Genomic DNA, 41,971 nt, shown 5'->3' on the forward strand with positions numbered 1-41,971 from the left:
AGTTGTCCGCAGCAGAACGTCTGAGCCGCGACGACGCACATGAGCGCTGAGTTCGCGGACACGAATGTCGTTCTTTACCTGCTCGACGATGGCCCAAAGGCCGATCGCGCCGAGGTCATCCTGGGGCAGGGGCCCCGGATCAGCGTTCAGGTTCTAAACGAGTCACTGGTGAACTGCCGCCGCAAAGCTGGCCTCGGTTGGGAGGAAGCAGCGGCCTTTCTCGAAGGCGTGCGCGCCTTGTGTCCCGTCGAAGATCTCTCCGTGCAGACCCATGACGTCGGCCGCGCTTTGGCGGAACGCTACGGCTTCTCGATCTACGACGCGATGATCGTGGCCAGCGCTTTGGTTGCGGGGTGTACCACGCTGTGGAGCGAGGACATGCAAGATGGCCTGCTGGTGGAAGGCCAGCTTCGCATCGTCAACCCCTTTGCATGAGCGGACGGCTTCTGTGCCTGAAACTGACCACAACCTTGTAATCCTTCCCTGTAGTGGAGGATTTGCAAGGTTGTTAGGCTACTCAAGCAGCCCCAGCCTCTCCGCCCGCTCCAACAGCATCTTGACTGACGACGGCTGCCATCTCGTTCGGCCACGTGGTGTGCGTTCGCGCATAGATTCCAGCCGTTCACAGATCGCCTGGAGCGTAATGCCGGGATCCGCGCCCTTGATGGCGGCGACGATGGCGGGCAGGCGGTCGTCGGTTTCGCGGCGGCCGGCGCGGGCCAAAACTGTCTCGGGCAGGAAGCCGTCGCGGACATAGGCCTTCACGGCGCGCAAGAGACGGCTTTGGGTCCAGCGACGCGCCTCGGGCAAGGGGCCGTTGATGATGCGCACCACGTCTTCCCAGGCCAAGTCGGGGCGCAACCGGCGCACATGGGGCACCCAATCTTGTGCCGTTTCGTTCAGACGCTCCATGTAGCCGTCCTGTCGCGCTAGCCGCACCTTGCGAAGAGCGGCAGGGTCTTTGGCCCGCAGTCCAGGGTTTCCGCCCACGCGGCCCTTTGTGCGCGCACTGGCGAGGCCGGCCTTGGTGCGCTCCCGGATCAGGGCGCGCTCGAACTCGGCCGCAGCGCCCAAGACCTGCAGCGTGAACTTGCCCTGCGGGGATCCAGTGTCGATCGGGTCCTGGATCGAGCGAAAGAACGCACCCCTGGCCTCCAGCCGCTCGATCACTTCCAGCAGATGCGACAGAGACCGCGCAAGCCGGTCGATCCTCACGACGACCAGCGTATCGTCACTCTGGATGCGTTCGAGCACACGCCCAAGCACCGGCCGCGCGCGATTGCCGCCTGAGGCGTGCTCTTCATAGATTTCGGCGCAACCCGCAGATTTCAGGGCCTGCGACTGGGGCAGGGGGGTTTGATCCTCTGTGGATACGCGCGCATAGCCTATCAATGGCATCAAAACAGTCTTTTTGCAGTTTCATATAGCGCCAATAAACGACCGTTTGTAAACGAATGCAACCGCTCTCTCTGTGGTGCTGCTCATCAAAAACCCCTTGGATTCCATACGCTGAGCGCGATCAGAGAAATCTCGCAGACCACCGAGCGCGCGTGCTATATAAGGTATGCAGGCGCACTCTGACAAAACACTTGGGTAAAATGCAAAAGTGCCGTATTTTGCACATATGAAGCCTCAAGTTTCCACGCAGTATGATATTTTTGACGACCCTCTAGTGGATGCGGAGGGGCTCGAAGAGGCGTCTGAGGACGACCTGTGGTTCCTGCCCGGTCCGATGGAAGTGGAGCCGGAATATCTGCCGCCCGGACCGAGGGCAGAGCTGCGTGAAACCGCAGTCCTCGACGATTGGCGGAAGGCAGAGGCAGGCAATGCCGCCCATCTCGCCCGTGTGGCTGGCCGGATTGGCGCACTGGATGACCGTCTGCACCGTGGTCCGGAGGGCTGGCGGCACAGGCTCGCGCTGATGGAGGCGGCAGACCTCAGCTGGTTTGCAGGCGACCGAATTGGCCCGGATCGGCTGGCGCTCTGGATATCCATGCGCTTGTCCGGCGTGCAGGACGACACCGCAGCGCTCGCGCGTGTCGGATGGGCAGTGCGGCGTCTGACAGGCGGTCCCGGCCCAGGGGTGGACCTGTCCGCTTTCCTCGATCGCCGTGACCCCGAAAACATGGCGGATGAAGCCGAGCCCTTTGCGGATCGCGCGGGCGGTTGGCTTGACCTGATGGCGCAAGCCGCCGACCTGCACCCGATCACACGCGCCTGCATGGGGTTTCACCTCTGGAGCCTTGCGGGCCTCGGGCAACAGGGCGACCGGATGGAAGCGGCGGTTACCGCCGCACGCATTGCCGCCAGCGAAGGCCCGAGTTCGAATGGGGGGGCCATCTTTGCGCCTCTGGCTACACGCGGGGCAGGGGGGCTGCGCGCCAGTGGCCCATCGGCTGAGCGCTTAGAGCGTTGGCTCGAGGGAATGGAAACAGCATGCCTGACAGCAATGCGACACCTCGACGATATCCAGGCATGGTCAGCTCGGGCGGAAACCATGATGGCCCCGCTCTCTGGCAAGACACCACCAGCATTGCGCGCCGTGCTGGCCGAATGGCCCCTCGTCTCCGCCCCAATGGCCGAGACCCTGACCGGTGCCAGCCGCGCCGCCGTCCAGCGCAACCTCGTCTGGATGGAAGCGCGGGGTTTGATCTGCGAAGTGACCGGGCAGGGCCGGTTCCGGATGTGGCGCACCACGACCTAAGAGATGAGCGTCATCGCTCGGTATCCTGACGGGTGCGTGCCAGTCGGCCAAAGTTCCGGTAGGAGGAGGCAAAGCCCGCCGGAACCTTGGCAATCAAGGTGCTCGAATTTGGAGATACTCCTCGCCAGTGCGCAAGGCCGCTGTGGCCGGCGCTTCCGTGCGGTTGTGCCTTCACCATCTATGATGACTGGTGAAGGCGGCGAGCAAGACGCCCGGTATTTTGGACACTGCGCGGCCCTGTTTGTCGTTGCTGCTTTGCCTGCCCCCGTCACCGTGCAAGTCAAAGTTCACCACACTGCCGTTCGCTGCTCAGGCGAAGCGGGCGATATGGCCTTCCTCCATAGCCAGCTTCGACAGGATCTGACTCTGCAGCAACCGTGGTCTCGGGAACAGGCCGGGTCAGGCTGGGCGGCGCGCCGATCTTTTCGTAGTAGCGGATGGTAAATTGCGGATCACAAGGATCGTGTGTTTTCACGAAAATATGTCCTTGAACCTCTAGCCACTAGAAGTCCTATCTAATCAAAGTGAACAGATACCGTTCTTGCCATAGATTCTGGTGGGAACCGAAAGGGTAAGACATGCTGACAAGACGACACTTCATTCAAACAACAACGGCGCTATTCTCCGCGTCTGTTTCCAGCCCCCTGTTGGCCGATACCTGGCCCGCCGAGGCACAGAAGGCTGAATGGGACGCGCAAGTCACGCCGCCCGGATTCGATCCGGCCACGTCAAACCCTTGGGGCCTACACCCGCGCTTTTTGCCCCAGCGCGTGGTCGCGAAACCCGGACTCGTGCCAGGAGACATCCATGTCGATGCGGTCGCGCGGTATCTCTATCATATCGAGGAGAGCGGGACCGCAATGCGCTACGGTGTGGCCATTGCCCGGGGCAACCTATATGAGCCTGGGGTCTACACGATCAAACGCAAGGTGAGGTGGCCGCATTGGACACCGACCCAGAACATGATCGAGCGGGATCCGGAAAACGCACGATGGGCCGACGGGATGGAACCCGGCCCCGAAAACGCTTTGGGATCACGAGCCATCTATCTGTACGTCGGAGACCGCGACACTTATCTTCGAATACACGGCACGCCCTATCCGAGAAGTATCGGCGGTCGAGCCAGTTCGGGTTGCGTGCGGATGGTCATGGCTCACATTAACGAACTTTATCCCAACGTTGAGATCGAATCGACGGCACATTTGTACTCGGCGGAGGACAGTGTCACCGCGCGAAGTTGAGTGTGGTGCGTAGGTCTGAGGCGCGTTGATCCAACGTGTGGCGCGTCCTCAAGCTTCGCGTGCCACGCAGATCGGATTACCGTTCGCCGTGCGCAACGGCAGCAGCGTCGTTTCGACCGGCCCGCTATGTTCGTACCAATAGCAGCCGTCTTCCGGCACGAGGCGCGCGGTTGCAACATCCTGATCCGGAGCAGCCATCGCAACCACAGCTTCGGGAACGTTGCCCGTCTGGTCTGCCGTGTCGTTCGGCCCTGTCGGCTGGATGGCGCATCCTGTCGTGAGCAAAAGCGCCACCGCAACCATCATTTTTTGCTTCAGCATCAAAACCTGCATCGAGTTTCCTTTCCTTTCTGTTTTTCTTAGTATCGGCTCTTTATGCCTCACGCCGTGATTGAGGCTGTCGTCGGACCGTCTAGCAAGAAAACAAACGGAAATACCACCGAACTTTTCTCTTGAAGCTCTAGCTACTGTAGGGGCTATGTCATGACAAAGCACCCGAATCCAGAGGTCCGTTCATGCCGTCCGACACCCACCGCCACGATCACGATCACGCCGAAGATGCCCAGGCAAGCGGCGGCAGTTGCTGTGGTAGCGCCGGAACGTGCGGCGACATCGCACCGACGACGCCCGCCCCAACCGGCGGGCGCAGTTTTCAGGTGTCCGGCCTCGATTGCGCCGAGGAGGTCGCGATCTTGAATAAGGTAATCGGCCCGCAGATCGGCGGGGCCGAGCATCTCGCGTTCGATGTGATCAACGGGAGGATGACCATTCTCGACAGCGCAAAGAGTGTATCGGACGACGAAGTTGCGGAACTTGTCGCGAGCACCGGCATGACCGCGAAGCCGTGGAATGCCGAGAACGCGTCGGTCGACCAAGCGGCCCATCTTGCACGACAGCGGCTGTTTACGGCTCTCAGCGGCGGCTTCTGGGCGGCGGGTTTTCTCTGGCACATCGTCGAGACAGGTATGGGCGGGGCGCTCGGCCTCTTCGCGGGGCACGGCGAAGCGCCGATGCCGCTGGCCGAGGCAGGGCTTTTTGCAGTTGCTATCCTATTCGGCGTTTGGCTTGTGGCACCGAAGGCATGGTCGTCCGCACGTCGGCTGTCGCCCGACATGAACCTGCTGATGGTTGTCGCAGTCGCCGGAGCCATCGGGCTCGGTGAATTCTTCGAGGCAGCGACAGTGGCTTTTTTCTTTTCGCTGTCCCTCTTTCTCGAAAGCTGGAGCGTTGGGCGCGCGCGGAACGCGGTGTCGGCGCTCCTGGATCTTGCGCCACCCACCGCGCGCGTGATCCGCGATGACGGAAGCGAGACCGACATGCCGGCGGCGCAAGTCGCCGTAGGCTCAAGCTTTATTGTACGCGGTGGCGACCGTATCCCGCTCGACGGCCTGGTGACGGGTGGCGCGGGCGCGGTCGACCAGGCGCCGATCACCGGCGAAAGTGCTTTGATACCCAAAGAGACCGGAGACGAGGTCTATGCGGGCACGATCAACGGCGAAGGTACACTAACGGTGCGCGCCACGAAGGCCGCCTCGGATACCGTCTTGGCCAAGATCATCCGCATGGTCGGCGACGCTCATGCCCGCCGCGCGCCCGTGGAACAGTGGGTGGCAAAGTTCGCCCGCATCTACACGCCTATCGTCATGGCTCTCGCCGTCGCAATTGCGCTACTGCCGCCGCTTATCTTCGGCGGAGCCTGGGATTACTGGTTCTACAATGCCCTCGTGCTGCTGGTGATCGCTTGCCCATGTGCTCTGGTCATCTCGACCCCTGTCTCCATCGTCGCAGCGCTCACCGCTTCGGCGCGGGCGGGCGTCCTCATCAAGGGCGGTGCCTATGTAGAGGCGCCGGGCAGGACGACGGCGCTGGCCATGGACAAGACCGGCACAATCACCATGGGCCAGCCGGAAGTGGCGGCGGTGCACCCGCTGGGCGGGGCTTCAGCGCAAGATCTGATGACCCTCGCCGCAGGACTGGAGGCACGTTCGTCGCACCCTTTGGCGCGTGCCATTCTCGCGCGGGCGGAGGCCGACGGCGTCAAGGTGTCCGCCGCAGAGGATACCCGCACCATTCCCGGCAGGGGACTTGAAGGACGCACTGACGGACGGTCGATCTGGCTGGGGTCGGACCGGTTTGCCGAGGAGAAGGGTTTCGGCGACGCCATTCCGAAGGATCTGCGGGAGCGGATCGAAGGCGCCGGCAGCACCCTTGTCGCTGTCGGCGATGAATCCGGTGTGACGGGCATTCTTGAACTGCGCGATCGCATCCGCCCTGATGCCAAGGGCATCGTGGCGCAACTTCACGCGCAGGGCGTGAAGACCATCGTCATGCTGACCGGTGACAACGAGCGAACAGCGCGCGCCGTTGCCGCCGAGGTCGGTATCGACGAGGTGCGCGCTGAGCTTCTGCCCGAAGACAAGGTGACAGCCATCGAAGACCTGGTCAAAACTCACGACATGGTTGCCATGATCGGCGACGGGGTGAACGATGCACCCGCAATGGCGCGCGCGCATTATGCCATCGCGATGGGTGCGGTTGGTTCTGACGCGGCAATCGAGACGGCGGACATTGCCCTTATGACCGACGACCTCGGCAAGGTGCCTTGGCTGATCGGTCATTCGCGCCGGACAATGTCGATTATCCATCAGAACATCGGTATTTCCTTGGCGACCAAGGGAGTTTTCGTTGTCGCTACCGCGTTCGGAATGGCATCGATGTGGGGCGCTATTGCAGCCGACGTGGGTGTGTCATTGCTGGTGGTGGCGAACGCCCTGCGCCTGCTCAACAGCCAAGAGGCCAAGGCACCGCCGTCCGGTGGCGAGCAGGTTGGGCCACAGATCGCAAAGGCCGCGCTTGCCCACGGACATTGATCACGCGGCATTTGCAAGGTAACATTATTTCCATATCAGACCTCACGAAAGAGGCATCGAGCAGTGAAAACCATTCGATTTCCCCGCCGCGCCGTCCTGTTGGGTGGCTTAGCGGCCTTTTTGTCGGGCTGTGCCGGCAAGTTCCGCAGCTATGACGGACCCGAAGTGACGCGACTTCGGCTCTACAAGGGACAGCGTTTGCTTGTTCTCGACGGATCCGATCGCGTGCTGCAAACCTATCCGATCGGGCTGGGCTTCGCTCCTCAGGGTCACAAGCAATTCGAGGGAGACGGTCGGACCCCGGAGGGCACCTACATAGTCGATAAGCGCAACCCTGAAAGTACGTATCATCTTTCAGTTGGCATCTCTTATCCGAATGAGGCCGACATCGCCTTTGCCGAAGCGCAGGGCCTTTCCCCCGGCGGCGACATCTTCATCCATGGTGGTCCACGCCCCGGCATCGACCCGACGGACATCCGCGACTGGACAGCTGGCTGCATCGCGGTCACAGATCGGCAGATCGAGGACATCTATGCAATGGTGAAGGACGGAACGCCTATCCACATCTATGCATGACGGTCTTTCTCATGCGGCGGTAGTTAGCCGTCGCATTGGCCGCCAGAGCCCAGCTCCACGAAGCCAAGATGAGCGCCAGCAACATCCAGTCCCCAAAAAGCGCATATGGCGTAGGCGGCCGCGCAGAGGGAAGATCAGCGTCGACTATGCCCCTTTCCCCGGTATCGAGCCGCGCAACGATCTCTCCGTTCGCGTCGATGACGGCAGAGATGCCCGTATTCGCGGCTCGGATGACAGGAAGGCCTTCCTCTACGGCGCGCATACGTGCGGAAGCCAGATGCTGCTCGGGTCCGATGCTGGTTCCAAACCAGGCATCGTTTGTCGCGTTAAAAATCCAGTCGGGTCGGAACAGGTCGTCGACCACATGGCCTGGGAAGATGATCTCATAGCAGATCGCCACGGCGACCAGCGGCACACCCGGAAGCGCAAGCGTTCGCAGGCCCGGTCCAGGCGTAAAATCGCCCAGCCCCGCTGTCAGCCGCTCGATCGGCAACCAGCCGCGGAATGGAGTGTATTCGCCAAAGGGCACGAGATGGTGTTTCGCGTATCCGGTCAGGATCTCACTGTTATCGTCAAAAGCCTGGACGGTGTTGAAATATCGGGTGCCATCCTCACTCGGTACACGGTCCGGCACTCCGGTGAGCAGCACGCTGCCGTCCGGAAGCGCAGCCGCGATACGGGATCGCGCCTGGGCATCCTCATCGAGGAAACCGGGAAAGGCAGTTTCCGGCCAGAGAAGAACGTCGAAATCGCCGGGCTGGGTTGAAAGCTCGATATAGCGCGCGAAGGTCGCCTCGCGGTTCTCGGGCGCCCATTTCTCCTCTTGGGGTACGTTGCCCTGAACGATGCGCAGGTCGACATCCGGTGGCTGTGGTGCATCCGACTGGAGGCGAAGCGTGCCGATGGCCCACATCGTTACGATGCCGGCCAGCGGCATGAGCGAGATGATCAATCGTTGTCGCCCGACCGCCATGAGAGCCGCGCCGGGGAGTGCCGCTACGAACACGGTGAGAAAGCTTAGCCCATAACTTCCCACCCAGGCGGCGGGCTGGCGAAGGGCGGCGTAATCAACAAGAGCGTAGCCGGCGAGGTTCCACGGAAAACCTGTCAGAACGTGACCGCGCAACCACTCGGCCGCGGTCCATGAGGTCGCGAACAGGAGGCAGGCCAGGAGACTGCCCATGGCTCCGCGCCGCGCGATTTCGACGAAGAGCACGGCGGCAATGGCCGGGAAAATCGCGAGACCTGCGGACAATCCCGCGACGGCCGGGATCGCCAGCGCCCCGAAACGCTCGGCCTCGACGTAGAAACTTTCCGCGATCCACGAAATCCCGAAACCGAACTGGCCGAGACCAAACGCCCAGCCGACGAGAAAAGCACGCCCGAAGGAGAGGTCGCGAAGACCGACAAACAACGCAGAATAGGCAACGGGAACAAGCAGGAGAATCGAGAAAGGCGGGAAGGTTAGAACGGTCAGCGCCCCGGCGGCGAAACCAAGCGTCATCCGCGAGAGCAGACGTTTGCGCAGAGCGAAGCAGTTCAGAATTACCGGCTTCACGACTTGATCGGACGCCGCGCACTGATCCAGGGTGCGGCGAGCAAGAGCCCCACGCCACTGACGACAAACACATCGGCCATGTTGAAGGCAGGCCAATGCGTTGAGTTGATGTAGAAATCCAGGAAGTCCGTTACAGCCCGATACCGCACACGATCAAAGACATTGCCCAAGGCCCCACCGATGATCGCTCCGTAAGCGAGCGTTTCAACCGCATTTTCGGCGCGAAACAGCATAACCCCCAGCCAGCCGCAGATGGCAAGAGCGAGAGCTATGAGGCTCCACCATGGTGCGCCGCCAAGTAGTCCGAAAGTGACGCCATCATTGCGATAAAAGACAAGGTTAAAACCTGGAAACACGGCGATTCCAGTGCTTAAGGAGGCCGCATTCGCCACAACAATGGCTTTTGTGATCTGATCGATTACGAAAGCGGTAAGCGCCGCAAAAATACCGATCACCGGAGATAGTTTATGCACTGGCATTGCGTCACCCCAACCAAACATCGAGAAAAAGCATCAAAACGAGCCCGACGGCCAAGCCGAGCGTTGCCTTGTTCTGATGGCCGCTGCGATGGGTTTCGGGGATGATTTCGTGGCTGATGACATAGAGCATGGCGCCTGCGGCAAAGGCCAAGCCCCATGGCAGCAGCGGTTCCGACAGTGTGATGATGCCCGCCCCGAGCAAACCGCCAATCGGCTCGACCATGCCCGTTAGCGCGGCGATGCCCCATGCGCGCAGCTTCGGATATCCTTCGCCCAACAGGGATACCGCGACGGCCAGCCCTTCAGGCGCATTCTGAAGCCCGATGCCGATAGCGAGTGGCAGACCGCCCTCCATACCTCCGGAACCGAAGCCAACTCCGACCGCGAGGCCTTCGGGGAAGTTGTGGATCGTGATCGCGATGATGAACAGCCAGACCCGCCGTAAGGACGCCGCTTCGGGCCCTTCGCGTCCCGTTCTGAAATGCTCGTGCGGCAGCCTTTCATTCATCAATGCAACGGCCCCCATGCCCAAAAGGATCGAGACGCAAACGATGGCCGCAGGCATCGCGCCGTTTTCGAACATCGGCTCCGCCGCATCCAATGCCGGGATGATCAGAGAAAAGAACGAGGCTGAGAGCATGACGCCGGCAGCGAAGCCGAGCGACAGATCGCGCGTCGCCCGCGACGGGATGCGCCCGAACAGCACGGGAATTGCTCCGACTGCCGTGAGCGATCCGGCGGCAAGGCTTCCGAGAAAGCCGAGCATTATCGGAGACAGGTTTTCCATAAGCGGGCCAGATTATCCTTCGGCGTAGCTTGAAAAGACTTCGGTCGACCCGTCCTCGCGGATGAGGAAGACATCATAAGCTTCACGGTTTTCTTCCGGCCCCATGCCGGGCGAGCCATAGGGCATTCCCGGAACGGCGAGGCCGACGGCGTCCGGGCGTTCCTCAAGAAGGCGGCGGATATCAGCGGCCGGGACATGGCCTTCAATCACGTAGCCCTCTATGAGCGCGGTATGGCAGGAGACCATGCGCTGCGGCACGCCGTTGTCGAGCTTGAAACGAACCAGCGACCCGCCAAACATGTTCTCGCCCGTCGGCGCGAATCCGTTTTCCTCGAGATGGTTCATCCAGGACAGGCAGCAGCCGCATCCGTTGGTCTTGCGGACGTCTATCGCTGTTGCCTCTGCGAGGGCCTGGGCCGCCGGGAACAGGGCGAGCGCGATGGTCAGAGCTTGGGTCATGCGTTTCATGGGTCAGAGCCTTTCGGTTGTCGTCTGGGCAATTTCGCTGTCAAGGTTTTCAGTCAGAAGCGCGCGCGCCTCGGTCAGACGCAACAGCGCGGCGGTATCATCCACCTCTTTCTCTGCGGCTTCTGCGAGCCGGTCGTCAGAGAGAGGGTCAGTCGGACGCCCATCTACGAGGACTTCGTAGTGCAGGTTGGGACCTGTCGCTGTGCCGGTTGCGCCAACGCGGCCGATCACATCTCCCGCCGCCACGCGTTGGCCCTGTGATAGGCCCTCCGGCACGGCGCTGAGATGCGCGTAGCGCGTCATGGTCTCGGAGCCGTGGGAGATTTCGACCACGCGTCCATAGCCGCCTCGCCAGCCGATGAAGCTGACCCGGCCCGGTGCCGTCGTCCGTACCGGCGTCCCGCTTGCCGCGGCAAAATCGACGCCGGTGTGCATCCGGACGTTTCCGTAGACCGGATGTGTGCGGCGCCCGAACACCGAGCTGAGGCGCGCGCCCTCGACCGGCTGTGCAAAGACGCGAAGCACCTCGCCATCGACGTAGATCGTCGCCTGACCGCTGCCGTCGTCCGGCCAAACGATCTCGTAAAGCGAATCGCCGATTTCCAGTGCGGCGAAGGCGAGGTCCGGCTGTCCGATCTTGTCATCGCCGACGCGCGTCTCGCGCCAGAGAAGCCTTAGTGTCTCGCCTCCAGCCATCTCACGGCGGAAATCCACGGTTCCACCCAGCATTTGCGCAAGGTCCACGGCAAATCGGGCGGGGATGCCGGCATTGTCGAGTGCCGCGAAGATCGAGGTGTCGATCACGGCCTCCCCAGCAAGGGTTACGATCTCCGGATCCGGCGCCACGACCTGCGTGGACACCTGCTCGCCAAAAAGCACCTCGATCCGCACCCCGTCCTCGACGGCGAGCGAGACGGTGCGGGGGCTGCCATCCATAGTCGAAACAACAGTGACCGAATTCCCCGGCCGCAACCGTCGCAGATCGTATTCCGCGCCAAGCGCAAGGGCGACTTCCGCCCGGTCGGCTCCCGCAAGACCGGCTTCGGAAAGCAAGGAGTCGAGCGTTTCACCAGAAGATATGTCGCGAGACCAAGTCAACAGGGGCGGTTCGATCGCCTGCATCGGCCTGTCAACAACAGCGGCCTGCAGCAGGGGCAAGGGGCCGAGGCGGGGTGTATCTTCCGCCCACGCCGTAGCTGGCAGCGACAACGGAATATCCAGGCTCCGGGGAGCTTCAGGACGCTGGGGCATCCAGCTACCTGCCTGGGCAAGTTCTGGCGGCACGGGTTCTTTCGACAGAACATCGAAGAATGCGATAGCCGCCCCCGAAACGGTCCCCGCAAGCGCGACACCTGCCGCAAAAGTTCTGAGCCTCATGTCGCTCCCTCCGTTTCTTCTTCCAACGCGCGGCGGATCTTCGGTACCGCGAATTCCCTCGGTTCATGATAGTCAATCATGGTGACGAACCGTCCAGCGGCACCGAACAGGAAGACGCTGGCCGTGTGGTTCATCGTGTAGTCGCCGCCTTCCGTGGGCACCCGCTCGTAGGCAGCGCGGAAGCCGTCCGCGATGCGCGCAATCTGCCCCTCCGGTCCCGTCCAGCCGCGGATCGCTGGGTGGAAATAACTGACATATTCTGCCATCGCCTCGACGGTATCGCGCTCGGGATCGACCGTGATGAAAACCACGTTCAGCTGTTTGGCTTCGTCTCCTAAATCGTCGAGCCAACCTGAAATGTCCGAGAGCGTGGTCGGGCAGACATCGGGGCAGTAAGTGAAACCGAAGAACGCCATCGTCGGTCGCCCGATCAGGGTTTCCGGCCCGACCTCGTTGCCTTCATGGTCAGTCAGGCGGAAATCCATCTCGGTCAGAGCCATAGGCCGCTGCTCAATAGGTTCGGGCGCACCGGGTCCGTCGACCCGCCACCAACCGACGAAGAGCGTCAAGGCAATTGCACCGGCACCGGCCGCGCCGTATCCTGCGATCGTCCTTCGTCGCATTAGTCTTCCGGTCCGCGTGCGGCGATGCCAAGGATCGGCACCTCGACTGTCACCTCGCCCCCGTCGACAAAAAGTAGGGTCAGCGGAAAGGTTTCCCCTTCCGTCATGGGTTGTTGTAGCCGCATCAACATCGCGTGGAGGCCGCCCGGCTCAAGCGCGACGCTCTCGCCCGGGGCGATCGCGATCTCACCTGCCGCGCTCATGGAACTCACACCTTCGGCATTGGTCTTCGTCTCGTGGATCTCGGGCATCATCGCGAGGGGTGTTGAAAGACCAATCAGCGTCACCGGCTCGTCGCCAGTGTTGCGGATCGTCATGTAGACGGCCCCGGGGCGGTTCATCCCTATGGAGGCGCGGGACCAGGCGCTTTCGACGACGACATCCACGGGTCCGGCTAGTGCGGGTACTGAGAGCCCTCCAAAGGTCAAGAGCGCGGCCAGTGTGCCCGTCATAATAATCTTTTTCATCGTTTTGGTCCTGCCTTTTCCATTCAGCTTTGCACGGCGGCAACTTCCGCGGCCACTAATCGACGCAGTTCTGCCTCCCCGAATGGATCGAGCGACTTGCCGTTTACAAAGAAAGTAGGAGTCTGGCGAACTCCCACGGTTTCGACGTCCGCACGATCCTGATTCAGGATCGCAACGACATCCGGTGCCAGCATTTGCGTGCGCGCGGCCTCTGCATCGAGTCCGGCAGTGGCGGCGATCTGGAGGATCAGACCGGGCTCAGGCGCGCCGTGCGACGCCCATCTCGGCTGATCCCGCAGAACGGCTTCGAGCACCGGCTCGTAAACGCCTTGCATGCGTGCTGCCTCGAGCACGCGGATCGCTTCCTCGGATGCCTCGCCATGAAACGCGGTGTAGCGGACAACGACGCGGACGGCATCTCCATGCTGTGCCATGATGTCCTTCACGATCGGATGGAAGGCGCGGCAAGCCTCGCAGGCCGGGTCAAAGAATTCGACAATCGTGACGGGCGCGTCGGCAGGTCCGAGGATGGGCGAGTAAGAGCGGATCATCGCGTCCGCGAGTTCCGGCGCAACGGTTTTTGCTTCGGCCGCGGGGCCGGGGCGAGTCGCGTACCAAGTGGCTCCGCCGAAACCGGCAACGCCGAGGGCGAGAACGGACAGGATTAAGCCGCGTCGATTCATGTTTGTGTTTCCTTCAATGAAAGTGCCGACAGGAACCCGATCAGTGCGAAGGCGACCAGCGCCATCAGCGGGATCGGAATGCCGAAGACCAATTGGTTATCATCGGTGCAAGAGGGGCCGGTGGCCGTGCAGGGCTGGATGCGTTCGGGGATCAGGCCCGCGTAGAGGCCCATGTGCCACAGGGCGACCACGCCACCACCAAGCGCCAGAGCGATGCCATAGCGCCCGACGCTGCCGTCTCGCCACCAAAGGCCGAGGCCGAGAATGATCGCGAGCGGGAACATGAAGGCGCGCTGGAACCAGCACAGCACGCAGGGTGTCTGCCCCATCACTTCGCCGATGAAAAGTACAGCAAGCGAGGCGACGAGGGCAACGATCCATGCCAGCCCGAGGGCGGTTTCTGCGGGTACGCGGTTCATGTCGGTCAGATCCTCTCTTCCAGATCGGCGAGAATCTCTTCAGCGGACGTGCCATAGGGCCATGAGTCTGCAAAGCCTGCCTCGGGATCGAATAGAAACAGATGTGACGTGTGGCCCATTGTGTAGCCATCCGGAGCTGTAGCCTCTTCGATGCGTTCAAAGAAGATCGGAAACGTTTCGGATGTAGCGGCGATCTGTTCGGGCGTACCTGTCAGCCCGATGATGTTCGCATCGAACAGCGGAACGAATTCGGCGAGTGCCATGGGCGTGTCCCGTTCGGGGTCGATGGTTATGAAAATCGGCTGGACCCTCGCGGCATTGTCGCCCAGACCGTCCATCACCGCCGCGACCTCAGACAGTGTCGTCGGGCAGACATCGGGGCAGTTGCTGAAGCCGAAAAATACCAACATCCAACGCCCCGAAAAGTCTTCTTCCGTGCGAACCACACCTTGGTGGTCCGTCAATTCGAATGCAGCGACAAACGCTGGATCGTTGTCGGTTCGGGCGCGGTCAGCGCGATAGTCCGACCAGAGCAAAAGCCATACGAAGGCAAGCGACGCGACGCCTGCCAAAACCCAAAGAAATTTCTGTGCCGATGTAAGGGACAAACCTGCGCGCCTGATTTTGATTCTTGATTATTGTCGCGTTTACATCCTCTAGCTACTAGAGGTTCAAGCGCGAAATCACGTTGTGGCTTAAACTCACGCGTCTGTGAATCCGGCACTTGTCTATTGAGGCGGCAAAACCTACACAGACTGTAACTTTTCATGGAGGCGAAGATGCTCACGATCGGCACTCTGTCAAAGAAGACCGGCACAAAGGTGCAGACCATTCGGTACTACGAGCAGATCGGGCTCATGCCCGAACCTGGCCGGACTGAAGGCGGACAGAGGCGCTATGACAATGCACAGCTCGACCGACTGTCCTTCATCCGCCATTCGCGACAACTCGGCTTCTCGCTTGATGCGATCCGCGAGCTGCTCGACCTCAGCGACCAGCCCAATCGGCCCTGCGAAGAAGTCGACGCGATTGCGCGTCGCCAGCTAAAGCAGGTGGAGCAGCGCATGGCCCGTCTGAAGGCGCTGCGCACCGAACTGAAACGCATGGTTCACGAATGCAGCGGTGGACGTACCGCCGATTGCAAGGTGCTTGAGGTGTTGCGGGATCATTCCGAATGTTTGACCGAACACGACGAGATCGGTGCCTGAGATGCCTGCCGCGCTTGCCTATCCGCTTGCGGCCTTGGCCGAGATCGCCGGGTGTTTCGCGATCTGGAGTTGGTGGCGCCTCGGCGCATCCGCGGCCTGGCTCGTACCCGGTATTGTAGCCTTGGTGGTATTCGGGTGGCTTCTGGCGCAAGTCGAAACGGTTGCTGCGGGCCGCGCGTTTGCCGCCTATGGCGGAGTCTACATTGCGGCTTCGATACTGTGGATGTGGCTTGCAGAGGGTCACAGACCGGACAGGTGGGATACGCTTGGCACAGCCGTTTGCTTGCTCGGCGCAGCTATAATACTGGCCGCGCCATGAACCAATTGAACTTTATGGTTTGAACTTGAAACCGTCTCAAATCGCGATCTCATCGCCCCATAAAAAGGGCTATACTCTACTTTGGTTGAGACGCCTGACTGACAGCTCCCGGCGGTCGTAAATGGAACTGACCATTATTAATCAATCCGGAACTCTGATCTGCCCGAGAGGTTGAAGGATCATAGTCGACCAAGCGGAATGGGAAGTATGACTGCAGGAAAAGGAGCAAGCGAAAGACGCACCCTTTGGATTGTTCTCGGTCTAAACGTGGGTCTTGCCATGGCCTTTTTTGCGACCGGGGCCTTCGGGGATTCCAGTGCCCTGATCGCAAACGGGCTCGACAACCTTTCAGACAGCTTGGTCTACGCAATCAGTCTGTTTGCATTGTCGCGGTCTGCGAAATGGAAACGTGGTGCGGCGAATGTCTCGGGCTGCTTGCTGATCGTGTTCGCCATCGGGATCCTTTATGATGCTTGGCGCCGCTATGTCGGTGGGTCGGATCCCCTTGGCACCGTTATGATCGTCATGGCGCTGAGCGCGGCGGCCATCAACTCAGTTTGTGTCTGGTTGCTCGCTCGGCTCAAAGATCCGGACGTCAACATCCGCGCGGCCAATACTTTCAGCTGGAACGACTTTGCGGCAAACCTCGGAATCGTGGTCGCAGGTGGCCTCGTTGCCTGGCTGGGAACGAACTGGCCCGACCTAGTCGTCGGTGTGATTATCGCCGGGATCGCGGCCTGGGGCGGCGTCAATATCCTACGCGACGCACACGGTGAACACCACAAAGCAGTTCACACGGACAAGTAGTTGCGAGAGATCGTTTCTAAAAGAAGGGGTTGAAGCTGCAGTAACTATAGAGACTAGTCTGTTCCAAGACGATTCGAGGAGCGACTCCGTTGCAGATAACCAACCCCCTACTTGCACCCACCAAACTACTGGATTTTGATGCCGCGCCTCTTGCGCATCTAATAGAGAGCCGCAGCTGGCGCGACTTATCCGAATACGATCGGATCGGAGCTGCCTATGATTTCGTTCGAAATGAAATCTCGTTCGGATACAATCGAGCTGACGACATCCCCGCATCCGAGGTACTTTCCGACGGCTACGGGCAGTGCAATACGAAAGGCACGCTCTTAATGGCGCTGCTGCGTGGTGTTGGCGTTCGTTGCCGGTTGCATGGGTTTACGATCCACAAAGGCTTGCAGCGCGGTGTTGTCCCAGAGTTGGTGTATCCGCTTGCTCCAGAGGAAATTCTCCATTCGTGGGTAGAGATCGAATTTCAAGGGGCCTGGATCAACCTTGAAGGCTTCATCCTGGATGACGCTTTCTTCGAAGTCCTGCAAAGATCGTTCTCGGACACGGACAGTCTCTGCGGTTATGGCGCGGGCACAGATTGCCTTGGCGCACCTCCCGTCGCCTGGAACGGAGAAGATACCTACATTCAGAAAACCGGCATCGTGCAAGATTTCGGCGTGTACGATACGCCCGACGCCTTCTATTTGTCCCATGAGCAATCCTTTGGAAGGCTGCGTGGTGCCCTTTACCGTCATATAATACGCCACTGGATGAATGCGCGCGTACGTGGTTTCCGCAGCGGCCGCCTGAAGACTGACCGACGCGCGACACACGCGCATGAGGAGCCTGCCAATGCCGCATGATCACGGGCACGCGAATATCGATCCGAATTCTGGGGATCGACGGGTTGCGATCGCGATCTGGGCGAATGGGCTACTTACTGTTGCGCAAATCGTCGGGGGCATATTGTCGGGCAGTCTAGCACTTATCGCCGATGCGCTGCACAACTTTTCCGATATGGCCTCGCTTGTCATTGCCTTCGCCGCGCGCAAGATCGCGCGCCGCCCGGCCGATGAGCGCATGACTTTCGGCTATGGCCGGGTCGAAATCGTCGCTGCCCTGATCAACTACACCACCCTGATCGTGATCGGCTTCTACCTGATCTACGAAGGTGGCATGCGCATGATTGATCCACCCGAAGTCATGGGGTGGACCGTCGTCATTCTCGGTGGAATTGCGCTTGTGGTCGACACGCTGACCGCAATGCTGACCTATTCGATGCAGAAGGGGAGCGTGAACATCCGCGCGCTGTTTCTCCACAACCTTTCGGACGCGTTGGCTTCAGTGGCCGTCATAGTCGGCGGGACGCTCATTATACTTTATGATATGCGTTGGGTGGATCCGGCCATCACCATCGGCATCGCGCTCTACATCCTGTATCTGTCCTTCACCGAAATAGGGGGCCCAATTCGAACCCTGATGCTTGGGAGCCCACCAGATATTGATGGAAATGACGTGGTCAGAGCGATCCAGAGTGTCGATGGCGTTGTGAACGTGCATCATGTCCACCTGTGGCAAATGCAGGAGAACACTGCGGCATTGGACTGCCATATTGTTGTCGAACGCGACCGGATGGGTGAGGCCGACAAAATTAAAGAAAACGTCAAATCGGTGCTGCATGAACGTTTCTCAATCGAGCATTCCACGCTTGAATTCGAAGCGACCGACAATGCGCATCAGGAGGCGCAGGTGTTCGGACACCGCTCATGACGATTGCCCAAGGCATACTAGTGGTCGTAGGCCTGCTGTCCGGTCTGGTTTTGATTGGTGCGCTCTTTTGGTCGATCGCCCGCCCGTCCAAGTGCATCTGGCCTCCAAACAGATATGTCGCGTAGCCCTTAAATGGGCTCTGCCTCACCTTGTGTGGCGGAAGGGTAGCATTCTCGCCCGCAACAATTAGGGACCAGCCCGGCCTTACATTGCGCGTTTGAGGGTTTTCAGGCGGTTGATCTGACCTTCCGCCTGGCCGTTGCTCCAAGACACGATTGCGTTTTTGACGGCATTGTAGTCCCGGTTCAAGGTACGGGCAAAGCACACGATGGGCGCCAGGTCGGTTTCGATCGCGTCGTCGATCCATGCAGGGAGCGGGTCTGCTTGGCGGCCACGCATGATACCGTTGAACCGCATGGTGAGGCTGCGCATCGTTGTGAAGGCGGGAGAGCCGGCCTTGAGAGTGTCGACTTTCCGGGCCTGATCCGAGGTGAGCTTTCCGCGGGGTTTGATACAAAGCGCGGCCGCGATGACCGGGGAGATCGCGTGCGCGGTTTCCGGGTCCCTATCCGGCTTCAAGATCTGGTGCTCCGAGGAGGGGGCCTTCGTTTGCTGTTCGGCTCGGCGCCAGCCCGCCAGCAGCCGCTGTAAATGCGTCAGGCTCCCGTCGTAACCACGCTCTTGGCTGAGACGGAAAAGGGCGCTTCCAGTTCGAATGCCGTCCTTCCAACTTTGGCTCAGGAACTCTTCAAAGTACCACGGCGAAGTCGGTTTCAAAGCTGCCCGCCTGCGGTCGGGCGGCGTCTCAAACTGCAGCAATTTCGCGATGCTGCGACGCGGGAACCCTGTTCGCTGCCCGATCTCGCTGCAGGGTAAGCCCCTGATTTCGGAGCGCATGGATGGTGGTGAAAATCTCGTCCCGAGACGTCCTGTGCGCGAGGCGGGACTTCAGAATGTGAATCAGCATGCAAAATTGATCCACTTAGGTGGGTTATGAGCGAGTAAAATTGACCCACCTGCGACGTTAGCATCCGCGCCGAATAGCGCGGAGGAATGAGCAGGTGATATTGATGGAAAGTGTATCGAAGATCCGTCGTTGGATTTTGGTTGAAGGTCGCAGTATCCGATCTGTGGCGCGGGCAACCGGTTTGTCGCGGAACACGATCAAGAAGTATCTGAAGGATGCGAGCCCGCCAAGCTATCAGCGGCAAGCGCCACCGGCCCGGCATAAGCTGTGCGATGGATTTGACACGCGGCTTCAAGAGCTCTTCGAGCAGGATCAAAAACGCCCACCTCGGGAACGGCGGACGGCCACGAGGTGTCGCGTAGCCCTTAATTGGGCTCTGCCTCACTTTGTGTGGCGGAACTATCCTGAAACTGGAAAATTCAGGAGGGATAGTTGTGATTTCGAAGAAGCACTGGTCGCCCGGGAGCGATGTTGCCGTTCAAAGCGTTGATCGAAGTGAATCCGGCGGGTGGATTGTATCGGGCAGTCTGACACCAAGCGGCATCTGCCCAGACTGTGGATTGCATTCGCGACGTCGTCACGGTTGGCGGCGTCGGCGGCTGCAGGATTATCCCGCCCATGGAGACGAGGTAACGGTTGATCTCGCGGTTTGCCGTTGGCGATGTCAGGCACCCGCTTGCCCACGTCGGACTTTCTCGGACCAGATCGCATGGATTGCGCGTCCTTTTGCACGTCGTACGTCGCGTGTCGGGGAGATTGTCAGCCATCTTGGGCATGCGGCAGGCGGGCGACCTGCCGAGCGGCTCTTGCACCGATTGGGACTTGGGGTCAGCGATGACACGGTGCTCAGGCATCTGAAGAAGCGTGCTCAAGGCACCGCCGAGCCGCCAACAGTCATCGGGATCGACGACTGGAGCTGGCGGAAGTCGCAAACCTACGGCACGATCATTGTGGACCTGGAGCGTCGCGTGGTCATCGATGTTCTCGAGGATCGAGATGTCGTCACTTGCACCAACTGGCTGAAGCGACACCCCGATGTGGAAGTGATCAGCAGAGATCGGTGCGGCCTCTACGCCCAGGCTGCACGGCAAGGGGCACCGCAGGCGAAGCAGGTCGCTGATCGGTTCCATATCGTGCAGAACCTGCGGCAGGCCATCGAGGAGCAAATGAACCTTCACGGCCGTGCGACCGGCAGAGCGCTGTTGTCCGACGCTGACAACATTACCGCAGCCGGAAGCCTTCTGAAGTCCCGCCTTGCGCACAGGACGTCTCGGGAAGAGATTTTCACCACCATCCATGCGCTCCGAAATCAGGGGCTTTCCTGCAGCGAGATCGGGCGGCGAGCTGCAGACGCTCAGCGCAGAGATCGTGAATGCCGCCGCGACCGAAGGCGTGAAGATGATCGGTGAGCGGGTCGCGGCCAAGGCGCATTACCTCAGCCAGCACCCCGGCAACCAGCCCAAGCGCGTCCGCGCCAGCGCTGTCACCAATCGCAATTTCGCGGATTTCGCGGCCTTCCACCGGACACAGCTCGGCAAACCCGCAGCACTTACCCCCTGGGGCCGGGTTATCACCTATCTGCCCACTCCGGAGCAGAGCGCCTACCGGTTTTCCTATCACGAGCAGGGATCGCCCGACAAAGAACCGACCAGCGGCCATACCCTGATCATGGGGCGGCCCGGGTCTGGCAAATCGGTGCTGTCGGCCTTTCTGATGACCCAGGCCCGTCGCGCAGGGGCGCGGATCTTCGTCTTCGATTACCGTCTTGGCATGGAGATGGCGGTGCGCGCCAATGGCGGGCGCTACGCCTCCCTGAACGCCGGCCAGCCCACGGGTCTCAACCCGCTCTGGACAGAGACCGATGCGCGCGGCACCGCCTGGCTCTCGGATTGGCTCACAACCCTGCTCTACCGCGCCGACAAGCCCCTGACCCCGGCGCAGACCAACCGCATCCAGGAGGTCGTGCGCCAGAATGCCCAGGCCACCAATCCGGCCCTGCGGAACTGGCGGGATTTCGCATCGCTCTTCGTGTCCACCGATGATGGCGGCGATCTGCACCAGCGCCTGCTCGAATGGACCGAAGAGGGCCGCTATGGCTGGATCTTCGGGCAGAGCCTTGAGGACACGTTCTCGCTCAAAGGCGATGTGGTGGGCTTTGATCTGACCGGCATTCTCGACAGCGAGGCCGACAAGGAGCGGATGGCGGTCCTCTCCTATCTCTTCCGCCGGGTCGAGCGCGAGATCGAGGATCGGCGCCCCACCATCATCGTGATCGACGAGGCCTGGAAGGCGCTCGATAACGCGTATTTCGCCGAGCGGCTGTCGAACTGGCTCGTGACCGCCCGCAAGCAGAACACCGTTGCCGTGATGATGACGCAATATGCAAGCCAGCTCGAACGCACCCGGACCGGCAAGACCATCGTCGAGGCCGTTCCAACGCAGATCCTGCTGCCCAATATTCGCGCGCAGCCTGCGGATTACGCCATGCTGAACCTCACGGAGAAGGAGCTCGACGTCCTTCTCAACACGGGCAGCAACAGCCGCTTGGCGCTGATCCGCGACGATCAGGGCTCGATCGTTGTCGATGCCGATCTGAGCGCGCTTGGACCCAATCTCACCATCCTTGGCGGCATGGAAAAAGGCGAGGCGCTCGTCGGCGCCGATTACCGCGACCGCCCGGACTTCTGGAGGTTTTCATGATCCGTATTCACTTGTCCCTGACAGCACTCGGCCTGCTCGCTTCCTGTGCGCAGTATCGCGAACCGCAGGCAAACTGCTTCACCTTCCTGGCCTCGACAGCCCCTGTCGCGCCTGATTGCACCTTCACGCCTCTAGATGCGCCGGAGGGCGACATTGAAGTCTAGCCTGCCTCATATCCTGGCGTTTTGCCTGCTGCCCAGTCTGGTCGCCGCACAAGGCGTACCCACCAATGACAGTGGGTTGACCGCGCGCGACATCGTCGAAACTGGCGATCGCGAGGCCGATCTGGCGATCCAGCCCCTGCGGTGATTGAGACTACTTAAGCCGATCAACAATCGATGCCCCGCCCGACCTGGCAAGCGCGATCAGGCTGGACTGGATTTTGGATGTGAAGACGGAACTGAACGTGCCGATGGGCGTGCGGTCCTCCCAGACATAGGACCGCTCCAGAATATCGGTGTTGATCTCGTCCAGCATGACCCATTTGCGGACATGGGTTTCTGACCCCACGCGCTGCGACTCGATCTGTGGCACCTCGATGATCAGCACGATGTTGACGAGCGTTGCCGCAACAAGCAGCCGGAGCGGGGTTCGGGTACACCCCATTGACTCTAGCCTACGGCGACCCCGAACAGCGCACCGACCCCGGCTGTCGCCGCCATTGCAAGCGCTCCCCATAGCGTGACCCGCGTGGCCCCACGGACGACGCCTGCGCCGCCGGCCGAAGCGCCCAATCCGCCAAGAACCGCAAGGCCAAGGATCGTCGATCCCGCCACCAGGGGAGCGATCTGCGCCTCCGAGACCAGCAGCACGACGATCAGGGGCAGCACCGCCCCAACGGCGAAGGTCAGTGCGGACACCAGAGCCGCCTGGATAGGGCGGGCGGTAAAGGTTTCCGAAATGCCGAGCTCGTCGCGCGCATGCGATCCGAGCGCGTCGCGTTCAGTCAGTTGCACGGCAACCTTTTTCGCCAGGTCGCGGTCCAGCCCCCTTTCAACATAAATCAGGGTTAGTTCCTCGAGCTCGGCCTCGGGCGTTTCCTCGAGTTCACGGCTCTCTCGGGCGAGGTCCGCCTGTTCGGCGTCAGTTTGCGAGCTGACCGAGACATACTCCCCCGCCGCCATCGACATCGCACCAGCCATAAGCCCGGCCAGCCCGGCGATCATGACCTCGGGCTTGCCGGAGCCTGCGGCCGCGACGCCGACGACGAGGCTCGCGGTCGAGACAAGACCATCGTTGGCTCCGAGAACGGCGGCCCGCAACCAGCCGATGCGATGCACCATATGGATTTCAGAATGTGATAGACGGCTCATGGCGTGGCTCCTTGAACGATGTCACCTTGCTCTGACGTGATGGCCTGTGGTTTGCCCGTAGCTGGCTCCTGCGGCGCGATGCGCAGCGCGCGCAGGGCGTTCAGGATCACGGCAACGTCGATCACTTCTTGCAGGAGCGCGCCCTGGACCGGCGTGAGGTAGCCGAAAGCGGCCGCGATCATGCCCATGACAGACAGGCCGATCCCGGCGACAACGCTTTCGACCGCTATCCGCCGCGAGGCCCGCGCGATCTCGATGCCGGGCCCCAGCCGGTCGATCCGGTCGACGAGCAGCACCACGTCGGCGGCCTCGGCCGAGGCCGCGGCGCCCCGTGCCCCCATTGCCACGCCTACATCGGCTGCGGCCAGGGCGGGCGCGTCGTTGACACCATCACCCACCATCATCACCGGCCCGTGTTTATGCTCGGAAAGCACCAGTAACACCTTTTGATCCGGCGTCAGACCGGCCCGCAGCCCGTCGAGGCCCAGCCCCTCGGTCACGCGCTCGGCCACGTCCGCGCGGTCGCCAGTAGCCAGAAGGATGCGCGCGATCCCTTGACGGCGCAGACCGTCCAGCATGGCACCCGCTCCCTCGCGCAGCGGGTCGGACATGACGAGGTGCCCGGCCATGTGACCGTCAACTGCCACTGCGACAAGGACCGATCCGGCGCCCTTGGCGGGGTGATCGCCCACCATCCGCCCGACACGGGACGCCACGAAGCCGTCGCCGCCGACGATCACCTCGCGGTCCTCCACACGACCCAAGACCCCTTCGCCCGGGATCTCAGCCACTTCTGTCGGAACGGGCAGTGTGAAGGCCCGCGCCTTTGCGGCAGCGACGATGGCCTGCGCCACAGGGTGTTTCGATGCCTGATCGAGCGCGGCGGCAAGGCGGAGGATGTCGTCCTCGGTCATGCCATCGTGGCTGTCGATCGAGATGATCTGCGGACGGCCATCTGTCAGCGTCCCCGTCTTGTCGAGGATCAGCGTACGGATGCGCGCCATTGTCTCGAGCGGCCCTGCGCCCTTGATCAAAACGCCAAAATGCGCCGCACGCGAGAGACCCGCGACCAGTGCGACCGGCACGGCAAGGATCAGCGGACAGGGCGTGGCGACCACCAGCACGGCGACCGCGCGGATCGGATCGCCTGTGAACCACCAGGCCGCGAAGGCGATACTGACGGTGACGACCAGAAAGCCCAGCGACCAGCGGTCGGCCAGCCGGGACATCGGCGCTTTGGACGCCTGCGCTTCCTCCACTAGACGAACGATCCCGGCATAGGTGCTGTCCTTGGCCTCGCGCGTCGCCGTCAGGTCGAAGGCCTCGCCCGCGTTGGTCGATCCGCTCATGGCGTCGGCCCCGCGCGCCAGCCGGACTGGCAGGGACTCACCCGTCAGCGCCGCGGTGTCGAGGAAGGCGGTGTCGGACGCCACCGTGCCGTCCACGGGAACGACATCACCCTGCCGGATCAGCAGGCGATCGCCCGGTGCGATCTCCTCGAGAGGCACATCCTCAAGACCGCCGTTCCGGTGCCGCGTCGCGGTCCGGGGTACGCGGGATAAAAGATCCTTCATCGAACGACGTGCACGGCCCTCAGCGAAGGCTTCGAGGAAAGTGCCTCCAGAATACATGACTGCGACGACAGCCGCAGCCAAGGTCTCGCCGAAGACAAGCGCCGCCGACATCGACAGCGCGGCAACGATATCGAGGCCCACCTCGCCGCGCCCAATGCTCCGGACGATTTCGACCACAAGCGCTGCCAGCGCGGGAACAACTCCTGCAATCCAGATCAGGGTCGCGATCTCTGGTTGGCCCGCAAGGTAGAATGCGAGTCCCACGATCAGCCCGGTTGCGGCCATCAGCAGGAGTGCGGTCTTGAAGCGATCGGTACGGGTCTGTTCCATGCGGCTCATCTTCCCCCGGCTGAGGCGATTGCCGCTGGTTCTTCGGAAAAAAGACGCCCGACTCCCACGCCCATTGCATTGCCTTCATCATCGCACAGAAGAAACAGGGCGTCGAGTCCACGTTGTCTTGCGAGGTCCGCACCCCTCTCCGCACCGAGCACCATCAGCGCCGTCGCCCAAGCATCGGCCTCGGCACAGGTGCGGGCCACGACGGTGACGGAGGCGGGCGGCGCGATCAGCGGCGCGCCACGTCTCGGATCCATGGTATGCGACAGGCGGCACCCCTGAACCTCCACCCAATGGCGGTAGTCACCGGATGTCGCGACGGCGGCGTCCTGCAGCGCCAGAACCGATTGCGGCGTCCGGCGATCAGGGTCCGGCGCTTCTACCGCGATGATCCATGCCTCGCCATCGGGGCGCAGGCCCATGGCACGCATCTCACCGTCGATGCCGACAAGGGCGTCGGCAATCCCATGATCGCGCAAGGTCTCGGCGAGCTGGTCGACGCCATAGCCCTTGGCGATGCCGTTCAGATCCAGCGCAATGGGCGCGGTCTTGCGCAACTGCATCCCCTCGATCTCCAGCACCTCCTGCGCCGGGCGGCGGGGGGCGTCCATCGCGGCGCGGATACCCTCGGGCGCGGCGGCCCCGGGCCCGAAGCCCCAGGCCGTCACCGCATCGCCCATTCCGATATCGAAGGCCCCGCCCGAGGCGCGCCCGATCTCGAGCCCGAGGCGCAGGACCGCCCGCAGTTGCTCCGGCACCACCACCCAATCGCCCACCGGCGCCGCGTTGATCCGCATGAGCGCGCTCTCCGCGTTCCACGTCGACATCTGCGTGTCCACCTCGTCGACAACCGCCTGAAGGGCGGCACGGATTGCATCCGTGTCGCGGCCCCGATCCGCGAAGAACAGGGCCGACCAGCGCGTGCCCATGGTGGGGCCGTTCAGGACGATGCGCGCGCGCTCAGTAGACATCTTCGACATACCGCCCCTCCGCCTTCAGAACTGCGGGCGTCAACCCGAATGGTGAGAGAATTTCGGCCAGCGCATCGGTCACACCCATGGCCATGTCGCGCCCGCCGCAGACCATCACGCGGGCCCCGTTGCGAAGCAAACGCGCAACTTCGGTGGCCTCTCCACGCAGCGCGTCCTGCACGTAATGCGGAAGCGTCCCGCGCGAGACGGCCGTGACAAGCCGGGTCAACCGCCCCTCTGCCTGCCAGCCGGCCATCTCCTCGCCATAGAAGAAATCGCTGTCCGCATGCCGCATGCCGAAGAACAGGTGCACGGGCCTGTGCCGCGCATTGCCGCGGATGAAGCCCGCCAGCGGCCCGATGCCGGTGCCCGCCCCGATCAGGATCAGCGGGGTGCGACCGCGACCGGCGTGAAAGCCGGGATTGCGCCGCAGAAAGGCCCGGACCGTATCGCCCGGTTCCAGCGCGGTCAGCTGGCCCGAGGCCAGACCGCCCGGATGCTTGCGCACCACGATCTCGACGAACCCGTCGCGCCGGCCCGAGGCCAGCGAATAGAGGCGCGGCACCGGGCTGCCCTGCGGCAGGACGCCGATCAGGTCGCCCGCCTGGAACCGTGCGAAGCCCGTGCCCGTCAGCCGCTGCCACGGCGTTGCGCGCGGCAGGGCGAAGCGCAGGATCGCGGCCCCCGCCTGCATCTCGGCCCCGTAGTTGCGCCGCGAGACGAGGGTCAATGTTTCGGTGCGCGGCGAGACGGGCTGGTGAAAAAGCTCGAGAGAGATGCTAAGCGCCTCGCCAAGAGCGCGGCCCCAGCGCGCGAAATCCTGTGGCGATTGGCGGTCGATCGTGTCCAGCGGCATGAGTTCGGCCCAGCCCTTCGCCTGCGCCGCTGCCGCAACGGCGTTGGCGAAGGCGCAATAGGCCGGAAAGCTGCGGTCGCCGAAGCCGAGCACGGCCATCTGGATATCAGGCACAGGGGCCGACGCGTTCAGCCGGTCGAGAAAGCCCTTCGCCGAGGACGGAGCGGCACCATCGCCATAGGTCGCGGCGAGCAGGATGATGCGCTCGGCACGGGCGTAGCGCTCTGGCGCGAAGCCCGACATCGGGCCAACATGGACGCCCTGCCCCGCTGCCGTCAGCGCGGCATGCAGGGTCGCGGCGAAGCCCCAGGTGCTGCCACCCTCGCTGCCGACAAGAATGATCGTCTCGGCACGGCCCGCGGGCTGGTTGCCCCGGATGCGCGGCCGCCCGCGCCGCCCGGCAAGCCAGATCAAGACGCCGGTCACGCCCATCGCCGGCACTCCGAGCGCCATCATCCCGAGCACAAGGCCGAGCGTCGCGGCCCCCTGCCCCGTGTGCAGCATGTAAATGGTTTCCGAGACGCGCTCCCACCCGGTCAGGTCGGCCCATGCCACGAGCGCGCCGGTTCCCTGGTCAAGATAGCCGGTGCCCCGGTCGGTCTTCAGTGTGAACACGTCCGTCGCGTCGCCGGGATAGGGAAAGCTCAGTTCGCGCAGCTCGGCGACGGGGGCCTGCAGCAGCGTGGCCATCTGATCGAGAGCGAACCCAATTTCTCCGCTCACTTCGGTGGGATCAGCCGGCAGGACGCTACCGTCCGGCAGAAGATCGAAGGTGGAGGCTGTCATCCAGAGGGCGGTGGTGGAGGACAGAACGAGGCCGATGACGGCGATCCGGGCGATCTCGACATGCAGCCTGCCCGCGAACGGACCACGCAAGGACGCGAACCAGTGCCGCCATCCGCCCGCCCGTCGCGCGACCAGCATAGCACCCGAGAGCGAGAGGACCAGCATCGCCGCGGCCCCGGCGGCCATGGCGATACGCCCGCCATCTCCGAGGAAGAGCGAGCGATGAAAGTTGGTGAGCCAGCGAAGGGCCTGGTTCGGGTCGGCCGAGGCCACGCCCGCGCCCGTCGCCGGGTCGATCACGGCAGCACCCGGCGCGCCCTGATCGAACCAATAGGCGGTGATCCGACCGGAGGGCGACCGCCGGATCTGCTCGACGCCCGGATAGACGACCTGGATGCGGTCCGCGAGGGTGGCGACTGTCAGGCCAGTCTCCACCTGCGGCGCGGTGATGCGCTCGACTGCCGGAAAGACCGAGAGCGCAGCGCCGCTCAGGCTCAGGATCGTGACGAGCGCGAGTGCCAGAAGACCCGGCCAGCGATGGAGTATACGGATCATGGCCCTGCCCCTCACATGTCGTAGGAGAAGTTGGCGATGTAGCGCCGCCCGGTCACCGGAGTGCCCGCGCCCGCCGTCGTCAGCGGCACGGCCACCTCGTTCGGGCTGTCGCGCATATCCTCGACCGCCGCGTCGATGTGCAGCGTGTAGCCCGCATCGAACAGCGCATCGGCCAGATCAAGCGTGATTTCGAGACTGCGGCCCGCGCCGACGCTGGCGCCGGTGATGCCGTTTACCTCCGCGGTATCGCCGCCCGTGGCACGGTACCAGTCGCTAAGATGCTCGTAGTACTTGGACTTGTCGCCGGCCATCCAGAGACTGCCGACATAGGCGCCCGAGGCGTCGGTTACGTAAAGCGCGAGGTAAGCGCCGTCGCCGCCATAGTTGTTAAGGGTGGTTGTGAGCGTCACGGGCCGTGCCATAGCGAGGCCGGGAAGCGTGAGTGCGGTGGTAAGCGCGAGCGTTGCGAGAAGTGATTTCATGGGAATGATCCTTGTTCAGGGTGCTTCGGAGCTGTTCAGTTCACCTGAACCTGCGGAGGGGCGCCGTTTCCGAAGAGGCCGTTCTGCGGAGGAGCGACCGTTCCAGCGGGCGCGGGATTGCGGGCGCCACCGCGGTCGTCGTCATCATCCTCGTAGTCCATCTCGACGATCTGCAGCGTCGCCGGATCGAGCTTCACCTCGATCTCGCGACCATCCTGGTCTCGGCCTTCGATTTCGTAGCAGCCGTCGTCGATCTCGAAGTCGCGCACCGTCCAACCGTTCTGTTCGGCCATCTGCATGGCGGCCTCGCGCGGCTGCCACTGGTCACGGGGCGCATTGCAATCATCGTCGTCGGCCAGCGCAGCGCCGGCGGGCAAAAGTGCGATCAGGGCAAGGGCGGTCAGGGTCTTTTTCATGGCAAGGAGTCCTTTCGTTTGATGAGACCAATCTGGCACCCCGACCTGAGGGCATCCTGACGCCCCAGCGATTCCTGCTTCAGCTTGCCGTCAGGAAAATGGCCCCGCCGATGAGGGCGGGGCCAAAAAAAGATGCGAGCGCAGGCTACAGGGCTGGCATGGCTATGCGCCCTGCCCCGCGTTCAGGTGAATTCGAACTGCTCGAAGCGGACACGGCGAGGCGTTTGGCCTTGTGCTTTCAAGCCCTTGAGAATCCCGTCCTTCAGACCGGTTGGGCCGCAGAACCACAAATCGGCTTGCCGGATCGCGAAAGGGACCGCGCCAATCAGGCGCTCGGCCGTGAGCCTGCCATCGCGCGTCGTAACGACCACCTCGAAACTGAACCTCGGGTTGCGGGCAGCCGCAGCGCGCAGCGTCTCTACCCCAATCGCCTCCTCTTGTGTCCGAACGCAGTGGATGAGGTGAATGTCGCGGCTATCCGCTTCGCTCAGGCTTTCGGCCCAGGCGAGGAACGGCGTGATACCGATGCCGCCCGCCAGCCATATCTGGCGCGCACCGCCCTTGCGGAAATTGAACCGTCCATATGGCCCTTCGACCTGCACGCGCGTTCCGGTCCGCAAGATGGCGAGCAGGCTTCGTGTCCAGCCACCCAAGCCCCGGATGGAGAACGTCAGGGTGCCGTCAGGGCGCGGGGCGCTGGCGATCGTGAAGGGGTGCGGCTCGGACAGTCCTGCCTCTGGCGCGCGGAAGAAGGCGAATTGCCCCGGCCGCCACCGCATTGCCCGCCCCTCGGGGCGGAGGGTTAGCGTGGTGGTGTCCTTGGTCTGGCTGATCTCTGTGACGGTGAATTCTCTACGCCGCAGGTACGGGGCGACCAGCTCGGTGAATATCCACGCGATCACTCCCGCGATGCCAAATGTGTTTAGAAGCACCGAGAGCGATGGATCTACCTCTGTCGGCAGGTCGACGAAGAACTGGTGAAAGACCACGATTGCAAAAAGGGCCCCCATGAAACGATGGCTGAACCGCCAGATCTGATAGGGGATTTCCAGTGGGGTGAAGGGCAATCTCCGGAACCAGCTGACAGCAACCAGGGCGAGAAGCGCGTTGAAGGCAAGTTCGCCCGCCTCTTCACCAAGTTCACCAAGAGAGGTTTCACGCACCAAACGCTCGAAATCCGGCTCGATCTGCTGGTGCAGGATCATCAGGAGCATTGCGGAAATACCAAGCCACTTGTGGAAACGGTACATGCGATCGAGACCGCCGAACAATGGTTCCACCAGCGGCGGCCGTGCGGCGAGGATCAGGGTCTGTGCCATCGCGACAACTGCCGCGGCCCCGACGGCAATGCCAAGTGCTGCATCCGCGCCATAGGGCGCATAGGTGTTGAACCCGATCAGTGCCGCCAGCAGGCATGGCAACGCAACCAGCACCGGGCCCGTCAGAGCTAGAGGAGAGTTTAGGGAAAGCCGGGAGAGTGGCGGCAGGCCCGGCACCGGGACATTACCGTCGCGACGCGCTGCATCAGTCATCGTCGCGTCTCTCGTGATCCCGCTCGCGGCGATCATCCTCGTCGTCCTCGTATTCGAACTCGATTATCTCCAGCGTGGCCGGGTGGACAGTCACCTCGATCGCACGCCCCTCGGCATCCCTCCCATCGATCTCGTAGCAGCCGTCATCGATCTTGATCCGGCGCACCGTCCAACCATTTTCCTCAGCCAGCATGGCAACAGCATCGCGCGGCTGCCAGTCGGCCATCGGCACGAAGCAATCGTCGTCAGCCAGCGCCGCGCCGACCGGAAAGACCGCGAGAAAGCCGATAATTGTCAATGTCTTCTTCATGGGGCACACTCCTAGTGGCTCGCCTCTTGATGCCATTCATGCGCCGCGAAGCTGACGGCAGCCTGAAGGGGCTCGACCCACAAGCTTCAGCTTCGTGTCAGCCAGACGGATCATGGAGGGACATCAGGAAAGGACGGGTACGACCATGCGCATATTGCTGATCGAGGACGACACGACTCTTGGCGCTGCCGTGCGCGACCAGATCGCAGCTGATGGCCAGTCAGTAGACTGGGTCACGCGGCTAGACGCGGCGGCAGACGCGATGAGCGCAACCTCCTACGACCTGCTCCTGCTCGACCTCATGCTGCCAGACGGACGTGGTATCGGGTTCCTCAAGGGCCTCAGGACGCGTGGAGACGTGACGCCGGTCATCATCCTGACGGCGCTCGACCAGGTGTCCGATAGGATCGAAGGCCTCAATGCGGGCGCTGACGACTATCTTGTGAAGCCCTTCGACCTGTCGGAACTGTCGGCACGGATCGGATCGGTCGCGCGGCGCTACAGCGGCAACCCCAACCCGATCCTGACCCACGGACCGCTCGACATCGACCTTGCCGCGCGCAGCGTCCATCGGGATGGCAGACATGTGCCGCTGACGGCGCGGGAATGGGCGCTCTTCGAGGCCTTCCTGGCGCGTCCCGGGCAGCTCCTGTCCAAGGCGCAGTTGGAGGAGAAGCTCTACGCTTTCGACGCCGAAGTCGAGAGCAACACCATCGAGGTGCACGTGAGCCGCCTGCGCAAGAAACTGGGGAGCGCCATCATCGAGACCGAGCGCGGCATGGGTTACCGGCTGGGCAAGCCATGATGTGGCCATCCAGCCTTCAGGTACGGCTCGGCTTGTCACTCGGCCTTGTGCTGACGATCCTCTGGCTCGCCGCCGCCACGGTTACCGCGGTGATCGTTCGGGGCGAGATGGATGAGGTCTTCGACAGCGCCCTACGCGAAACCGCCGAGCGCATCCTGCCGCTGGCCGTGACCGACATCGTCGGGCGAGAAGATCAGGGTGTGACGCAGCGCCTCGCGCCGATCCGGGAGCATGACGAGTTCTTCACCTACATCGTACGCGATGCCGAGGGACGCATTTTGCTGCAATCCCATGCGGCGGACCCTGCCGTGTTTCCTCCATACGATGGTCCGGGATTTGGGCAGAACGCCACACATCGCCTCTACAGCGACGCGGCGCTCCAGGGGACGATCAGCATCACCGTGGCCGAACCGTTGGCGCATCGCGCTTCGGTTGCTCGGGAAATCCAGATGAGCCTTGGCCTGCCGCTGCTGGTTGTGCTGCCGTTGGCGCTCGCGTCGATTATTCTCGCTGTGCGCTTTAGCCTCGCCCCTCTCCATCGGTTCCGTACGCGGCTTGAAGCGCGCGGCGTGCGCGACCTGTCAGAAGTACCCGCGGCCGACCTGCCGACGGAAATCGGCCCGCTGGCTGCAACCTTGAACAGCCTTTTGGCTCGGTTGCGCGACGCGTTCGAGGCTGAGCGAAGTTTTGCAGCCAATGCGGCTCATGAACTAAGGACACCATTGGCGGGCGCTATCGCCCAGGCGCAGCGACTGCGGTCAGAGACCAAAGATCCGACCATCGACGCGCGCGCCGCCGAGATCGAGGCGACGCTCAAGCGTCTCGCTCGGCTGTCCGAACGTCTCCTGCAGCTTGCGCGGGCGGAAGGCGGTAGACTTCGGATGGACCAGAGCGCTGATGTCAGAACCATCACTCGGGTCGTGGTGGAAGATATTGCGCGCAGCACAGAGAACGGGCGCCTTATGTTGAACTTGCCGGACACGCCTGTCTTGTCTGATATCGACCCCGACGCATTGGGAATTCTGTGCCGGAATCTGGTGGAAAACGCCCTACGCCACGGGGCGCAGAATGCCCCAGTCGAGGTTACACTCACGAGCGACGGGCAGTTGATCGTGGCGAACGAGGGCCCCGCGGTAGCAACCCAAACACTCGAACGCCTGACAGGGCGCTTCGAGAGGGCAGATGCAAAAACTGATGGTAGCGGGCTTGGCCTCGCTATCGTCTCAGCCATCGCAGAACGGATCGAAACCTCTCTCTTGCTCCAGTCACCACGTCCCGGTGAAACTTCTGGATTTCAGGCATCCGTCAGATTGCCAACGGATGCTCCAAATGCCCATGTGAAAGATCGGGAGCATTGGCCTTGAAGTCTCACGTCGCAGCGCCCCGAGGGGTGCGGTGTCGATGATGGTTGTTGTAGACATGATTCTTCATTCTGAATGCGAGTAATCGCACTCATCCCATTGATATTATTACACTATAGGGTGATTGGGGGCGGAATCTCCGCCCCCCGCTGGATCACGTTATTCCGAGGCCAGCATCGACGCGCCTTCAGCAGGCAGGTCATCCGTCAGAAATGCAGGAAGGTCAGCTTCACTGACGCTGTCAGCCGCTTCGGCATCCGCCCCCTGCCCTTCGGCATGGTCCTCATCGTCCAGCGCCACGAGATCGTTCCGGCGCATGACGCTCGTCGACCAGCTTTGCCACCACGCTGTCCTTCAGATCGCTCGCCTGCGCCGGCATGTAGATGTGACGCACTGAGGCTTCGAGACAGCTTCCCGAAGCAGAGGAAGTGCGGAAGGTGTCCGTCACAATCTTCAGCAGCAGCAGAATCAACGCCACGTCGGGCGAGCGCCCGATCGCTTCACGCAGCGCCAGCGTCCGGTGTGCCGTCAACTCGATTACGAGCCGCTCGGGCAGTGGCTTCAGCGCTCCGTCATCCTCATCCTCCGGGAAGTCAGCTCCGATAGGCTGGCCACCCGACATAATGATGGTTCCGCCAGGAGCGGCACTGCCATGGCCATCGGTGAGATCACGATCAGCACCCTGCCCCGCCACCGCAGGATCAGTATCATCCTGGACCGCTGCCTCCTCAACAGGCTCATCCTCTGACCGCACATAGCCGCGATAGACGGCCAGCGCGCCGTACCGGTCGAGCGTGACGAACGCCCCTGCCCGCCCGATCTCCTCCGCGTCGAAGATCAACGGCCGGGTCTCGATCCTTTCCATCTCCGCTTCCAATACGCCAAGCCGCGTGTCGACCTTGTCGGGGATCTCATCCTGACCCGCGTATTCCTCTTCCAGCGCCCGATACTCGGCGAGCAGCTTGGCATGGGCCGCACCTTCCTCATCCGTCATCGGTGCCGGATCGCCGGATAGGGACCGCAGCCTGTAGCTGTAGCCGTAGGGCAGGTCAAGCGCGACTTCGATCCACTTCCAGCCCTCAACCGCAACCGTCTCAGCCTCGGCCTGGAGTTTTTCCGTCACCAGCCGATCGAGCAGGGCAGGGTCCTCGAGCCAGCCATCGTCATCGCCCTGAAAGAGGTCATGCAGCATCGTGCCGCCCGCCTCTTCGTAGGCCTCAACACCCACAAAGACCGCGCGCCGGTCGGACGCTCGGACCGAGGTCTCGGTCAGCATGCGCCGGATCTGGAATGGCTCCTTGTTCCAGGATGAATGGATCACATCCCAGACCTGAACCTGACGCGCGTGATCGGGGTTCACGGTGAAGGCGGCAGCAATCTCTGCATCGCTCTGGCCCTTATCCCGCAGCGCCACAAACGCGCGGAACTGGTCGAGCGGGTGCAGGGCGACGCGATGCATGTTTTCTGCAAGGGAATCATCCTCGGCCAGGATGTCGGACGCAGCATCGCGCACGATGCAGGGAATGGGCGTGGTCTTTGCCAAACACTTATGCTTCACCAGCAGGGACAATGCTTGGAACCGACGGCCACCGGCCGGGATCTCGACTTGCCGGTCTCGGTGCCATCGTCAGCCAACACGGGCCGCACGCTCAGGCTCTGCAAGAGGCCGCGGCGGGCGCTGTCTTCGGCCAGTTCCTTGACGGACACGCCAGCCTTGATGCGCCGCACGTTGGACTGACTCAACACCAGTTTGTCAAAAGGGATATCCCGGGACGGGGACAGGGTGATTTTCTGGACAGCTTTCGTCATCAGATCTTCTCCACGACGGGCGCCGGAAGCCACTCTCCCGATCTCATTTCCCGTCACCCTCAAACCAACACTCCTTTGCCTCTCGATGATCGTATGGTTGCCAAGAGGCGACTTAACAGCTGTTAAGTCATGCCAACTGAGCACCGCGGCGTTGAAACTTAACAGCTGTTAAGCCGCACTTCGCCGACCGATCAAAGCCATGACCATCGGACCGCAAGAGAATTCGCCCGCCGCGGCCTTGGACGTCAGCGCCCGCAAGTATCCACCCGGTGATCTGATGTCAGAGAAACGTTCCAGCATGGCCACGACGACGATCGAGGCTTGCTCTGGTCCCATGCAGCGTTGCGCTTCTTCCCACGCAGAAACACTGATCCCCATGGCCGGCCTTACATGACAAGCCGCGTCGAAAAGTTGGTGCCAGTGTCGAATGTCGCCCTGATAGAAAGTCTTGAGCGAGGGACAGCCGGCGATTACCAGGTGGAGAGGGATTTTCGGCACCCGCCTCGTGTCAGGCTCTTCAAGGTCAGCCACGGGCTCACCCGTATCATCATCAGGCGCGCGTCCCGCCGCCCCGCCTTTTTCTAAGGCAGGTTCAAGATCTATAGATTCTTTATTTGAATTATGATGGTGACGCTCACATTGGGCATCATTGGTGTTCATTTCTTCTGTTTCAGGACCGTCAATCACATTACGCGCCTGGTCAAGAAGGGTCTCCAGTTCAGTCCGAAATGCCGACAGATCCTCAAGCGAGAGTTTGCGGCGAAGAGCGCGGGCGGTGAGGGCTGCCTTGTCGCGGAGCTGGTCCCACAGGCCAAGCCCGGGCTGGATCTCCTCGCCGAACTCCGCCAGAGCGGCCAAGTCGCGACGCATAAGGCTCACTACCTCCCTCAGTCGCCGCACACGGTCCTCGGCCTCACGCACAGCCTCTGCAGCCCGTGCAATATCCTCGGCCCGGCAATAGAGCGGGGAGAGATCAAAGCCGAAGGCCACCCGATCTTCGCCACGCTTGCGCACATACCGCTTCCCATTGGGGCTATCGCGCCGCATGAGCAAGCGTGCCTCTACCAACCGGGCGAGGTGACGGCGCATCGTCGAGCAAGGCATGCCGTTCAGCCGCTCGCAGATCGCCTTGTTGGATGGGAAGACGACCATTTCGGTGTTCCCGCCAAGCGCATCGTCCGGAAAGAAGCTGAGAAGCCCCTGAAGAACGGTCAGATCGCGCTCGGAAACCCCAAAGGCCGCCTGTGCCTTGGACAGCTCGCGGAGGAGCTCCCACTTGTTGACGGGCCTGCCGGGAACAGACGCCTCAGGACGCTCGACCACGCGCAGATGGGCGTGCGATATCGGCCGCATAAACGGCGAAATCGGTGTGTAATCCATGATGTCATTCACGAAGGCAAAATTTCCCTGGCCCGCGAATCGCTTTGCGCTTGCGGGAAAGGGGCCAGATCGCTACATTCAGAGGTGCGAAAACTGAAGTTTTGTAGCGGGCTGGTCCCGTGCGAAACCTAAGAAAGGTCTCGTGAAGCTTGCTTCTCGGGGCCTTTTTCTTTTCTGCCTGTCTCGTGCCTCCTTTTTGATTGTTGCTCTTCCTCAGTCTTCCGAACGCTTCCAGCGCTCGTGAAGCTCGGCGATCAGCTGCGGGGCGTTGCCCTCAAGCCAGCTGACAAAATCGCTCTCCTCGGCCTTCAACTCGAGCTTGAGTTGCTTTCCACGACGTCCGGTCGTGACAGTGGCGGCACCGACCCCCGGAATCACCGTGCCGGGCCGCCCGCGAGGGCGAGACGAGGATGTGGTCTGTTCGGGCTTCCCTGCAGCAGAGAGGACGGCCAAAAATGCATGATCGGATTTCTCGTCAATACCGCCTTGGTAGGATGTTTTGGCCTCACCCGCCAAAGCTGCAAGCAGTTCGCGATCGGCATCCGTAGCCCCCAGCAACTTCTTGAGCTCTTCCCACCTGGGCCGACCAATGCCCGGAGCGGCACCGATGGCGAGGACCAGGTCCTCCCCAACGGTGCGGACCACGCTTAACAGCTGCGACACTCCTGCCTCGGTCAGATTGAGAACCTCGGCGACACCCTTGTTAGTGCGTTCGGATGCGCTCAGATGGTCACCGTCGAGCAAGGCTGCGGCAACAAGCGCTCGTTCGATGAAGCTTAGATCCCGCCGCTCTTGGTTCTCTAACAGCTGATCACGAAGTGCCTGATCGCCCTCCATCTCTGTGACAATGGCGCGGACCTTGATCCCAAGTTCTCTGCAAGCTTCCAGTCGACGACGGCCATAGATCAGGCTGTAGCGATCACCATCAAGCGGCCGGACGAGGATTGGTACTCGCTGTCCGTTCTTGGAAATTGACGCCTTGAGGCCCGCAGTCTCAATCTGCAGCCTGTCATCGAGCCGACCTGTGATTTCGATTTGGTCAGGCTCGATTTCGAAAACGCCGCCGCGCAGCCTGCGCCCTTCAAGAGCGTCGGGCGCGTTGCGCAGGGTCTGCAGTGGCAGTCCCAGTTTAGGCTTTCTTGCCATTGCGTCCCCACGTGTTCTGGATGATCGCCGCGATCTCGTCGTTGACGGCGTTCATGGATTCGATTGCACGATCGAAAGTCTGACGCGTGAAGTCCTTCTTGTCGGCCTCGTAGAGCGTCTGCTTCGTCAGCCCTGCATCAGAGATCGCAGTAGACTCAACCATGTGGTTGGTCAGGACTGACCTGCCGAACAGACCCCGGATGAAAGCAATGACCTCGGTCTGCGGGGCATCACCCACCTTGTAGCGGGTCGGCAGAAAGCGCAGCCAGTCGAAGCGAAGGTTTGCGCCAGCATCCCGGATGACGCCAAGCAGATCAGCGGTCATTCGCAGAAACTGCGACATGGACATCAGATCGAGCATTTGGGGGTGAACGGTAACAAGCACCCCTGAAGATGCTGAAAGGGCGGACATGGTTAAAAAACCAAGCTGCGGCGGACAGTCGATGACGACGACGTCATAGTCCGCTTCGACACTGTCGAGCGCGTCGCGCACACGGGCAAAGAATGCGCGGGCGCCGCCACGCTGAATGGCTGCCGGTGTCTCATGTTCGAATTCCATGAGCTCGAGGTTCCCGGGAATCAGGTCAAGACCACGGATGTAGGTCTTGCGGATCACGTCCGAGATCGGGACCGGTTCATCGTAGCGAACCGCATCATACAGCGTGCCACCCTCCATCAGGTCCAGCTCAGGCTGGATGCCATGCAGCGCGGAAAGGGATGCCTGGGGGTCCAGATCGATCGCAAGGACACGATATCCCTTGAGAGCCAAGCGCTGTGCAAGGTGAGCGGATGTTGTCGTTTTCCCGGACCCGCCTTTGAAGTTCACAACAGAAACAATCTGAAGCTCGTCACCGGCACGACGCCCCGGAACGTAGGTTCCAGGCTTCTTCGCGTTTGCCTCAAGAGCGTGGCGAATCTCCCAGATATCATCGAGGGTATATCGCCGGTGGCTGCCCGCAGTGGTTTCGACGTCAGCGATCTTTCCTTCTCGATGAAGCTTGCGAAGGTAGGTATGATCGACGCCAAGCAACTCGGCCGCCTCGCCGCTGGTCAGGCTGCGCATGACTTTTTTGGCGTCGGGAGGGAAGTGGGCAGCACGTTGCGCATGAAGATTGGACGCAAGAAGCTCTGCGTAGTGCCCGATGGCAATGTCCAGGTCCTGCTCAGCTTCGCTCATCTCTGCCTCGATTCGTGGGCGCGTTTTTTATGTGATCGCGCGTTATTTATCGAGACTATTGCCCGAGCTATCAGATTCGTGCAAGCTCTTTCTAGATTTGGTGTCAGTCGCTGCGTCATGCACAAGAGTAGCTAGGGTTTGCGGCAGGCTTGTCTTAGGAACCTTTCGGATATACATTACAAGACGTATATCCGCATGGGAGGTCACGATGCAGGTCGCAAAATGGGGTAACTCGCTGGCCGTCCGTTTGCCCGCGGAGCTCGTCCGAGAGCTTGGTCTCAAGGAGGGTGATCAGATCGACCTGGTCAAGGACGACGGTCGGGTCAGAGTCCGTCGCCTTGCTCGTGCGGATGAGGTACTTACCGGCCTGCGCCGCTTCCGGGGCAAGTTGTCCGCAGCAGAACGTCTGAGCCGCGACGACGCACATGAGCGCTGAGTTCGCGGACACGAATGTCGTTCTTTACCTGCTCGACGATGGCCCAAAGGCCGATCGCGCCGAGGTCATCCTGGGGCAGGGGCCCCGGATCAGCGTTCAGGTTCTAAACGAGTCACTGGTGAACTGCCGCCGCAAAGCTGGCCTCGGTTGGGAGGAAGCAGCGGCCTTTCTCGAAGGCGTGCGCGCCTTGTGTCCCGTCGAAGATCTCTCCGTGCAGACCCATGACGTCGGCCGCGCTTTGGCGGAACGCTACGGCTTCTCGATCTACGACGCGATGATCGTGGCCAGCGCTTTGGTTGCGGGGTGTACCACGCTGTGGAGCGAGGACATGCAAGATGGCCTGCTGGTGGAAGGCCAGCTTCGCATCGTCAACCCCTTTGCATGAGCGGACGGCTTCTGTGCCTGAAACTGACCACAACCTTGTAATCCTTCCCTGTAGTGGAGGATTTGCAAGGTTGTTAGGCTACTCAAGCAGCCCCAGCCTCTCCGCCCGCTCCAACAGCATCTTGACTGACGACGGCTGCCATCTCGTTCGGCCACGTGGTGTGCGTTCGCGCATAGATTCCAGCCGTTCACAGATCGCCTGGAGCGTAATGCCGGGATCCGCGCCCTTGATGGCGGCGACGATGGCGGGCAGGCGGTCGTCGGTTTCGCGGCGGCCGGCGCGGGCCAAAACTGTCTCGGGCAGGAAGCCGTCGCGGACATAGGCCTTCACGGCGCGCAAGAGACGGCTTTGGGTCCAGCGACGCGCCTCGGGCAAGGGGCCGTTGATGATGCGCACCACGTCTTCCCAGGCCAAGTCGGGGCGCAACCGGCGCACATGGGGCACCCAATCTTGTGCCGTTTCGTTCAGACGCTCCATGTAGCCGTCCTGTCGCGCTAGCCGCACCTTGCGAAGAGCGGCAGGGTCTTTGGCCCGCAGTCCAGGGTTTCCGCCCACGCGGCCCTTTGTGCGCGCACTGGCGAGGCCGGCCTTGGTGCGCTCCCGGATCAGGGCGCGCTCGAACTCGGCCGCAGCGCCCAAGACCTGCAGCGTGAACTTGCCCTGCGGGGATCCAGTGTCGATCGGGTCCTGGATCGAGCGAAAGAACGCACCCCTGGCCTCCAGCCGCTCGATCACTTCCAGCAGATGCGACAGAGACCGCGCAAGCCGGTCGATCCTCACGACGACCAGCGTATCGTCACTCTGGATGCGTTCGAGCACACGCCCAAGCACCGGCCGCGCGCGATTGCCGCCTGAGGCGTGCTCTTCATAGATTTCGGCGCAACCCGCAGATTTCAGGGCCTGCGACTGGGGCAGGGGGGTTTGATCCTCTGTGGATACGCGCGCATAGCCTATCAATGGCATCAAAACAGTCTTTTTGCAGTTTCATATAGCGCCAATAAACGACCGTTTGTAAACGAATGCAACCGCTCTCTCTGTGGTGCTGCTCATCAAAAACCCCTTGGATTCCATACGCTGAGCGCGATCAGAGAAATCTCGCAGACCACCGAGCGCGCGTGCTATATAAGGTATGCAGGCGCACTCTGACAAAACACTTGGGTAAAATGCAAAAGTGCCGTATTTTGCACATATGAAGCCTCAAGTTTCCACGCAGTATGATATTTTTGACGACCCTCTAGTGGATGCGGAGGGGCTCGAAGAGGCGTCTGAGGACGACCTGTGGTTCCTGCCCGGTCCGATGGAAGTGGAGCCGGAATATCTGCCGCCCGGACCGAGGGCAGAGCTGCGTGAAACCGCAGTCCTCGACGATTGGCGGAAGGCAGAGGCAGGCAATGCCGCCCATCTCGCCCGTGTGGCTGGCCGGATTGGCGCACTGGATGACCGTCTGCACCGTGGTCCGGAGGGCTGGCGGCACAGGCTCGCGCTGATGGAGGCGGCAGACCTCAGCTGGTTTGCAGGCGACCGAATTGGCCCGGATCGGCTGGCGCTCTGGATATCCATGCGCTTGTCCGGCGTGCAGGACGACACCGCAGCGCTCGCGCGTGTCGGATGGGCAGTGCGGCGTCTGACAGGCGGTCCCGGCCCAGGGGTGGACCTGTCCGCTTTCCTCGATCGCCGTGACCCCGAAAACATGGCGGATGAAGCCGAGCCCTTTGCGGATCGCGCGGGCGGTTGGCTTGACCTGATGGCGCAAGCCGCCGACCTGCACCCGATCACACGCGCCTGCATGGGGTTTCACCTCTGGAGCCTTGCGGGCCTCGGGCAACAGGGCGACCGGATGGAAGCGGCGGTTACCGCCGCACGCATTGCCGCCAGCGAAGGCCCGAGTTCGAATGGGGGGGCCATCTTTGCGCCTCTGGCTACACGCGGGGCAGGGGGGCTGCGCGCCAGTGGCCCATCGGCTGAGCGCTTAGAGCGTTGGCTCGAGGGAATGGAAACAGCATGCCTGACAGCAATGCGACACCTCGACGATATCCAGGCATGGTCAGCTCGGGCGGAAACCATGATGGCCCCGCTCTCTGGCAAGACACCACCAGCATTGCGCGCCGTGCTGGCCGAATGGCCCCTCGTCTCCGCCCCAATGGCCGAGACCCTGACCGGTGCCAGCCGCGCCGCCGTCCAGCGCAACCTCGTCTGGATGGAAGCGCGGGGTTTGATCTGCGAAGTGACCGGGCAGGGCCGGTTCCGGATGTGGCGCACCACGACCTAAGAGATGAGCGTCATCGCTCGGTATCCTGACGGGTGCGTGCCAGTCGGCCAAAGTTCCGGTA

44 protein-coding genes and 5 pseudogenes are annotated in these 41,971 nt (G+C 62.0%); 20 read left to right on the plus strand and 29 right to left on the minus strand.

Annotated elements, in window-relative coordinates:
* Nucleotides 1-39 precede the first annotated feature (39 nt).
* Nucleotides 40-435 carry a PIN domain-containing protein gene (locus C8265_RS18055; protein WP_009503865.1) on the plus strand — a complete coding sequence of 132 codons (396 nt, stop codon included), beginning with the start codon at nucleotides 40-42 and terminating at the stop codon, nucleotides 433-435.
* 78 nt (nucleotides 436-513) lie between these two features.
* Here the strand turns inward: C8265_RS18055 and C8265_RS18060 are convergent, their stop codons facing one another.
* Nucleotides 514-1,398 (minus strand): recombinase family protein, encoded by an 885-nt coding sequence (locus tag C8265_RS18060; RefSeq protein ID WP_009503864.1) that lies wholly within the window; start codon nucleotides 1,396-1,398, stop codon nucleotides 514-516.
* Nucleotides 1,399-1,624: 226 nt separating this feature from the next.
* Here C8265_RS18060 and C8265_RS18065 point away from each other — a divergent pair, with 226 nt between their 5' ends.
* Nucleotides 1,625-2,704, plus strand: coding sequence for a hypothetical protein (locus C8265_RS18065; protein WP_040182667.1), 1,080 nt, complete (start codon nucleotides 1,625-1,627; stop codon nucleotides 2,702-2,704).
* A gap of 280 nt (nucleotides 2,705-2,984) precedes the next feature.
* On the opposite strand, the gene C8265_RS19340 is transcribed toward C8265_RS18065, so the two are convergent.
* Nucleotides 2,985-3,179, minus strand: coding sequence for a hypothetical protein (locus tag C8265_RS19340; protein WP_123618725.1), 195 nt, complete (start codon nucleotides 3,177-3,179; stop codon nucleotides 2,985-2,987).
* 103 nt (nucleotides 3,180-3,282) lie between these two features.
* Between C8265_RS19340 and C8265_RS18070 the strand changes: the two genes are divergently transcribed.
* On the plus strand, nucleotides 3,283-3,945 hold the full coding sequence (locus C8265_RS18070) for a L,D-transpeptidase (RefSeq protein WP_027238623.1): 663 nt from the start codon (nucleotides 3,283-3,285) through the stop codon (nucleotides 3,943-3,945).
* 48 nt (nucleotides 3,946-3,993) lie between these two features.
* Here the strand turns inward: C8265_RS18070 and C8265_RS18075 are convergent, their stop codons facing one another.
* The gene (locus C8265_RS18075; RefSeq protein WP_040182668.1) at nucleotides 3,994-4,278 is read right to left on the minus strand and encodes a hypothetical protein; all 285 of its coding nucleotides are present in this window, start codon (nucleotides 4,276-4,278) and stop codon (nucleotides 3,994-3,996) included.
* Nucleotides 4,279-4,460: 182 nt separating this feature from the next.
* Between C8265_RS18075 and C8265_RS18080 the strand changes: the two genes are divergently transcribed.
* Both C8265_RS18080 and C8265_RS18085 read left to right on the plus strand, forming a co-directional pair.
* Nucleotides 4,461-6,815, plus strand: coding sequence for a heavy metal translocating P-type ATPase (locus tag C8265_RS18080; RefSeq protein ID WP_076534275.1), 2,355 nt, complete (start codon nucleotides 4,461-4,463; stop codon nucleotides 6,813-6,815).
* A gap of 63 nt (nucleotides 6,816-6,878) precedes the next feature.
* Nucleotides 6,879-7,391, plus strand: coding sequence for a L,D-transpeptidase family protein (locus C8265_RS18085; protein ID WP_036783996.1), 513 nt, complete (start codon nucleotides 6,879-6,881; stop codon nucleotides 7,389-7,391).
* Here C8265_RS18085 and lnt read toward each other — a convergent pair.
* Genes lnt through C8265_RS18135 form a run of 10 tightly spaced genes read right to left on the minus strand, consistent with a single transcriptional unit; the run spans nucleotide 7,372 to nucleotide 14,860 of the window.
* Complete coding sequence (gene lnt / locus C8265_RS18090) at nucleotides 7,372-8,895, minus strand: apolipoprotein N-acyltransferase (RefSeq protein WP_197540520.1); 1,524 nt, start codon at nucleotides 8,893-8,895, stop codon at nucleotides 7,372-7,374. The two genes, C8265_RS18085 and lnt, sit on opposite strands and share 20 nt — an antisense overlap.
* Nucleotides 8,896-8,945: 50 nt before the next feature.
* Nucleotides 8,946-9,404 (minus strand): signal peptidase II, encoded by a 459-nt coding sequence (gene lspA, locus C8265_RS18095; protein ID WP_027238628.1) that lies wholly within the window; start codon nucleotides 9,402-9,404, stop codon nucleotides 8,946-8,948.
* Between the two features lie 28 nt (nucleotides 9,405-9,432).
* Entirely contained in the window at nucleotides 9,433-10,215 is a 783-nt protein-coding gene (locus C8265_RS18100; protein ID WP_027238629.1) for a ZIP family metal transporter, read from the minus strand.
* A gap of 12 nt (nucleotides 10,216-10,227) precedes the next feature.
* Nucleotides 10,228-10,683 carry a DUF411 domain-containing protein gene (locus C8265_RS18105; RefSeq protein WP_009807976.1) on the minus strand — a complete coding sequence of 152 codons (456 nt, stop codon included), beginning with the start codon at nucleotides 10,681-10,683 and terminating at the stop codon, nucleotides 10,228-10,230.
* Between the two features lie 3 nt (nucleotides 10,684-10,686).
* Nucleotides 10,687-12,060 (minus strand): M23 family metallopeptidase, encoded by a 1,374-nt coding sequence (locus C8265_RS18110; RefSeq protein WP_040182544.1) that lies wholly within the window; start codon nucleotides 12,058-12,060, stop codon nucleotides 10,687-10,689.
* Nucleotides 12,057-12,683 (minus strand): SCO family protein, encoded by a 627-nt coding sequence (locus C8265_RS18115; protein ID WP_009807978.1) that lies wholly within the window; start codon nucleotides 12,681-12,683, stop codon nucleotides 12,057-12,059. Before C8265_RS18115 ends, C8265_RS18110 begins: the two co-directional genes overlap by 4 nt.
* Nucleotides 12,683-13,150: a copper chaperone PCu(A)C gene (locus C8265_RS18120; RefSeq protein ID WP_027238631.1), complete on the minus strand. Its 468-nt coding sequence runs from the start codon at nucleotides 13,148-13,150 to the stop codon at nucleotides 12,683-12,685. The genes C8265_RS18115 and C8265_RS18120 overlap by 1 nt, the downstream gene beginning before the upstream one ends.
* Nucleotides 13,151-13,173: 23 nt before the next feature.
* Nucleotides 13,174-13,833 (minus strand): DsbA family protein, encoded by a 660-nt coding sequence (locus C8265_RS18125; RefSeq protein ID WP_027238632.1) that lies wholly within the window; start codon nucleotides 13,831-13,833, stop codon nucleotides 13,174-13,176.
* Nucleotides 13,830-14,252: a disulfide bond formation protein B gene (locus C8265_RS18130; RefSeq protein ID WP_009807981.1), complete on the minus strand. Its 423-nt coding sequence runs from the start codon at nucleotides 14,250-14,252 to the stop codon at nucleotides 13,830-13,832. The genes C8265_RS18125 and C8265_RS18130 overlap by 4 nt, the downstream gene beginning before the upstream one ends.
* Nucleotides 14,253-14,257: 5 nt before the next feature.
* Complete coding sequence (locus C8265_RS18135; RefSeq protein ID WP_232617642.1) at nucleotides 14,258-14,860, minus strand: SCO family protein; 603 nt, start codon at nucleotides 14,858-14,860, stop codon at nucleotides 14,258-14,260.
* Nucleotides 14,861-15,031: 171 nt separating this feature from the next.
* Here C8265_RS18135 and C8265_RS18140 point away from each other — a divergent pair, with 171 nt between their 5' ends.
* The 5 genes from C8265_RS18140 to C8265_RS18160 all read left to right on the plus strand — a co-directional run bounded on the left by C8265_RS18140 (nucleotide 15,032) and on the right by C8265_RS18160 (nucleotide 18,344).
* The gene (locus C8265_RS18140) at nucleotides 15,032-15,460 is read left to right on the plus strand and encodes a MerR family transcriptional regulator (RefSeq protein ID WP_027238634.1); all 429 of its coding nucleotides are present in this window, start codon (nucleotides 15,032-15,034) and stop codon (nucleotides 15,458-15,460) included.
* Nucleotide 15,461: 1 nt separating this feature from the next.
* A complete protein-coding gene (locus C8265_RS18145; protein WP_027238635.1) occupies nucleotides 15,462-15,779 on the plus strand; it encodes a YnfA family protein in 318 nt (105 codons plus the stop codon).
* A gap of 207 nt (nucleotides 15,780-15,986) precedes the next feature.
* A complete protein-coding gene (locus C8265_RS18150) occupies nucleotides 15,987-16,586 on the plus strand; it encodes a cation efflux transmembrane domain-containing protein (RefSeq protein ID WP_027238636.1) in 600 nt (199 codons plus the stop codon).
* A gap of 95 nt (nucleotides 16,587-16,681) precedes the next feature.
* Nucleotides 16,682-17,437, plus strand: coding sequence for a transglutaminase-like domain-containing protein (locus C8265_RS18155; protein WP_027240784.1), 756 nt, complete (start codon nucleotides 16,682-16,684; stop codon nucleotides 17,435-17,437).
* Nucleotides 17,427-18,344, plus strand: coding sequence for a cation diffusion facilitator family transporter (locus tag C8265_RS18160; RefSeq protein ID WP_027240785.1), 918 nt, complete (start codon nucleotides 17,427-17,429; stop codon nucleotides 18,342-18,344). Before C8265_RS18155 ends, C8265_RS18160 begins: the two co-directional genes overlap by 11 nt.
* Before the next feature lie 204 nt (nucleotides 18,345-18,548).
* Here C8265_RS18160 and C8265_RS18170 read toward each other — a convergent pair.
* A pseudogene (locus tag C8265_RS18170) lies at nucleotides 18,549-19,302 on the minus strand (transposase); the annotation flags it as partial.
* Nucleotides 19,303-19,414: 112 nt separating this feature from the next.
* Here C8265_RS18170 and C8265_RS20025 point away from each other — a divergent pair.
* The 5 genes and pseudogenes from C8265_RS20025 to C8265_RS19590 all read left to right on the plus strand — a co-directional run.
* Nucleotides 19,415-19,525: pseudogene (locus C8265_RS20025) on the plus strand (helix-turn-helix domain-containing protein); the annotation flags it as partial.
* Nucleotides 19,526-19,745: 220 nt separating this feature from the next.
* Entirely contained in the window at nucleotides 19,746-20,720 is a 975-nt protein-coding gene (locus C8265_RS18175) for an ISL3 family transposase (RefSeq protein WP_164512387.1), read from the plus strand.
* Nucleotides 20,653-22,011: pseudogene (locus C8265_RS18180) on the plus strand (VirB4 family type IV secretion system protein); the annotation flags it as partial. The gene C8265_RS18175 and the pseudogene C8265_RS18180, both read left to right, overlap by 68 nt.
* Nucleotides 22,008-22,175, plus strand: a complete 168-nt coding sequence (locus C8265_RS19585; protein WP_164512388.1) for a hypothetical protein — start codon at nucleotides 22,008-22,010, stop codon at nucleotides 22,173-22,175. The pseudogene C8265_RS18180 and the gene C8265_RS19585, both read left to right, overlap by 4 nt.
* Nucleotides 22,165-22,308: pseudogene (locus tag C8265_RS19590) on the plus strand (lytic transglycosylase domain-containing protein); the annotation flags it as partial. The gene C8265_RS19585 and the pseudogene C8265_RS19590, both read left to right, overlap by 11 nt.
* An 18-nt stretch (nucleotides 22,309-22,326) precedes the next feature.
* Here the strand turns inward: C8265_RS19590 and C8265_RS18185 are convergent.
* The 9 genes from C8265_RS18185 to C8265_RS18225 form a co-directional block, all read right to left on the minus strand.
* On the minus strand, nucleotides 22,327-22,617 hold the full coding sequence (locus C8265_RS18185; protein ID WP_009503882.1) for a hypothetical protein: 291 nt from the start codon (nucleotides 22,615-22,617) through the stop codon (nucleotides 22,327-22,329).
* Between the two features lie 5 nt (nucleotides 22,618-22,622).
* On the minus strand, nucleotides 22,623-23,324 hold the full coding sequence (locus C8265_RS18190) for a VIT1/CCC1 transporter family protein (RefSeq protein ID WP_009503881.1): 702 nt from the start codon (nucleotides 23,322-23,324) through the stop codon (nucleotides 22,623-22,625).
* Complete coding sequence (locus tag C8265_RS18195) at nucleotides 23,321-25,228, minus strand: heavy metal translocating P-type ATPase (protein WP_009503880.1); 1,908 nt, start codon at nucleotides 25,226-25,228, stop codon at nucleotides 23,321-23,323. The genes C8265_RS18190 and C8265_RS18195 overlap by 4 nt, the downstream gene beginning before the upstream one ends.
* A gap of 5 nt (nucleotides 25,229-25,233) precedes the next feature.
* Complete coding sequence (locus C8265_RS18200) at nucleotides 25,234-26,214, minus strand: FAD:protein FMN transferase (protein WP_009503879.1); 981 nt, start codon at nucleotides 26,212-26,214, stop codon at nucleotides 25,234-25,236.
* A complete protein-coding gene (locus C8265_RS18205; protein WP_009503878.1) occupies nucleotides 26,195-28,402 on the minus strand; it encodes a PepSY domain-containing protein in 2,208 nt (735 codons plus the stop codon). The genes C8265_RS18200 and C8265_RS18205 overlap by 20 nt, the downstream gene beginning before the upstream one ends.
* Nucleotides 28,403-28,413: 11 nt before the next feature.
* Nucleotides 28,414-28,884 (minus strand): DUF2271 domain-containing protein, encoded by a 471-nt coding sequence (locus C8265_RS18210; protein ID WP_009503877.1) that lies wholly within the window; start codon nucleotides 28,882-28,884, stop codon nucleotides 28,414-28,416.
* Nucleotides 28,885-28,919: 35 nt separating this feature from the next.
* A complete protein-coding gene (locus C8265_RS18215; RefSeq protein ID WP_009503876.1) occupies nucleotides 28,920-29,300 on the minus strand; it encodes a PepSY domain-containing protein in 381 nt (126 codons plus the stop codon).
* Nucleotides 29,301-29,482: 182 nt separating this feature from the next.
* Entirely contained in the window at nucleotides 29,483-30,832 is a 1,350-nt protein-coding gene (locus C8265_RS18220) for a ferredoxin reductase family protein (RefSeq protein WP_234978507.1), read from the minus strand.
* Nucleotides 30,825-31,142, minus strand: a complete 318-nt coding sequence (locus C8265_RS18225; RefSeq protein WP_009503874.1) for a PepSY domain-containing protein — start codon at nucleotides 31,140-31,142, stop codon at nucleotides 30,825-30,827. The genes C8265_RS18220 and C8265_RS18225 overlap by 8 nt, the downstream gene beginning before the upstream one ends.
* A gap of 145 nt (nucleotides 31,143-31,287) precedes the next feature.
* Here C8265_RS18225 and C8265_RS18230 point away from each other — a divergent pair, with 145 nt between their 5' ends.
* Entirely contained in the window at nucleotides 31,288-31,947 is a 660-nt protein-coding gene (locus C8265_RS18230; protein WP_009503873.1) for a response regulator transcription factor, read from the plus strand.
* Nucleotides 31,944-33,311: a sensor histidine kinase gene (locus C8265_RS18235; RefSeq protein WP_009503872.1), complete on the plus strand. Its 1,368-nt coding sequence runs from the start codon at nucleotides 31,944-31,946 to the stop codon at nucleotides 33,309-33,311. The genes C8265_RS18230 and C8265_RS18235 overlap by 4 nt, the downstream gene beginning before the upstream one ends.
* 156 nt (nucleotides 33,312-33,467) lie before the next feature.
* Here the strand turns inward: C8265_RS18235 and C8265_RS19835 are convergent, their stop codons facing one another.
* The 5 genes and pseudogenes from C8265_RS19835 to repA form a co-directional block, all read right to left on the minus strand.
* Nucleotides 33,468-33,626: a hypothetical protein gene (locus C8265_RS19835; RefSeq protein WP_222481223.1), complete on the minus strand. Its 159-nt coding sequence runs from the start codon at nucleotides 33,624-33,626 to the stop codon at nucleotides 33,468-33,470.
* Nucleotides 33,622-35,117, minus strand: a pseudogene (locus tag C8265_RS18240) (ParB/RepB/Spo0J family partition protein); the annotation flags it as partial. The gene C8265_RS19835 and the pseudogene C8265_RS18240, both read right to left, overlap by 5 nt.
* A gap of 168 nt (nucleotides 35,118-35,285) precedes the next feature.
* Nucleotides 35,286-36,497 carry a plasmid replication protein RepC gene (gene repC, locus C8265_RS18245; protein ID WP_009503869.1) on the minus strand — a complete coding sequence of 404 codons (1,212 nt, stop codon included), beginning with the start codon at nucleotides 36,495-36,497 and terminating at the stop codon, nucleotides 35,286-35,288.
* A 213-nt stretch (nucleotides 36,498-36,710) separates the two neighbouring features.
* The gene (repB, locus tag C8265_RS18250) at nucleotides 36,711-37,643 is read right to left on the minus strand and encodes a plasmid partitioning protein RepB (RefSeq protein ID WP_009503868.1); all 933 of its coding nucleotides are present in this window, start codon (nucleotides 37,641-37,643) and stop codon (nucleotides 36,711-36,713) included.
* Nucleotides 37,627-38,820, minus strand: a complete 1,194-nt coding sequence (gene repA / locus C8265_RS18255; protein ID WP_009503867.1) for a plasmid partitioning protein RepA — start codon at nucleotides 38,818-38,820, stop codon at nucleotides 37,627-37,629. Before repA ends, repB begins: the two co-directional genes overlap by 17 nt.
* 208 nt (nucleotides 38,821-39,028) lie before the next feature.
* Here repA and C8265_RS18260 point away from each other — a divergent pair, with 208 nt between their 5' ends.
* Both C8265_RS18260 and C8265_RS18265 read left to right on the plus strand, forming a co-directional pair.
* The gene (locus C8265_RS18260; protein ID WP_009503866.1) at nucleotides 39,029-39,256 is read left to right on the plus strand and encodes an AbrB/MazE/SpoVT family DNA-binding domain-containing protein; all 228 of its coding nucleotides are present in this window, start codon (nucleotides 39,029-39,031) and stop codon (nucleotides 39,254-39,256) included.
* A complete protein-coding gene (locus C8265_RS18265; RefSeq protein ID WP_009503865.1) occupies nucleotides 39,246-39,641 on the plus strand; it encodes a PIN domain-containing protein in 396 nt (131 codons plus the stop codon). The genes C8265_RS18260 and C8265_RS18265 overlap by 11 nt, the downstream gene beginning before the upstream one ends.
* A gap of 78 nt (nucleotides 39,642-39,719) precedes the next feature.
* On the opposite strand, the gene C8265_RS18270 is transcribed toward C8265_RS18265, so the two are convergent.
* A complete protein-coding gene (locus C8265_RS18270; RefSeq protein WP_009503864.1) occupies nucleotides 39,720-40,604 on the minus strand; it encodes a recombinase family protein in 885 nt (294 codons plus the stop codon).
* A gap of 226 nt (nucleotides 40,605-40,830) precedes the next feature.
* Here C8265_RS18270 and C8265_RS18275 point away from each other — a divergent pair, with 226 nt between their 5' ends.
* Nucleotides 40,831-41,910, plus strand: a complete 1,080-nt coding sequence (locus tag C8265_RS18275) for a hypothetical protein (RefSeq protein ID WP_040182667.1) — start codon at nucleotides 40,831-40,833, stop codon at nucleotides 41,908-41,910.
* The last annotated feature ends 61 nt before the right edge of the window (nucleotides 41,911-41,971 follow it).

It is taken from the genome of Oceaniglobus ichthyenteri, assembly GCF_003057885.1.
GTDB classification, from domain to species: domain Bacteria; phylum Pseudomonadota; class Alphaproteobacteria; order Rhodobacterales; family Rhodobacteraceae; genus Oceaniglobus; species Oceaniglobus ichthyenteri.

Bases quoted from the DNA above. Each gene is read 5' to 3' on its own strand.
- C8265_RS18055 (WP_009503865.1), top strand. From the start codon at position 40: ATGAGCGCTGAGTTCGCGGACACGAATGTCGTTCTTTACCTGCTCGAC.
- C8265_RS18060 (WP_009503864.1), bottom strand. From the start codon at position 1,398: ATGCCATTGATAGGCTATGCGCGCGTATCCACAGAGGATCAAACCCCC.
- C8265_RS18065 (WP_040182667.1), top strand. From the start codon at position 1,625: ATGAAGCCTCAAGTTTCCACGCAGTATGATATTTTTGACGACCCTCTA.
- C8265_RS18070 (WP_027238623.1), top strand. From the start codon at position 3,283: ATGCTGACAAGACGACACTTCATTCAAACAACAACGGCGCTATTCTCC.
- C8265_RS18075 (WP_040182668.1), bottom strand. From the start codon at position 4,278: ATGCAGGTTTTGATGCTGAAGCAAAAAATGATGGTTGCGGTGGCGCTT.
- C8265_RS18080 (WP_076534275.1), top strand. From the start codon at position 4,461: ATGCCGTCCGACACCCACCGCCACGATCACGATCACGCCGAAGATGCC.
- lnt (WP_197540520.1), bottom strand. From the start codon at position 8,895: ATGACGCTTGGTTTCGCCGCCGGGGCGCTGACCGTTCTAACCTTCCCG.
- C8265_RS18100 (WP_027238629.1), bottom strand. From the start codon at position 10,215: ATGGAAAACCTGTCTCCGATAATGCTCGGCTTTCTCGGAAGCCTTGCC.
- C8265_RS18105 (WP_009807976.1), bottom strand. From the start codon at position 10,683: ATGAAACGCATGACCCAAGCTCTGACCATCGCGCTCGCCCTGTTCCCG.
- C8265_RS18110 (WP_040182544.1), bottom strand. From the start codon at position 12,060: ATGAGGCTCAGAACTTTTGCGGCAGGTGTCGCGCTTGCGGGGACCGTT.
- C8265_RS18115 (WP_009807978.1), bottom strand. From the start codon at position 12,683: ATGCGACGAAGGACGATCGCAGGATACGGCGCGGCCGGTGCCGGTGCA.
- C8265_RS18120 (WP_027238631.1), bottom strand. From the start codon at position 13,150: ATGAAAAAGATTATTATGACGGGCACACTGGCCGCGCTCTTGACCTTT.
- C8265_RS18125 (WP_027238632.1), bottom strand. From the start codon at position 13,833: ATGAATCGACGCGGCTTAATCCTGTCCGTTCTCGCCCTCGGCGTTGCC.
- C8265_RS18130 (WP_009807981.1), bottom strand. From the start codon at position 14,252: ATGAACCGCGTACCCGCAGAAACCGCCCTCGGGCTGGCATGGATCGTT.
- C8265_RS18140 (WP_027238634.1), top strand. From the start codon at position 15,032: ATGCTCACGATCGGCACTCTGTCAAAGAAGACCGGCACAAAGGTGCAG.
- C8265_RS18145 (WP_027238635.1), top strand. From the start codon at position 15,462: ATGCCTGCCGCGCTTGCCTATCCGCTTGCGGCCTTGGCCGAGATCGCC.
- C8265_RS18150 (WP_027238636.1), top strand. From the start codon at position 15,987: ATGACTGCAGGAAAAGGAGCAAGCGAAAGACGCACCCTTTGGATTGTT.
- C8265_RS18160 (WP_027240785.1), top strand. From the start codon at position 17,427: ATGCCGCATGATCACGGGCACGCGAATATCGATCCGAATTCTGGGGAT.
- C8265_RS19585 (WP_164512388.1), top strand. From the start codon at position 22,008: ATGATCCGTATTCACTTGTCCCTGACAGCACTCGGCCTGCTCGCTTCC.
- C8265_RS18185 (WP_009503882.1), bottom strand. From the start codon at position 22,617: ATGGGGTGTACCCGAACCCCGCTCCGGCTGCTTGTTGCGGCAACGCTC.
- C8265_RS18190 (WP_009503881.1), bottom strand. From the start codon at position 23,324: ATGAGCCGTCTATCACATTCTGAAATCCATATGGTGCATCGCATCGGC.
- C8265_RS18195 (WP_009503880.1), bottom strand. From the start codon at position 25,228: ATGGAACAGACCCGTACCGATCGCTTCAAGACCGCACTCCTGCTGATG.
- C8265_RS18200 (WP_009503879.1), bottom strand. From the start codon at position 26,214: ATGTCGAAGATGTCTACTGAGCGCGCGCGCATCGTCCTGAACGGCCCC.
- C8265_RS18205 (WP_009503878.1), bottom strand. From the start codon at position 28,402: ATGATCCGTATACTCCATCGCTGGCCGGGTCTTCTGGCACTCGCGCTC.
- C8265_RS18210 (WP_009503877.1), bottom strand. From the start codon at position 28,884: ATGAAATCACTTCTCGCAACGCTCGCGCTTACCACCGCACTCACGCTT.
- C8265_RS18215 (WP_009503876.1), bottom strand. From the start codon at position 29,300: ATGAAAAAGACCCTGACCGCCCTTGCCCTGATCGCACTTTTGCCCGCC.
- C8265_RS18220 (WP_234978507.1), bottom strand. From the start codon at position 30,832: ATGACTGATGCAGCGCGTCGCGACGGTAATGTCCCGGTGCCGGGCCTG.
- C8265_RS18225 (WP_009503874.1), bottom strand. From the start codon at position 31,142: ATGAAGAAGACATTGACAATTATCGGCTTTCTCGCGGTCTTTCCGGTC.
- C8265_RS18230 (WP_009503873.1), top strand. From the start codon at position 31,288: ATGCGCATATTGCTGATCGAGGACGACACGACTCTTGGCGCTGCCGTG.
- C8265_RS18235 (WP_009503872.1), top strand. From the start codon at position 31,944: ATGATGTGGCCATCCAGCCTTCAGGTACGGCTCGGCTTGTCACTCGGC.
- C8265_RS19835 (WP_222481223.1), bottom strand. From the start codon at position 33,626: ATGCGCCGGAACGATCTCGTGGCGCTGGACGATGAGGACCATGCCGAA.
- repC (WP_009503869.1), bottom strand. From the start codon at position 36,497: ATGGATTACACACCGATTTCGCCGTTTATGCGGCCGATATCGCACGCC.
- repB (WP_009503868.1), bottom strand. From the start codon at position 37,643: ATGGCAAGAAAGCCTAAACTGGGACTGCCACTGCAGACCCTGCGCAAC.
- repA (WP_009503867.1), bottom strand. From the start codon at position 38,820: ATGAGCGAAGCTGAGCAGGACCTGGACATTGCCATCGGGCACTACGCA.
- C8265_RS18260 (WP_009503866.1), top strand. From the start codon at position 39,029: ATGCAGGTCGCAAAATGGGGTAACTCGCTGGCCGTCCGTTTGCCCGCG.
- C8265_RS18265 (WP_009503865.1), top strand. From the start codon at position 39,246: ATGAGCGCTGAGTTCGCGGACACGAATGTCGTTCTTTACCTGCTCGAC.
- C8265_RS18270 (WP_009503864.1), bottom strand. From the start codon at position 40,604: ATGCCATTGATAGGCTATGCGCGCGTATCCACAGAGGATCAAACCCCC.
- C8265_RS18275 (WP_040182667.1), top strand. From the start codon at position 40,831: ATGAAGCCTCAAGTTTCCACGCAGTATGATATTTTTGACGACCCTCTA.